The organism is Peribacillus sp. NPDC097264, from assembly GCF_050277925.1.
In the GTDB taxonomy this organism is placed as follows: Bacteria; Bacillota; Bacilli; order Bacillales; family DSM-1321; genus Peribacillus.
Genome location: NZ_JBNNSR010000001.1, coordinates 461,372 through 518,367, shown reverse-complemented (window position 1 = coordinate 518,367; position 56,996 = coordinate 461,372). Strand labels below are relative to the sequence as shown.

Annotated in this window: 61 protein-coding genes, 1 tRNA gene and 1 riboswitch (1 of these 63 cut by a window edge); of the genes, 48 read left to right on the top strand and 14 right to left on the bottom strand. The window is 43.2% G+C overall.

The window, feature by feature from the left end; all coding sequences use genetic code 11:
- Positions 1-290 precede the first annotated feature (290 nt).
- Together ACQKL0_RS02485 and ACQKL0_RS02480 are read left to right on the top strand one after the other, a co-directional pair.
- Complete coding sequence (locus ACQKL0_RS02485) at positions 291-1,484, top strand: ParM/StbA family protein (RefSeq protein ID WP_427686001.1); 1,194 nt, start codon at positions 291-293, stop codon at positions 1,482-1,484.
- An 8-nt stretch (positions 1,485-1,492) separates the two neighbouring features.
- Entirely contained in the window at positions 1,493-2,041 is a 549-nt protein-coding gene (locus tag ACQKL0_RS02480) for a hypothetical protein (protein ID WP_402870092.1), read from the top strand.
- Between the two features lie 116 nt (positions 2,042-2,157).
- Here ACQKL0_RS02480 and ACQKL0_RS02475 read toward each other — a convergent pair whose 3' ends face one another.
- Complete coding sequence (locus ACQKL0_RS02475) at positions 2,158-3,450, bottom strand: NCS2 family permease (RefSeq protein ID WP_407407995.1); 1,293 nt, start codon at positions 3,448-3,450, stop codon at positions 2,158-2,160.
- A 306-nt stretch (positions 3,451-3,756) separates the two neighbouring features.
- On the opposite strand from ACQKL0_RS02475, the gene ACQKL0_RS02470 reads away from it, so the two are divergent.
- Genes ACQKL0_RS02470 through ACQKL0_RS02460 form a run of 3 tightly spaced genes read left to right on the top strand, consistent with a single transcriptional unit; the run spans position 3,757 to position 7,424 of the window.
- Positions 3,757-5,268, top strand: coding sequence for a DEAD/DEAH box helicase (locus ACQKL0_RS02470; protein ID WP_427650198.1), 1,512 nt, complete (start codon positions 3,757-3,759; stop codon positions 5,266-5,268).
- A 14-nt stretch (positions 5,269-5,282) separates the two neighbouring features.
- On the top strand, positions 5,283-6,191 hold the full coding sequence (locus ACQKL0_RS02465; protein ID WP_427685999.1) for a phosphotransferase: 909 nt from the start codon (positions 5,283-5,285) through the stop codon (positions 6,189-6,191).
- A gap of 33 nt (positions 6,192-6,224) precedes the next feature.
- A complete protein-coding gene (locus tag ACQKL0_RS02460; RefSeq protein ID WP_427685997.1) occupies positions 6,225-7,424 on the top strand; it encodes a class I SAM-dependent methyltransferase in 1,200 nt (399 codons plus the stop codon).
- 79 nt (positions 7,425-7,503) lie between these two features.
- On the opposite strand, the gene abc-f is transcribed toward ACQKL0_RS02460, so the two are convergent.
- Positions 7,504-9,054 carry a ribosomal protection-like ABC-F family protein gene (gene abc-f / locus ACQKL0_RS02455; protein WP_402870105.1) on the bottom strand — a complete coding sequence of 517 codons (1,551 nt, stop codon included), beginning with the start codon at positions 9,052-9,054 and terminating at the stop codon, positions 7,504-7,506.
- A gap of 255 nt (positions 9,055-9,309) precedes the next feature.
- On the opposite strand from abc-f, the gene ACQKL0_RS02450 reads away from it, so the two are divergent.
- Together ACQKL0_RS02450 and ACQKL0_RS02445 are read left to right on the top strand one after the other, a co-directional pair.
- Positions 9,310-11,502, top strand: a complete 2,193-nt coding sequence (locus ACQKL0_RS02450) for a DNA topoisomerase III (protein ID WP_427685995.1) — start codon at positions 9,310-9,312, stop codon at positions 11,500-11,502.
- Positions 11,499-11,780, top strand: coding sequence for a nitroreductase family protein (locus ACQKL0_RS02445; protein WP_427686056.1), 282 nt, complete (start codon positions 11,499-11,501; stop codon positions 11,778-11,780). Before ACQKL0_RS02450 ends, ACQKL0_RS02445 begins: the two co-directional genes overlap by 4 nt.
- 59 nt (positions 11,781-11,839) lie before the next feature.
- On the opposite strand, the gene ACQKL0_RS02440 is transcribed toward ACQKL0_RS02445, so the two are convergent.
- Positions 11,840-12,034 (bottom strand): hypothetical protein, encoded by a 195-nt coding sequence (locus ACQKL0_RS02440; RefSeq protein ID WP_427685993.1) that lies wholly within the window; start codon positions 12,032-12,034, stop codon positions 11,840-11,842.
- Between the two features lie 463 nt (positions 12,035-12,497).
- Here ACQKL0_RS02440 and ACQKL0_RS02435 point away from each other — a divergent pair, with 463 nt between their 5' ends.
- Positions 12,498-13,187, top strand: coding sequence for a DUF421 domain-containing protein (locus ACQKL0_RS02435; RefSeq protein ID WP_427686054.1), 690 nt, complete (start codon positions 12,498-12,500; stop codon positions 13,185-13,187).
- A 143-nt stretch (positions 13,188-13,330) separates the two neighbouring features.
- Here the strand turns inward: ACQKL0_RS02435 and ACQKL0_RS02430 are convergent.
- Positions 13,331-13,404, bottom strand: a tRNA-Arg gene (locus tag ACQKL0_RS02430).
- A gap of 404 nt (positions 13,405-13,808) precedes the next feature.
- Between ACQKL0_RS02430 and ACQKL0_RS02425 the strand changes: the two genes are divergently transcribed.
- The 24 genes from ACQKL0_RS02425 to ACQKL0_RS02310 all read left to right on the top strand — a co-directional run bounded on the left by ACQKL0_RS02425 (position 13,809) and on the right by ACQKL0_RS02310 (position 35,805).
- Positions 13,809-14,429 (top strand): hypothetical protein, encoded by a 621-nt coding sequence (locus ACQKL0_RS02425; RefSeq protein ID WP_427685992.1) that lies wholly within the window; start codon positions 13,809-13,811, stop codon positions 14,427-14,429.
- A complete protein-coding gene (locus tag ACQKL0_RS02420) occupies positions 14,426-15,022 on the top strand; it encodes a hypothetical protein (protein WP_427685990.1) in 597 nt (198 codons plus the stop codon). Before ACQKL0_RS02425 ends, ACQKL0_RS02420 begins: the two co-directional genes overlap by 4 nt.
- A 12-nt stretch (positions 15,023-15,034) precedes the next feature.
- Positions 15,035-16,165 (top strand): ABC transporter substrate-binding protein, encoded by a 1,131-nt coding sequence (locus tag ACQKL0_RS02415; protein WP_407407571.1) that lies wholly within the window; start codon positions 15,035-15,037, stop codon positions 16,163-16,165.
- 14 nt (positions 16,166-16,179) lie between these two features.
- Complete coding sequence (locus tag ACQKL0_RS02410) at positions 16,180-17,178, top strand: FecCD family ABC transporter permease (protein WP_402990572.1); 999 nt, start codon at positions 16,180-16,182, stop codon at positions 17,176-17,178.
- A complete protein-coding gene (locus ACQKL0_RS02405; protein ID WP_427685989.1) occupies positions 17,175-18,023 on the top strand; it encodes an ABC transporter ATP-binding protein in 849 nt (282 codons plus the stop codon). Before ACQKL0_RS02410 ends, ACQKL0_RS02405 begins: the two co-directional genes overlap by 4 nt.
- 121 nt (positions 18,024-18,144) lie before the next feature.
- Positions 18,145-18,322, top strand: a riboswitch (cobalamin riboswitch).
- Positions 18,323-18,488: 166 nt separating this feature from the next.
- A complete protein-coding gene (locus tag ACQKL0_RS02400) occupies positions 18,489-19,454 on the top strand; it encodes a helical backbone metal receptor (protein ID WP_427685987.1) in 966 nt (321 codons plus the stop codon).
- Complete coding sequence (locus ACQKL0_RS02395; RefSeq protein ID WP_427685985.1) at positions 19,417-20,472, top strand: FecCD family ABC transporter permease; 1,056 nt, start codon at positions 19,417-19,419, stop codon at positions 20,470-20,472. Before ACQKL0_RS02400 ends, ACQKL0_RS02395 begins: the two co-directional genes overlap by 38 nt.
- A 6-nt stretch (positions 20,473-20,478) precedes the next feature.
- The gene (locus tag ACQKL0_RS02390) at positions 20,479-21,951 is read left to right on the top strand and encodes a heme ABC transporter ATP-binding protein (protein ID WP_427685983.1); all 1,473 of its coding nucleotides are present in this window, start codon (positions 20,479-20,481) and stop codon (positions 21,949-21,951) included.
- On the top strand, positions 21,948-22,913 hold the full coding sequence (gene cbiB / locus ACQKL0_RS02385) for an adenosylcobinamide-phosphate synthase CbiB (protein ID WP_402870140.1): 966 nt from the start codon (positions 21,948-21,950) through the stop codon (positions 22,911-22,913). Before ACQKL0_RS02390 ends, cbiB begins: the two co-directional genes overlap by 4 nt.
- Complete coding sequence (cobD, locus tag ACQKL0_RS02380; protein ID WP_427685981.1) at positions 22,888-23,961, top strand: threonine-phosphate decarboxylase CobD; 1,074 nt, start codon at positions 22,888-22,890, stop codon at positions 23,959-23,961. Before cbiB ends, cobD begins: the two co-directional genes overlap by 26 nt.
- Positions 23,934-24,509, top strand: coding sequence for a bifunctional adenosylcobinamide kinase/adenosylcobinamide-phosphate guanylyltransferase (locus tag ACQKL0_RS02375; RefSeq protein ID WP_427685979.1), 576 nt, complete (start codon positions 23,934-23,936; stop codon positions 24,507-24,509). The genes cobD and ACQKL0_RS02375 overlap by 28 nt, the downstream gene beginning before the upstream one ends.
- Positions 24,506-25,297, top strand: coding sequence for an adenosylcobinamide-GDP ribazoletransferase (gene cobS / locus ACQKL0_RS02370; RefSeq protein WP_427685978.1), 792 nt, complete (start codon positions 24,506-24,508; stop codon positions 25,295-25,297). Before ACQKL0_RS02375 ends, cobS begins: the two co-directional genes overlap by 4 nt.
- Positions 25,255-25,893 carry a histidine phosphatase family protein gene (locus ACQKL0_RS02365; RefSeq protein WP_427685976.1) on the top strand — a complete coding sequence of 213 codons (639 nt, stop codon included), beginning with the start codon at positions 25,255-25,257 and terminating at the stop codon, positions 25,891-25,893. The genes cobS and ACQKL0_RS02365 overlap by 43 nt, the downstream gene beginning before the upstream one ends.
- Positions 25,827-26,255, top strand: coding sequence for a bifunctional adenosylcobinamide kinase/adenosylcobinamide-phosphate guanylyltransferase (locus tag ACQKL0_RS02360; RefSeq protein ID WP_427685974.1), 429 nt, complete (start codon positions 25,827-25,829; stop codon positions 26,253-26,255). The genes ACQKL0_RS02365 and ACQKL0_RS02360 overlap by 67 nt, the downstream gene beginning before the upstream one ends.
- Positions 26,256-26,268: 13 nt before the next feature.
- Positions 26,269-26,853 carry a cob(I)yrinic acid a,c-diamide adenosyltransferase gene (locus tag ACQKL0_RS02355; RefSeq protein WP_402954972.1) on the top strand — a complete coding sequence of 195 codons (585 nt, stop codon included), beginning with the start codon at positions 26,269-26,271 and terminating at the stop codon, positions 26,851-26,853.
- Positions 26,854-26,855: 2 nt separating this feature from the next.
- Positions 26,856-27,350, top strand: coding sequence for an ECF transporter S component (locus ACQKL0_RS02350; protein ID WP_402954969.1), 495 nt, complete (start codon positions 26,856-26,858; stop codon positions 27,348-27,350).
- The gene (locus tag ACQKL0_RS02345; protein WP_427685972.1) at positions 27,347-28,039 is read left to right on the top strand and encodes an AIR synthase related protein; all 693 of its coding nucleotides are present in this window, start codon (positions 27,347-27,349) and stop codon (positions 28,037-28,039) included. Before ACQKL0_RS02350 ends, ACQKL0_RS02345 begins: the two co-directional genes overlap by 4 nt.
- Positions 28,040-28,526: 487 nt before the next feature.
- A complete protein-coding gene (gntK, locus tag ACQKL0_RS02340; RefSeq protein WP_402990554.1) occupies positions 28,527-30,071 on the top strand; it encodes a gluconokinase in 1,545 nt (514 codons plus the stop codon).
- Between the two features lie 95 nt (positions 30,072-30,166).
- Positions 30,167-30,643, top strand: a complete 477-nt coding sequence (gene ybaK / locus ACQKL0_RS02335) for a Cys-tRNA(Pro) deacylase (protein WP_403124191.1) — start codon at positions 30,167-30,169, stop codon at positions 30,641-30,643.
- A gap of 120 nt (positions 30,644-30,763) precedes the next feature.
- Positions 30,764-31,882, top strand: coding sequence for a PRK06851 family protein (locus ACQKL0_RS02330; protein ID WP_427650486.1), 1,119 nt, complete (start codon positions 30,764-30,766; stop codon positions 31,880-31,882).
- A 139-nt stretch (positions 31,883-32,021) separates the two neighbouring features.
- A complete protein-coding gene (locus ACQKL0_RS02325) occupies positions 32,022-32,891 on the top strand; it encodes a Cof-type HAD-IIB family hydrolase (protein ID WP_427685969.1) in 870 nt (289 codons plus the stop codon).
- A 27-nt stretch (positions 32,892-32,918) separates the two neighbouring features.
- Complete coding sequence (locus ACQKL0_RS02320) at positions 32,919-33,995, top strand: PQQ-dependent sugar dehydrogenase (RefSeq protein WP_427685967.1); 1,077 nt, start codon at positions 32,919-32,921, stop codon at positions 33,993-33,995.
- Between the two features lie 160 nt (positions 33,996-34,155).
- Positions 34,156-34,581 (top strand): MarR family winged helix-turn-helix transcriptional regulator, encoded by a 426-nt coding sequence (locus tag ACQKL0_RS02315; RefSeq protein WP_402870177.1) that lies wholly within the window; start codon positions 34,156-34,158, stop codon positions 34,579-34,581.
- 15 nt (positions 34,582-34,596) lie between these two features.
- Positions 34,597-35,805, top strand: coding sequence for an MFS transporter (locus tag ACQKL0_RS02310; protein WP_402870180.1), 1,209 nt, complete (start codon positions 34,597-34,599; stop codon positions 35,803-35,805).
- Between the two features lie 144 nt (positions 35,806-35,949).
- Here ACQKL0_RS02310 and bshB2 read toward each other — a convergent pair whose 3' ends face one another.
- From bshB2 to pdxK, 3 genes are all read right to left on the bottom strand, one after another.
- Positions 35,950-36,615, bottom strand: coding sequence for a bacillithiol biosynthesis deacetylase BshB2 (gene bshB2 / locus ACQKL0_RS02305; RefSeq protein WP_402870183.1), 666 nt, complete (start codon positions 36,613-36,615; stop codon positions 35,950-35,952).
- Between the two features lie 102 nt (positions 36,616-36,717).
- Positions 36,718-37,065, bottom strand: a complete 348-nt coding sequence (locus ACQKL0_RS02300; protein WP_402870186.1) for a YojF family protein — start codon at positions 37,063-37,065, stop codon at positions 36,718-36,720.
- Between the two features lie 126 nt (positions 37,066-37,191).
- Positions 37,192-38,010 (bottom strand): pyridoxine/pyridoxal/pyridoxamine kinase, encoded by an 819-nt coding sequence (gene pdxK / locus ACQKL0_RS02295; RefSeq protein ID WP_402870188.1) that lies wholly within the window; start codon positions 38,008-38,010, stop codon positions 37,192-37,194.
- Positions 38,011-38,446: 436 nt separating this feature from the next.
- Here pdxK and mobA point away from each other — a divergent pair, with 436 nt between their 5' ends.
- The 4 genes from mobA to ACQKL0_RS02275 are packed head-to-tail and all read left to right on the top strand — an operon-like array spanning position 38,447 to position 40,803.
- Positions 38,447-39,076, top strand: coding sequence for a molybdenum cofactor guanylyltransferase (mobA, locus tag ACQKL0_RS02290; protein WP_427685965.1), 630 nt, complete (start codon positions 38,447-38,449; stop codon positions 39,074-39,076).
- Positions 39,073-39,537 (top strand): molybdenum cofactor biosynthesis protein MoaE, encoded by a 465-nt coding sequence (locus ACQKL0_RS02285; RefSeq protein WP_427685963.1) that lies wholly within the window; start codon positions 39,073-39,075, stop codon positions 39,535-39,537. The genes mobA and ACQKL0_RS02285 overlap by 4 nt, the downstream gene beginning before the upstream one ends.
- Complete coding sequence (gene moaD, locus ACQKL0_RS02280; protein WP_402870199.1) at positions 39,530-39,763, top strand: molybdopterin converting factor subunit 1; 234 nt, start codon at positions 39,530-39,532, stop codon at positions 39,761-39,763. Before ACQKL0_RS02285 ends, moaD begins: the two co-directional genes overlap by 8 nt.
- A 20-nt stretch (positions 39,764-39,783) precedes the next feature.
- Positions 39,784-40,803: a MoeB/ThiF family adenylyltransferase gene (locus ACQKL0_RS02275; protein ID WP_427685961.1), complete on the top strand. Its 1,020-nt coding sequence runs from the start codon at positions 39,784-39,786 to the stop codon at positions 40,801-40,803.
- Positions 40,804-40,884: 81 nt separating this feature from the next.
- Here ACQKL0_RS02275 and ACQKL0_RS02270 read toward each other — a convergent pair whose 3' ends face one another.
- Positions 40,885-41,232, bottom strand: coding sequence for a general stress protein (locus ACQKL0_RS02270; RefSeq protein ID WP_402870203.1), 348 nt, complete (start codon positions 41,230-41,232; stop codon positions 40,885-40,887).
- A gap of 135 nt (positions 41,233-41,367) precedes the next feature.
- Complete coding sequence (locus ACQKL0_RS02265) at positions 41,368-42,801, bottom strand: phospholipase D family protein (RefSeq protein WP_427685959.1); 1,434 nt, start codon at positions 42,799-42,801, stop codon at positions 41,368-41,370.
- 129 nt (positions 42,802-42,930) lie between these two features.
- Between ACQKL0_RS02265 and ACQKL0_RS02260 the strand changes: the two genes are divergently transcribed.
- The 3 genes from ACQKL0_RS02260 (at position 42,931) to ACQKL0_RS02250 (ending at position 44,526) form a co-directional block, all read left to right on the top strand.
- Positions 42,931-43,629, top strand: coding sequence for a uracil-DNA glycosylase (locus tag ACQKL0_RS02260; RefSeq protein ID WP_427685957.1), 699 nt, complete (start codon positions 42,931-42,933; stop codon positions 43,627-43,629).
- Between the two features lie 219 nt (positions 43,630-43,848).
- A complete protein-coding gene (locus ACQKL0_RS02255; protein ID WP_427685955.1) occupies positions 43,849-44,130 on the top strand; it encodes a YwdI family protein in 282 nt (93 codons plus the stop codon).
- 27 nt (positions 44,131-44,157) lie between these two features.
- Positions 44,158-44,526: a DUF423 domain-containing protein gene (locus tag ACQKL0_RS02250; protein ID WP_402870213.1), complete on the top strand. Its 369-nt coding sequence runs from the start codon at positions 44,158-44,160 to the stop codon at positions 44,524-44,526.
- A gap of 102 nt (positions 44,527-44,628) precedes the next feature.
- Here the strand turns inward: ACQKL0_RS02250 and gerQ are convergent, their stop codons facing one another.
- On the bottom strand, positions 44,629-45,135 hold the full coding sequence (gerQ, locus tag ACQKL0_RS02245; RefSeq protein ID WP_407408111.1) for a spore coat protein GerQ: 507 nt from the start codon (positions 45,133-45,135) through the stop codon (positions 44,629-44,631).
- Positions 45,136-45,472: 337 nt separating this feature from the next.
- A complete protein-coding gene (gene hemQ, locus ACQKL0_RS02240; RefSeq protein WP_402990530.1) occupies positions 45,473-46,222 on the bottom strand; it encodes a hydrogen peroxide-dependent heme synthase in 750 nt (249 codons plus the stop codon).
- Positions 46,223-46,477: 255 nt separating this feature from the next.
- On the opposite strand from hemQ, the gene pta reads away from it, so the two are divergent.
- Positions 46,478-47,464, top strand: coding sequence for a phosphate acetyltransferase (pta, locus tag ACQKL0_RS02235; protein ID WP_402870221.1), 987 nt, complete (start codon positions 46,478-46,480; stop codon positions 47,462-47,464).
- A gap of 33 nt (positions 47,465-47,497) precedes the next feature.
- Entirely contained in the window at positions 47,498-48,349 is an 852-nt protein-coding gene (locus ACQKL0_RS02230; RefSeq protein WP_402990527.1) for a lipoate--protein ligase family protein, read from the top strand.
- A gap of 211 nt (positions 48,350-48,560) precedes the next feature.
- Here ACQKL0_RS02230 and ACQKL0_RS02225 read toward each other — a convergent pair whose 3' ends face one another.
- On the bottom strand, positions 48,561-49,319 hold the full coding sequence (locus ACQKL0_RS02225) for an RsfA family transcriptional regulator (RefSeq protein ID WP_402990524.1): 759 nt from the start codon (positions 49,317-49,319) through the stop codon (positions 48,561-48,563).
- A 328-nt stretch (positions 49,320-49,647) separates the two neighbouring features.
- On the opposite strand from ACQKL0_RS02225, the gene ACQKL0_RS02220 reads away from it, so the two are divergent.
- The 3 genes from ACQKL0_RS02220 to ACQKL0_RS02210 all read left to right on the top strand — a co-directional run bounded on the left by ACQKL0_RS02220 (position 49,648) and on the right by ACQKL0_RS02210 (position 51,947).
- The gene (locus ACQKL0_RS02220; protein ID WP_402870227.1) at positions 49,648-49,869 is read left to right on the top strand and encodes a DUF1450 domain-containing protein; all 222 of its coding nucleotides are present in this window, start codon (positions 49,648-49,650) and stop codon (positions 49,867-49,869) included.
- Between the two features lie 228 nt (positions 49,870-50,097).
- Positions 50,098-51,405, top strand: coding sequence for an HD domain-containing protein (locus tag ACQKL0_RS02215; protein ID WP_403079728.1), 1,308 nt, complete (start codon positions 50,098-50,100; stop codon positions 51,403-51,405).
- Between the two features lie 32 nt (positions 51,406-51,437).
- Entirely contained in the window at positions 51,438-51,947 is a 510-nt protein-coding gene (locus ACQKL0_RS02210) for a YwgA family protein (protein WP_402870231.1), read from the top strand.
- A gap of 28 nt (positions 51,948-51,975) precedes the next feature.
- On the opposite strand, the gene ACQKL0_RS02205 is transcribed toward ACQKL0_RS02210, so the two are convergent.
- Positions 51,976-52,161, bottom strand: a complete 186-nt coding sequence (locus tag ACQKL0_RS02205) for a 2-hydroxymuconate tautomerase (RefSeq protein WP_402870233.1) — start codon at positions 52,159-52,161, stop codon at positions 51,976-51,978.
- Positions 52,162-52,299: 138 nt separating this feature from the next.
- Here ACQKL0_RS02205 and ACQKL0_RS02200 point away from each other — a divergent pair, with 138 nt between their 5' ends.
- Both ACQKL0_RS02200 and ACQKL0_RS02195 read left to right on the top strand, forming a co-directional pair.
- Positions 52,300-52,968, top strand: a complete 669-nt coding sequence (locus tag ACQKL0_RS02200) for a site-2 protease family protein (RefSeq protein ID WP_427685953.1) — start codon at positions 52,300-52,302, stop codon at positions 52,966-52,968.
- A 35-nt stretch (positions 52,969-53,003) separates the two neighbouring features.
- Positions 53,004-53,513, top strand: coding sequence for a YwhD family protein (locus tag ACQKL0_RS02195; protein WP_427685951.1), 510 nt, complete (start codon positions 53,004-53,006; stop codon positions 53,511-53,513).
- A gap of 148 nt (positions 53,514-53,661) precedes the next feature.
- Here ACQKL0_RS02195 and ACQKL0_RS02190 read toward each other — a convergent pair whose 3' ends face one another.
- A complete protein-coding gene (locus tag ACQKL0_RS02190; RefSeq protein WP_403079724.1) occupies positions 53,662-55,728 on the bottom strand; it encodes a transglycosylase domain-containing protein in 2,067 nt (688 codons plus the stop codon).
- A 202-nt stretch (positions 55,729-55,930) separates the two neighbouring features.
- Here ACQKL0_RS02190 and speE point away from each other — a divergent pair, with 202 nt between their 5' ends.
- Both speE and speB read left to right on the top strand, forming a co-directional pair.
- Positions 55,931-56,758, top strand: a complete 828-nt coding sequence (gene speE, locus ACQKL0_RS02185) for a spermidine synthase (RefSeq protein ID WP_403079722.1) — start codon at positions 55,931-55,933, stop codon at positions 56,756-56,758.
- Between the two features lie 12 nt (positions 56,759-56,770).
- Positions 56,771-56,996, top strand: the start of a protein-coding gene (gene speB, locus ACQKL0_RS02180; RefSeq protein WP_402870244.1) for an agmatinase. Its footprint extends 653 nt past the window's final position; 226 of the gene's 879 nt are visible here — the first part of the coding sequence; the start codon lies at positions 56,771-56,773; its stop codon lies off the right edge, out of view.

Sequence of the window (56,996 nt, the reverse complement as noted above, 5' to 3'; positions counted from 1 at the left end):
TCCTCTTTTTGGTAGATGGATGTTATAAAAAGGAAATGGTTTGCATTGTATACAAAAATGTATACATGTAAACAAAATAAGATAGTTTGTAAACAATATAGTAAACATGTTTACAAACACGTATACATGGCTATATACAAGGTGTGTACACACTTGTTACTAATGTATACAAAATGAATACATATTTTAGGAAAAGGTATATCTATCGAATCATTGACTATTATGGTATTTTTTTCTATTCTTATTAAAGTACACTGTCTGGCATTTTTTAAAAAAGGGGATGTTTTAAGATGAGTTCTAGAATCGCAGCAGTAGATGTAGGTAATGATGCTATCAAAGCTATTTTTGGAAAACTAGAGTCTGAACTATATATACCGAATGTCATTGCAAAAGATATTGAGGACCGGCCGGTCATCGGGATAGAGGAACTGGATGAGAATAGTCCATTGGATGGAATTCATATAAGAGTGCACTCACCAGCACTTCAAGATAATAATGCTATTTACCGTGTTGGGAATTTAGCGACAAAAAGTGATAATCCCACAGAATTGGATTTAGGCAGCAGTAAATCGGAAGAAGACCAAACGTTGATCATGCTTTTTGCGGCACTGGCATTGGATGCGGCTAAACAGGGGAACAATGATCACTTCAAAAAGGTTAATAATGTCGTCGAAGCGAACTATACGTTGGGTACGGGCCTTCCGCTCCGTGAAGTGAAGGAAGGGAAAGATGTCGGATATCGCTCGAAATTAGTGGGTTCGGTTCACCAAGTGGAATTTTTAATCACGCCTAAATATCAGGGATTGAAAGTGAACATTAAATTTGATGAAGTGAAGGTCTATCCTGAAGGGTTTGCAGCTTATATCAATCTAGTAATGGACAATGATTTGAACATCATTAACCGTGAGCTGATCGACAAAAGAATTCTTATTCAAGATATCGGCGGACTTTCGACAGATATCGCGGTCATTAAGAACCGTAAAGTGGATGATGATAAAGCACAAGGGTTTAACCTTGGTGTGGCTGAAGCACTCGAATCAATTCGTGAGGAAATCAGGAAGAAACATGGTGTCGAATTGGACAGCAGACGTGACGTGGTGGAGATTATCACGAAAAAGAACGACCGGAACCATATAATGGTCCGCGGAAGTCGGACAAGTGTGCATGATATTGTCGACCGCATTTTAGGGGAGCTTGCAAAAAAACAATATCGTCATCTTCGCAATGTTTGGAAAAAAAATTCGCAGACGGAGATTTGCTACTTCGTAGGTGGGGGTTCAATTGTACTGAAGGATTACTTGAAAACACTCAATCAAAACTTTGATGGGTACAATATCGACTTTTTTGAAGATGAAAGAGAAAGCGTTTGGATGATGGCCAACGCCTATTACAAGCTGATTTCCGACTTTAAACGCCGGAATTCAAAGGAAGAGCAACAATCTCAACATAAGAAGAAAGAACAACGTACAGGTTCAGTTAAATAGGTGAGAAAATGAAAAAAACAGCTTCTTCTGAAATCAAAAGAGGACAGGCCATCACTTTTCGTATCCCTTCAGATGTATCCGATTATACGTTAAGGCAGCTGCAGAAATTAAAGGAAACGGAAAGAAGAAATTTTTCCAGTAAAATTGCTGAGTATGTTCTTGATGGCGTTGGGCAATCCTCTCATCAGGAACGGGAGATGGTTGCCTTGCCCATGCCGAATAAGCTTAGTAAATCTCAGCGTGACTGGCTAAAGCATTCCCACTCAGAAGCAATGCTTGGAACGATTTTGTACCATCTTTTATCCGATCCTTTACGGGCTACGGCCTTGTTGGCATCACTAAACAGCAATGGAATCAATGAGGATGTCTATGTAAAGGAAGAGGAAGAATTGGTGGAGAGGAGTTTGGAAGAAGAACCGAAGGAATTACCCGAAATGGATTTGGATGATTTTGATTGGAGTTTCGATGAGACTTCAGAACAGTCAGAGCAACCGGAACCAGAAGAGGAAAATCTGGATGATCTTCTTGGCGACTTTCTGGATCAAATGAATCAGTAAAAGAGGAAGGGTATCTGACAACATGTTGGATATCCTTTTTTTGATAGGATTCGAAGGAGGTTAAAGGCGAGGATAGGACATGAAAAGAGGAACCGTGATGTCACGGTTCCTCTCTTTTATGCTAAGAAAATGAGTTGGTAAAGAAAAAGAACGGCAAAGATGTATACTAACGGATGGACTTCTTTGAATTTCCCTCTTGCGATTTTTAGTATTGGATATGAGATGAATCCAAGTGCTATACCATTGGCGATACTTGAAGTAAGAGGCATCGTAACAATGACCAAAAAGGCTGGGAAAGATTCGTCGAAATGGGTCCATTCAATCTCATTGATGCTTTTGATCATCATGCTACCAACTATGATCAAGCTAGGTGCAGTGATGGCCGCAATATCTGATACTGCCCCGATAAGTGGGCTGAAGAAAGCAGTGACCAAGAAAAGAATGGCTACGACAAGAGCGGTTAACCCTGTTTTACCACCTGAACCTACACCGGCCGAGGACTCCACGGAGGCGGCAGTAGGGCTTGTACCGAACATGGCTCCGATTGTTGTCCCAACGGAATCCGCGAAGAAGGCACTTCCTGCTTTCTCCAACTTTCCGTCTTTCAATAACCCTGCTTGGCGCACAATCCCGATTAGGGCTCCGGTGGTGTCGAAAAGCATAACGAGAAGGATGGAAAACACTACACCATATAGGCCGTAGTTTACAACATCCGCAAAAGAAGTGATTGGATTAGCGACAATGATGCCCTCGGGTAACGATGGCACCGAAACAAAATGTTCAATTTTAAGTTGTCCAGTAAAGAGGGCAATGATCGCTGTAATGATCATCCCGATGAAAATGGAACCCTGAATTTTACGGACCATTAAAATGATGGTTATTACCAAACCGATTAAGGTAAGTGCCACGCTTGGGTCTCTGAAGCTCCCTAGGGTCACCAGGTTCGATTCATGACTCGTTACGACCCCAGATAAACGAAGCCCGATAAAGGTGATGAATAGACCAATCCCGGCGCTGATAGCATGTTTCAGATTATTGGGAATCGCTTCAATCAGTTTAGACCGGAAAGAAGTAAGCGATAATATGACGAAGATAATCCCTGTAACAAAGACTGCCGAAAAGGCAACCGTGTACGAGATATCATGCGTGCCTAGGACAGAGTACGCGAAATAGGCATTCAATCCCATCGCAGGAGCAATGACAATCGGATAATTGGCTAGAAAAGCCATGAAAAGAGTACCGACTAAGGTAGCGATGATGGTTGCTGTAAAAGCCTGTTCAAAGGGAACACCAGCATCAGAAAGAATTTTGGGGTTTACAACGATGATATAAGCTAATGTTAAAAAGGTTGTAAGCCCTGCAAGGACTTCTGTCTTAATATTCGTTTTCCGTTCTTTTAATTTAAACATGCGGCCACTCCTTCTTTTTATATACAAAAACTCCTTGTACGGACATTTACAAGGAGGAGACGCCCACCTTTTTCCAGGCAAGTAGCTCAAATAGTATAGTTAGTCAGAAATTTAAAATCCTATAAATTATATTAGAAAAACATCTAAAGCACAATACCATGAAAAATTTTCTCTCAAAAATAGATAATGATATACTAACAAAGAACTTGGAGTAAAGGAAATTGCCTTAGTGTAGAATCAGTAATAAACAATGGATGTAATGATGATTTAAATAAGATATCACAAATATAGAGAGTAGGCCGATACATGACAAATTTCATCGAGCTTGGCATAAGCCCAGAAATTAACACGATATTGAAGCAAACCGGCATAACCAGCCCAACCCCGATACAGGAAAAATCGATACCTGACATAATGGCGGGCCGGGATGTCATCGCAAAAGCACAGACAGGAACGGGGAAGACATTGGCATTTTTGCTTCCAATATTAGAAAAAGTCGACCCAAAAGCTTCCCACGTTCAATCATTAATCGTCACACCGACTAGGGAGTTAGCGTTACAGATAACGGCTGAGCTGAAAAAGTTCGCCAATGAGATCGAGGAATTGCAAGTGCTAGCCGTGTATGGTGGACAAGATGTGGAGCAGCAAATGAAAAAGCTGACACGGAATATTTCTGTCGTGGTAGCTACACCGGGCCGATTATTAGACCATTTACGAAGGGGAACCATTGATTTATCCCAAACCGAAACGCTTGTTTTGGATGAAGCCGACCAAATGCTCCATATTGGATTTTTACCGGAAGTGGAAGAAATCATGGGACAATTGCCAGAGACAAGACAAACGCTGCTCTTTTCCGCGACGATGCCAGAACAAGTCCATCAGTTGGCGAAGCGTTATATGGATAGACCATTGACAGCTGCTGTTAAAGCTGAGCAAGTGACGGTCGAGCAGATCCGTCAACTTGTCATTGAAACGACGGATAGGGCCAAACAGTCCTCACTGATCAGCATCATAAAGGAAGAACAGCCATATCTGGCGATTGTTTTTTGCCGGACAAAGCGCCGTGTTTCTGTTTTGAACGATGCTTTAAAGGCGGCTGGTTTCAACTCGGATGAACTTCATGGAGATCTGTCGCAGGCAAAACGAGAGCGCGTCATGAAAAACTTCCGGGATGCGAAGCTTCAATATTTAGTGGCCACGGATGTTGCTGCGCGTGGGCTGGATGTTGAAGGCGTGACACATGTTTTTAACTACGATGTTCCTGAAGATGCCGAAAGCTATATCCATAGGATAGGACGTACAGGAAGGGCCGGTGAGCATGGATTAGCCGTAACCTTTATTGCTACGAAGGATCTTCAGCTTTTGAGTGATATTGAAAAAGGTATTTCAATGAAAATTGAACGGAGAAAGATCGAAGGGGTTAAGATGTTCCAGCCGGGCGAAGTCGAGAATAAACGGAAGCGTCATGACCGCGACTCGTCTGAAGGGGAAGCACGTCGTCCACGTTCGGGTGGTGGACGCCGTCATAGAGAAAGAATCGATACGCGAGGTCCGAACCGAGGAAGTCACCGCTCCGCTAATCAGGCCGACAATCGTGAGTTGAGTCTAGAGAATACACGTGAGGGCTTTGCAAACCGAGGTCCTAAACGCGAGAACACACGAGGAGATAAAAGGGATGAAAGTCGGGGACGTAGTCGCGACAATGCCCGAGGAGAACGACAAGGAGGGAGTCAAAGCAGAAGGGGGAATACCCATAGTCCGAATGGGAACCGTCGCAATGATTCAGGAGGTTCACCTAGCAGGGGCAGAAACCGATAAAGGGGGAAGGAGAATTGGACAAACCATGGTTGGCAGAATATCCAGTTTCCTTAGAACTTGCAAAGAATTTGATAAAGCATCAGTTTCCCGATGTTGGCTTGGAAAAGGTGAGGCAAATCGGGGAAGGGTTTGACAATACGGTCATTCAGGTGAATGAGGAGTATGTATTCAGATTTCCCCGTAGACCCATTGCTGTTACCTTAATTCAAGTGGAAAACAAGCTTTTGCCTTCATTGGCCGGAAACCTTCCGCTAGCCATTCCTGAACCGGTCTTTTTTGGAGAGCCGAGCGGTAGTTATCCATATCCCTTTACTGGCTACAAAATGGTGAAGGGACACTTACCTGTGAAGGAAACCATGGAAAGTAAGATTTCCTCGGCAATAAAGTTTGCCCACTTCCTGAAAGTGCTTCACGGGTTTCCTGTTCCAACGGCGAAACAATTGGGTGTACAGCCTGATGGAATGCGGAGACTTGATGTTTCTTTCCGGCAGGACAGCCTTGATGAGCAACTCTTAGCATTAGTGGCACTAGGCTATTCTGAACAGGCCCATGCCGTTTCGATGTATTTGAAAGACCTGGATGCATCGTATGAAGGGACATGCGATACCCTTGTCCATGGTGATATTCATGTCCGGAACGTCTTGCTCGATGCCCAGGGTGTACTAATGGGCATCATTGACTGGGGGGACGTTCATATCGGGCATCCAGCTATCGATTTTTCTTTTTTATACAGCTACTTTCCAAAAGAGGCGAGACGGTCCTTTTTTGAAATCTATGGTGAAATTGAAACCGAAGTCAAAAACCTGGCAAGATTTAGGGCGATTTACATGCTCGTCAGGCTGCTTGTGTATGGAATCAATCGAGGTGACAAAGAACTGATCTCCCTCACGCGCACAGGTTTGTCGTTGGCTATGGAAGATTGATTCTACTGATTTTTACTGATCTAGGAGGTTCGCATGAACGGAAACTATTTACATACAATTACATGGATAGGGGAATTGCTTGAGGATGGAAACATTCCCTATCAATTTACGGGACCCTCCGCTTTATTTATACAAGGGGTTGAAATAAAGGATACTATAAATGTCTCGGTCGACGTGCAGTGGGATGTTTTTGATGAAACATTTTCCCTTTTCATAGATCATGCTCCTTCACAGCCCGCAAAGAATCCTGAAACAGCCTTTTTCCAGGTTGAAAAGGATGGAATACTGATTACGGTCCGCTGTTTATTCAATAGGACAATTAAAACGGACCCTTACCGATTACTCATACCAGTAGGGGAAACCGAGCTTTGGTGCCAATCCCTATACAGCTACCTTTACAATGCTGAAATGCAGAGTAATCGTGATGAAATCCATGCGTATCTATTATCGGCACAAAAAGGCTTTACAGCTGAAAATGAACAGGCCTGGAATCAAAATAATTATCTAGCCCTTGTGAACCGTTACGGGAAACCGGATGAATTGGCAGGGAAGATCAAGCACAACCCGCGATGGAGATTGCATCCATTTTATAAATATATGGGAGACATAGTGGGTCGGAAAGTCACACATTTAATGGGATCGAATGGGGTCAAGGCAGTCGCCATGGCGATGTTGGGAGCTGACGTTAAGGTCGTGGATTTCTCTCGGGAAAATGCTACTTTCGCGAACGAACTGGCTGAATCAGCTAACGTCTGCATTGAATATATTGTCTCGGATGTGCTGTCCTTGCCGCCCAAACATGCATTAGGAGACCAGGACTTGGTCTTGATGGAACTGGGTGTCCTTCACTATCTCATAGATCTGCAGCCATTATTCGAAACGGTAAAAAGGATGTTGAAGCCGGGGGGACGATTCGTGCTGCATGAGTTCCATCCAATTTCGACGAAACTCATAACCTCTTCTGGCAAAAAACATAAGGTGACAGGCAATTATTTTGCTCCTGCCATTGAAAATAACGAGGTGGCTTTCTCCAAACATATGCCTGATGAAGATAAGCAAAGCCTTTCGAAAGTGATCCAACGCAAATGGACCATGGGTGAACTCATAACGGCAGTCGGAGAATCCGGTTTGATCATCAAAGTCCTTGAAGAAGAACCAAACCACAAAATCCATGACATTGGGATACCTAAAACGTATACGTTAGTAGCTGAACGTAGTGGGGGCATGCATTAATCATTGAGCATGACCACTCCCGTTCAATAAAATAAAGAGGGTGCCCGCAACGTATGCGGCACCCTCTTTGACCGTTCATTTAGTTGTTGTTCGACCATTCTTCGACGTCCCATACTTTCGTGACCCAATCCTCGTAGAAATCGGGTTCATGGCAGACAATCAGAACCGTTCCTTTATATTCTTTCAATGCACGTTTCAATTCTTCCTTGGCCACCACGTCTAAATGGTTTGTTGGTTCATCGAACAGAAGCCAGTTGCTTTCTGTAAGCATCAACTTACACAAGCGGACCTTGGACTGTTCCCCACCACTTAAGTGGGCCATCGGGCGAGTGATATGTTCATTTTTTAAGCCAACCCGCGCGAGGATAGCCCGTACTTGAGGTTGATCGAGATGAGGGAATGCATTCCACACTTCATCGATCGGTGTCGTGTTGCCTGCTTGTACCTCTTGTTCAAAATAAGAAGGGAAGAGGAAATCACCAAGTGATCTTTTCCCGCTTAGTGGCTCGATTTTACCAAGAATCGTTTTTAACAGTGTGGATTTCCCCACTCCGTTACATCCCACAATGGCAATTTTCTCCCCACGCTCTATGTTCATTGAAAGTTTTGGAAGTAATGGACGGTCATAGCCGATTTCAATATCTTCCCCTTCAAATACATACCGGCTGCTCGCACGTGACTCTTTGAAATCGAAAGTCGGTTTCATCGCCGTTTCCGGACGGTCGATACGTTCTATGCGATTCAATTGCTTCTCCCGACTTTTTGCCCGGCCAGAAGTTGAATAACGGGCTTTATTTTTTGCGATGAAGTCTTCCTGCTTTTTAATGAAGTCCCGCTGTTTTTCGTATGCATTAATATGTTGGTTCTTATTCAGTTCAGCAAGTTCAAGGAATTTTTCGTATGTCGCCGTATAACGGGTCAATTTCGAGAATTCTAGATGGAAGATGACATCAACTACGCCGTTCATGAACTCGGTATCATGTGAAATCAATAGGAATGCGTTAGGATATTCCTTTAAGTAGCTGCTCAACCAACGGATATGCTCCACATCCAAGTAGTTTGTCGGCTCATCCAACAGTAGTACTTGGGGTTGTTCCAATAGCAGTTTCGCCAGCAATACTTTTGTCCGCTGTCCGCCACTCAGAGCAGAAACGTCACGCTCAAGGCCTATCGCATCCAAGCCCAACCCGCGTGCCGCATCTTCGATTTTCATATCTAAATTATAAAAATCCCCAGCTTCGAGTTTATCTTGGATTTCCCCCATTTGTTCCAAAAGTTCTTCAAGTTCCTCTGGTGTCGCTGAACCCATTTTCTCGGTCACTTCATTCAAAGCTTTTTCCTGCTCGAATAAAGGTAAGTAGGCATCTCTTAACACATCGCGTATCGTTTTGCCTTTAGTCAGGACGGTGTGCTGGTCAAGGTAGCCATATTCAACGCCAGGTGTCCAATCAACTCGGCCTTCATCGTGAATCAGTTGCCCGGTAATAATGTTCATCATTGTTGATTTACCTACGCCGTTAGCGCCGACGAGGCCTACATGTTCCCCAGCCATCAATCGGAACGTAACATCTCTGAATAATGTCCGATCACCAAAGCTGTGTGCCAAATTATCTATAGAAAGTAAGCTCATTTATGTTGAACCTCCCAATTATTTTGAAAAAATCTCTACGTTTCATCATACTAAAATCTGTACTAGATTGCTATCTAATCTAGTAATTTACATATTGCGCATGAATTAGGTGGGGTCCACCGATAAATGGTTCACCACTAGACGGTCTGCCTAAGTCACTTCGACATTAGTTGTTAGTCCCTAGTCCTTTATCGCCCTGACTAAAAATATATGAGATAATGAGAGAATCAGTTTAAAAGGGAAAGGATGTATTTGATGAGTAAAACAGTCGTACTGGCCGAGAAACCATCGGTCGGAAGAGATATAGCAAAAGTGCTGAATTGCGAAAAAAAAGGCAACGGTTATTTGGAAGGAAGTCAGTATATCGTCACCTGGGCGCTTGGTCATTTAGTTACCCATGCAGATCCGGAAACGTATGACGAAAAATACAAAACATGGCGGCTCGAAGACCTCCCTATGTTGCCTCCATCCTTGAAATTGGTCGTAATCAAGCAATCCGGAAAGCAGTTTCAAGCGGTAAAAACGCAATTGAACCGCAGTGATGTCAAGGACGTCATCATCGCAACCGATGCAGGACGGGAAGGGGAGCTCGTTGCACGTTGGATTCTGGAAAAAGCGAATGTTAAAAAACCAATCAAGCGGCTCTGGATATCATCGGTAACTGATAAGGCGATTAAGGATGGATTTAACAAGCTGAAGGATGGGAAAGAGTACGAGAATCTATTTGCCTCTGCAGTTGCTCGGGCCGAGGCGGATTGGTTTGTCGGTATGAATGCTACAAGGGCACTGACAACGAAGCATAATGCCCAGTTATCGTGCGGAAGGGTTCAAACGCCTACACTAGCGATGATAGCTGCCAAGGAAAAGGAAATCAAACAATTTCAGCCGAGGAAATTTTATGGCGTTACGGTAACGGCAGAATCTCAACTACGCCTTGTCTGGCAAGACGTCCATTCGAAAGATATACGCACATTCGAAAAGGCAAAGGCAGACAAAGTCCTTGCTGATGTGAAAAACAAAAAGGCTGAAGTGGTGGAAGTGAAAAAAGCCCATAAGAAGAATTTTGCGCCCCAGTTATATGACCTAACTGAGCTACAAAGGGATGCCAATAAGAAATTCGGTTATTCGGCGAAAGAGACACTTTCCATCATGCAACGTTTATATGAAGGACACAAAGTCCTGACCTATCCAAGAACGGACTCGCGTTTCTTAACCTCGGATTTGGTCGAGACGCTGAGAGAAAGATTACAGGCAGTCAGCATCAAGCCATATGCCCAATATGCATCGAGAATCTTGCGTAGCCCGATCAAGGCTAATAAATCATTCGTGGATGACAGCAAGGTGAGTGATCATCATGCCATCATACCTACTGAGCAAACGCCTCTACCGGGTAAATTGAGTGACAAGGAATCGAAAATTTACGACCTTGTCGTCAAACGGTTCCTTGCGGTTCTGATGCCACCATTTGAATATGAGCAAACGACCGTTACCGCAAAAGTGGGCAGTGAAACATTCGTCGCTAAAGGAAAAGTCATCTTGAAATCAGGTTGGAAGGAAGTCTATGATCATCAGTTCGAGGAAGAAGAGGCAAGTGATGGCCTTACAGAGCAATTGCTTCCGACACTCGAGAATGGTGACATCTTAGACATCACGGCAGTGAAACAAACAGAGGGAGAAACAAGACCACCGGAGCCATTCAATGAGGGCACCTTGTTATCTGCAATGGAAAATCCCGCTCGTTTCATGGCTGGGGAAAGCAAGGAACTCATTAAGACGTTGGGGGAAACCGGGGGAATCGGCACCGTTGCGACCCGGGCCGATGTTATTGAAAAATTGTTCAATAGTTTCCTGATTGAAAAACGTGGAAAAGGTCTTCATGTTACCTCAAAAGGTAAACAGCTCCTCGAGTTGTCTCCCGAAGATCTACGTTCGCCAGCGTTGACCGCACAATGGGAACAGAAGCTAACCGCCATTGCTAACGGAACGCTTGATAAGCGTACATTCATTGGGGATATGCGCACCTATGCGAAAAATATCGTTCACGAAATCAAGACGAGTGATCAAAAATTCAAGCATGATAACATTTCCGGCACAAAATGCCCGGATTGCGGCAAGTTGATGCTTGAAGTAAACAGTAAAAAAGGGAAAATGCTCGTTTGCCAAGACCGAGAATGCGGGCATAAAAAAGGTGTTTCACGTGTAACAAATGCAAGATGCCCACAATGCCATAAGAAAATGGAAATGAGGGGGCAAGGAGAAGCACAGACGTTCACATGTAAATGTGGCTTTCATGAAAAGCTTTCTTCATATAACAAACGAAAAGGTCAAAACAAGAATAAGAAAGTGTCTAAAAATGAAGTCTCGAATTATATGAAAAAGCAAAACAAAGAGGAGCCGATCAATACAGCATTAGCGGATGCATTGGCGAAACTGAAATTCGATAAATAATAGGAAAAGTCCAGTATCGGAATGATGCTTCAAGAGAAACCAGGGAGAGTATGGCTAATTTTGATGCTGGACTTGTTTCGATGCAGCTTATGCTAATAGCGAAATCTAAGGGATACGACACACTTACAATGGGTGGGTATAATAAACAACAATTCATTGAAAGATTCGATGTGCCTGAACGTTATGTTCCGATTGTCTTAATTGCAATAGGGAAGGCAGCTTCACCTTCTTTCCAAACTACAAGATTGTCGTTAGATGAAGTAGCGAAGTTCATCTAAATATGAAAAAGGATGGAGCAGATTTGCTCCATCCTTTTTCTATCATTCATCAATATCAATTAGATTTTATTCAGTACGGTACCTTGTAAATCAAATTCAGGTGTTTTATCGGTCGTCTGTTTGACCGTTTCTAATGGTGTGAGCGCACTGAAGGGCAACTGATCACCTGGACTGAAAATTGCTTCATCATTCTCTGGATTCCATTGCTGTGAATACTCATGTTGGTATCCTCCTTTGGTGAGAAGATTTGTCATTTTCCTTCATGGTTTTCATCGAATGCTTTACTAGTTTCTAACACTGATCACCTGGACTGAAAATTGCTTTCGTCATTCTCTGGATTCCATTGGCTGTAAATACTCATGTTGGTATCCTCCTTTGGATGAGAAGATTTGTATTTTCCTCGTGGTTTTCATGAAAGCTTCACTAGCTTCTAGCGCTGATCACCGGGACTAAACACCGCTGCGTCATTCTCTTTGTTCCATTGGCTTCTGATAGTACTCATCTTGCACATCATCTCCTTTGGTGAGAATGTCTTACACTATTTATCTACCCGATTGGGACAAGCTTAAACAATTTTTTCAAAAAAAGTAAAAAATATACGAGTAATTATTATTTAGAGTCTTGTATTATTTCGCCTTCCAGAAAAATAACCTTTTTATGATATATTTATCAATTGTGGAAATAATATTGTAGAAAAGGGGGAATTGATTTGGGGTTATCGAAATAATCATTAGATCATCATTGTCCTTTGTTATTCTTTTGACTCTAACAAGGGTGATGGAAAGAAAAGAAATCTCAGAGATGACATTCTTCAACTTTGCTTCTGCCATTTCCATCGGTTCAATAGCGGGGAATCTTTCTTTCAACCCTCGTTTAAGCATTCTGAATGGTATGGTCGCCTTAATGATATGGAGTTTACTTACGGTCGTATCTGGACGCATTGTCATTAAGTCGAAAAAAGCACGAAGCGTGATTGAGGGAGAACCCCTTATCATCATCAAAAATGGTAAAATTATGGAAAAATTACTTCGTAAGGTTAACTTGGATGCAGATACGTTGCTGGCATTGCTTAGGCAAAAAAGTATATTCTCAATCACTGAAGTGGAATATGCCATTTTTGAAATTACGGGTAAGCTTTCGGTTATGAAGAAAGAACATAAGCAGCCTATCGTAAGAGGCGACATGAATATTGGAAATCTTCAAAAGAACCCTTCGCCCATCATAACAGGCGTTATTTCGGATGGGGTAGTTAACATGGATAACCTGGATGAGTTAAACCTTGATATGAAGTGGCTGAATGGTCAATTAGCTAAAGCTGGCATTACATCAATCTCTGATGTCTTTTATGCTGAAGTTCAACCAGACCGAACACTTTATATGGACATAAAGGAAGGCAGTCTTCATTAAATGGCATGAATAATCGGAAGGGCTGGGTGCCATATCCCTCTTTTAATAAACAACTTACATCAATATTTCTACTTTTATCATTGTTCCATTAAAAAAACAGCCAAAACCTCCATATTACAAGGTTTTGGCTGTTTTCAATTTAGCGTCCCAGATAGGAATCGAACCTACGACCTACAGCTTAGGAGGCTGTCGCTCTATCCTACTGAGCTACTGGGACATATAAAGGTAACGACGACTTTCTTATTATATTTGTTATTAGTAAACATTTCAAGGTTATAGCCTCTTGTTGCGAAAATATTCTTGGGCAATTATCTATATTGAATGCCTTGTAGTGTCTGAATGGCAGTGTGAAGAAGGCGACAAATGCCCTTCGTGCCATGCTTTTTTGTGCGACAGAGAAATGTAATTACGGCGGAGTCTATCAGTTACCCCATAGTTTTTTGATAAAACCAATTGGATAAAAGTTTTTGTTGACGATGATAATCATTATCACTTATACTGATAACCATAAATATTCTATCTTGAAGTAATAAATAAAAGTAATTTTATCCCGTTAAATCAACATTTGACAATATTTACAATCGAAATAATATTATATCAATATAAGAAAGATGGTTGATTATGAAACCTATAGCCTATATAAGTACTGATATTCAATTCACAAGACTTAAAGACATCGATCATGAAAATGGTTTGGTTTCTTTGCAATTGTATGATATTCCATTTGCTGATTTCTCGGCATATGCTGGGATCATCGTGACAAATTTCGTGGAAGAGGCCTTTTTGCTTGAACATAAAGAAATCATCGAAAACTATTTGAATGATGGCGGTGTCATTCTTTCACAAACCGAAAATTTCCTACCTTGGTTACCTGGTTGCGGAAATTGGATGCGTTCTCCGATTTCTTTGAAGGACCGTGAAATCCGCTTGACTGAGCCTGTACATCCTATATTCGCAGGAATTGACCCTTATGATTTGAATTATAAAAAAGGGGTTCGTGGCTTTTTCTCAAGAGGGTATCTTGAGGCTCCAGAACATTCGGAAGTAATCGTTGAAGATCAAGAAGGAAAAGCAATCATTTACATTGACCGAAAAACGACTGGTGGCACGATTGTCGCGGGTGCAGGAACGGATCTGTATCGCTTTGGAATCCAAGAAAATAGTTCGCGTGTGCTACGTCAACAAATTTTGGACTGGATACGCGAAGAGTATGAAGCAAACAAGGGGGAAACAAAGCAATGAAAGTGGCAATCTTAGATAACGGTTATAGTTTCCATCATCGTTTCTTTCAAATGGACGAGTTTGCTTATATGTATGATGATGTGCTTCAACTTCGTCAGCTCCATACATATGATTTAAGTCAATATGACACGCTAATTGTTAATGATCGGATGTCCCTAATGCTTTTAAAACGGTACCAGTCGCTTTTCGTGAAGTTCCTTCAAGAGGGAAAACGTCTAGTCGTTTTCGGTGAAGTGCTGGATAATTGGCTTCCTGGAATAGACTGGGAGGAATCTGAAGTGAATTTCAGTTGGTGGGTGAAGGAGCATGGAGATTTACCTTTAATGGCTGAAAATACAGATCATCCTTTATATCAACATGTATCCCTATCAGATATGAAGTGGCATTACCACGGGACGTTCAAAGTTCCGGAAGGGGCAAAATCACTTGTGAATACTCCCGAGGGTCGCTCGATCATCTATACCGATGATGTGTCTTATCAAGGCGAATTGATCATTACCACCCTTGATCCAATATTCCACATTGGACTTGGATTCATCGACCAATCTAAACCATTCTTACATGGGATGGCTAAGTGGCTTAGAGAAGGATAAGGAGGAAGTTTTATGAAGAAGAAATGGACAATGTTAGCGGCAACCACTGCGATGGCCGCTTTGATTACGGGCTGTGGAAACTCTGGGGATGATTCGAAAGGCAATACTTCAGAAAAACAGACGACTGCAGAGGAAAAAGTGATTCAAGATCAACTTGGCCGTGATGTAACGGTACCAGGTAAAGTGGAACGTATTGCGGTCGGTGGCATTCTTCCGTACTTCTCGACTTGGTATGTAGCGACAAATTCGACGAAGGAAGTTGTCGGCTTGCATCCTAATGCGTATAATGCCGCGGAAAACTCGATTCTTTCTGAAATATCACCCGATATTTTAAAGGCAGATACATCATTCATTAAAAATGGCGAAGTGAACGTGGAAGAATTGATGAAAGTCAATCCGCAACTTTACTTTGAAAAAGCACAGGACCAAAAGTCCATAAACAAATTAGAAGATGCAGGTGTTTCGGTTGTGGCACTTAACCCTATGGATGCAGCAGCTGCGGAGCCATTGGCTACCTTCAACAGTTGGTTGGAACTGACTGGGGAAATTACGGGCACTACCGAAAGAACGGACAAGTTCTTGGAAAAAGGCCAAGCCGTTCAAGCCGAATTAGATAAGAAATTAGATGGCATTAAGGATAAAGACAAGCCTAGAGCATTGATCCTCTATCAGCACAGTGATAAAAGCATCATGGTCGGTGGGAAGAACTTCTTTAGTAACCAATGGTTAAATGCTACAGGGGCTTATGATATAGCAGCAGAAGAAGTTACAGGAACAAAAGAAGTCAATATGGAACAAATCTACAAATGGAACCCGGATATCATCTACATTACGAACTTTTCGACAACTCAGCCTGAAGACCTAACGAACAATACAGTGAACGGACAAGATTGGAGTCAGGTCAGTGCTGTACAAGAAGGAAATGTATATAAAATTCCGCTGGGCATCTATAGATGGTTCCCACCAAGCGGTGATGCACCTCTTATGTTAAAATGGATGGCTCAGAAAAATCATCCCGAGCTATTTGATTATGATATGAAGGATGAAATCACGGATTACTACTCAGAGTTCTATGATTATGATGTAACGGAAGAACAAGTAGAGAACATTCTTCACCCATCTTCCGAAGCCGCAAAACAGTAAAGTAGGGAATGAAAATGAAAAAATGGAAAACGGTCCTCTTCTGGATATTGCCCATTGCGATGGTTCTCCTATCATTGAGCATCGGACGCTTTGGAATGGACTTAGGGACTCAAATTAAAATATTGCTTTCAACCGTGTTTCCAATCGAGCCAACATGGACACAGATGGAAGAAACAGTGGTCCTTCAAATACGTCTGCCACGAATTTTACTGGCCTTGTTAATCGGTGCGGGCCTATCGATTGCAGGCGCCTCTTTCCAAGGGATGTTCGGCAATCCCTTGGTCAGTCCCGATATCCTAGGAGTGTCTGCAGGTGCTGGGTTCGGTGCTTCCCTTGGGATTTTATTATTGGGACATGGTTTTGCATCTCAAGTCTTGGCACTTGGCTGTGGTTTAGCCGCCATCGTTTTCACGTTCATAATCAGCGGCAAAAAAGATTCACCGGTCTTCATGCTTGTTTTGGCTGGGGTTGTCACCTCCGCCCTTTTCCAAGCGTTGATCTCGTTAATTAAGTTTGTCGCCGACCCTGAGGAAAAGCTGCCAGCCATCACATACTGGTTAATGGGAAGCCTTGGAACGGCCACATACAAGGATTTATATGTGGGTGGACCAATCATCCTTGTCGGCATCTTGATTTTGTATTCACTACGCTGGAGAATCAATTTACTGACCTTACCTGAGGATGAAGCAAAATCGCTAGGTATCCCGGTCACTAGATTGAAGTGGACGGTCATTCTTGGTGCGACGTTAATTACGGCTTCTTCTGTAGCGATAGCCGGTATCATTGGCTGGGTTGGATTGATTATCCCTCATGTGGCAAGAATGCTCGTCGGGAACAACAATCAACTTGTCCTGCCGGTATCCCTATCGGTTGGTGGCGCCTATTTACTCCTAATCGATAACCTGGCTCGTTCTGTAACGGCTACGGAAATTCCGCTATCGATATTGACAGCCATTATCGGCGCACCATTTTTTGCGATTCTACTTAGAAAGACAGGAGGTGGGTGGTCATGAAAATCGAGGTGCAGGGAGGGAATTTTTTCTATGCTAAAAAAAGAGAGAAAGCTCCTTTTCTTTACCAGACCGACATTGACTTTTCGTTGAATGACGGAGAGATCATGGCGATCCTTGGCCCGAACGGTGCCGGTAAAACCACGATGCTGAAGTGTATCACCGGCCTTCTTGATTGGAAAAAGGGTCAAACGCTCATCGACGGAAAGCCGCTTACTGCGCTATCACGCAAAACGATCTGGAAACGAATCGGTTATGTTCCTCAGGCACATAAAATGGTTTTCGGATTTACTTTGGAAGAGCTTGTCATTATGGGAAGGGCGCCTTATATCAGTACGCTGTCCCAGCCTTCTGCAAAGGATCGGGAGGCTGCCATCGCTGCTCTTGAAATGGTTGGCATTGCTCACCTTGCCAAAAAGTCCTGTAATTCCGTCAGTGGTGGGGAATTGCAGCTGGCCTTGATTGCCCGGACGCTTGTATCGGATCCGGATGTATTGATTCTTGATGAGCCGGAGTCGCATCTTGATATTCAAAAGCAAATCGTGATTTTACAGACACTTAAGCGGTTATCGAAAGAGAAGAACATTTCTTGTATCATAAACACGCATTATCCGAACCACGCATTCTACTTGGCTGACCATGTTTTAATGACTGCCAAGGAAAAGCGTGTGGTGTATGGCGAAGTCCGCGAAGTGATGACGGAAGCCCGGATGAAAGAGTACTTCGGAATCGAAATGAAGAAAATCATTTATGAGGAAGCGGATGACTTTTTGATTGAAACGATGGTGCCGAAAGATCTAGGTCTTTTACGTGATCAAAGTACATGCCGTTTTAATAGTGACATCTAAAGCTATAGAAGGCAGCCATGTGATGGTTGCCTTTTTGCGTTCCAAATCTTAATTTAAAGTAATCTGAAATATCATATAATACGATTTCCTAAATGGTGTATAATGAAAGGCAGTGAAATTATATACATATGAACAATTTGGTGTCTGTAAGGACTTGAAAGGGAAGTTGGTGAAATGCCAACGCGGTCGCGCCACTGTAAATGGGAGTTAACGGATGTATACCACTGTATGAATAATATGGGAAGGTGCCGTTAGCAATGACCATGAGCCAGGAGACCTGCCAAAATTGTACACCGGTAACCACGCGGATGGGGAGGTGTGTGGCAGAGCTATGTCCCTTTTTTGTTCCGTTGCCATACATGCATCCTCCGTTTTGATGGGGGATGCTTTTTTGTATGTCTTTTGATATTCGCAACACATGTGTGAAGGTCCAGAAATGATCACAAAAATGATGGAGGTTTTAAGATGAGGAAGATATATAGTTTCATGCTTGTGATGGGATTGATGGTCGGTATACTGGTTGGCTGTAGCGATGCCTCCCAGGATGGAACAGGAGAAAACCAGTCGACAAAACAAGCTGTTAACCAGGGCTTCCCGCTTTCGTTACAAGATGCAGTGGGTAACCAAGTCACCATCGAGCAGAAACCAGAAAAAATTGTTTCATTAATCCCAAGTAATACAGAAGCGGTCTTTGCGCTAGGTTCGGGTGAGAAAGTGATTGGAGTGTCTGAAAATGACAATTACCCGGAAGAAACGAAAGATATTCAGAAGATAGGTGGAATGGAAATAGATACAGAGATGATTTTAGCTTTGCAGCCTGATATCGTTCTTGCTCATGAGAGTGCCCATAATTCCAAAGAAGGAATCCAACAGCTTAAGGATGCGGGTATTCCAGTTCTAATCGTGAATGATGCCAAAAACTTTAAAGAAGTGTATACGTCTATTGAGATGATTGGAACGGCAATAGGGGAACTGGATAAGGCGAAGGAAATCGTCAAGACGATGCAGAACAAGCTGGAAAAGATCAAAGAAAAGGCTAAGGCAATCAAGAGTGAGGATAGAAAAAGTGTTTTTGTAGAGGTTTCACCGTCACCTGAAATCTATACAACGGGAAAAAATACTTTCATGGATGAAATGCTGGACATCATTTCAGCGGATAATGTCGCAGGTGAATTGGATGGCTGGGTAAAACTCGATGAAGAGTCGATGATAGCGGCCAACCCGGATGTCATCATTACAACCTATGGTTATTACACAGGAGATCCAGTCAAAGAGGTAACGGGAAGAAATGGATGGGCCGACATTCAGGCAGTTAAGAATGATGAGGTTTTCGATGTCCATTCAGATATTGTCACTCGTTCCGGTCCTAGGCTTATAGAGGGAGTAGAGGAACTTGCCAAATCAGTCTATCCGAACGTATTTAAAAACTAAACGGGCATTGGCCTATGTATTTGCCCTATCATTTTTGGTTATTTCGATATTGATCGGTGTTTCCTTAGGATCGGTTTCCGTTCCGATACCAGTGCTTTTGCAAATCATTGGCAAGGAAGTCCTTCATTTGCCCCTGGCCATGGAACCGGATGGGACACTGACGAATATCGTGATGAACATCCGCCTGCCGAGGGTCGTGCTTGCAGGTTTGGTTGGGGCATCCCTTGCAATAGCAGGGGCAGCATTTCAGGGATTGCTCAGGAATCCCCTAGCTGACCCCTATACCCTGGGAATATCCTCAGGGGCTTCGCTTGGTGCAGTATTAACGTTGTTTTTGAATTTGTCACTGCCGTTTTTTGGCCTATATACACTGCCTACATTAAGCGTTCTTTTTTCATTGTTGACGATTTTTTGCGTATTGACCTTTGCAAGAAAAATGGATCGTTCCATGAAGGTAGAAACGATTATTTTAACCGGTATCATTTTCAGCTCGTTTTTAAGTGCTTTCATCTCATTGATGATTGCATTGACGGGTGAGGAGTTAAGGCAAATCATCAGCTGGCTGATGGGAAGTGTCTCGATGCGTGGTTGGAGTCATGTCACGATCATTTTGCCATTTTTCCTCCTTGGTTCTCTCGTTTTGATGATGAATACCCACGAATTGAATGCCATGACATTTGGGGAAGACCGTGCGAGGCACCTAGGCGTGAATGTTCAGCGGAGGAAGATGCTGATTCTGGTCGCCGGCTCGATACTGACAGGGGCTGCCGTTGCCGTATCAGGTACGATTGGCTTTGTAGGGCTGGTCATCCCCCATTTGGTCCGCAGGATTTGGGGGCCAGACCATACGCATCTGTTGCCATTATCATTGATTGTGGGAAGCGGATTTTTAATATTGGCTGATCTGGTGGCACGAACGATCATCGCACCGACAGAATTGCCGATAGGTGTTATTACTTCGCTTATCGGTGCGCCGGCATTCGCATTTATTTTATTAAAGAGACGGAGAGAAGGGTAGAAGTGTATGCTTGAAGTTAAAGGGTTAACAGGAGGATATGATAATAAAACGGTTTTGGACTCCGTCTCATTTGATGTGAAAAAAGGAGAATTATTCGGTATTCTTGGTCCGAATGGAAGTGGGAAAACGACGCTATTGGGGATGCTTAGCGGTATCCTGCCGTATCAGGCGGGAACCATCGATATTAAGGGGAAAGACCTGAAGGGATATTCGTCCAAACAACTGGCACAGGTCATCGCCGTTTTGCCGCAGCATTCCTCATTGGCTTTTTCCTATACAGTAAAAGAGACCGTTGTCCTTGGGCGATATGCCCATCAAACAGGGTGGTTTCATAGTTGGACGTCTGAAGACGAAGAAATCGTTCAACGCGTGATGATGCAAACGGGAGTGGCAGTCTTTCAGGAAATGCATTTTGAACGTTTGTCAGGCGGGGAAAGACAACGTGTTTTGTTGGCACAAGCTCTTGCACAAGAACCGGAAATCCTTTTTCTCGACGAACCGACGAACCACCTGGATCTGTCTTATCAAAAAGAACTTCTTGATTTGATGAGGAAAATGGCTAAGGAACAACAATTGACGGTCATTTCAATTTTTCACGACTTGAACTTGGCTGGCTTATATTGCGATCGCCTGATGTTGCTTGAAAAAGGGCGAGTCCAAGTGATTGACGTGCCGAATGAAGTGCTTCAGCAGGAGCGGATTCAGGAGGTATATAGGACAAAAATCGAAAAACATCCTCATCCTGCCTTACCTAAGCCGCAAATGTTCATTGTACCCGAGAAGCATACAGGAGAGCTGGACCCTTTGGAGATCAATGAAAGTTATCTGAACCAGGCTCCGGAGTTCCTTCATTTAAGTTCACCCATTCCGCTTAGAACCATGTCATCCGGCGTAACTGGTTCGGGAACGGGGTGGCATCAGCACTTTGTTAATCGACATGTCCACTACGATTACAATTGTGATGACCATATTGCTGAAATGGCTGACTATTTGAAGACATACGGATTTGAACCGCAGGAAACCGTCGGAATGATGACGGCCGTGTTTTTGGATACAGTGTCATATCGACTTCTAAGAGATGAGGGTTTTTCGATATTCATCATGGTAACAGCGGGGGTAGGGAATGCCATCGATGCCTCTTTGGCAGACAGGCATTCATGGACTTCATCGCCGGGTACGATCAATACCTGGGTTTTCGTGAATGGCCATTTGGCGGAAGAAGCGTTCATTCACTGTATCGTGACAGCTACCGAGGCGAAGGTTAAAGCGCTTCATGACCTACATGTCTTAGATCAGGTGACAAACACATGGGCGACTGGAACATCGACGGATAGCATCTTGATTGCAGCCACACAAAGAGGAACCACCCTCCGTTATGCGGGTACCATCACGCCTCTCGGGAAGTTAATTAGCCGTGGCGTTTATGACTGTACAGTGGAAGCGATTGAAAATAGTAGGAAACGGATTGAAAGCTTATGATTTTTCACCATCTTTATGCAATCACATTGGCATTTATCCTAGATTTGGTCATTGGCGACCCTCCTGATTGGCCACACCCGGTTAAATGGATAGGTTCGCTTATCAATAAACTTGATGAAGCTCTCAACAAAGGGACAAGAAAGAAGCGGAATGGACTGTTCATGCTACTGCTCATCTTGCTGCTCGTGTTGGCGGCCACAGGCATCACCGTCTATTTAGCGTATAGAATCCATCCTGCTGCCGGTATCATCTGGGAAGCGCTACTCATTTCCACCACGATCGCTCAAAAGAGTTTAAGACGGGCGGGAATGGATGTTTATCGACCATTGAATACACGGGATATGGCCAAGGCGAGGCGGAAGCTTTCTTATATTGTGGGCCGTGATACGGCAGATCTAGATGAACCGGAAATTGTTCGGGGTACCGTTGAAACGGTAGCGGAAAACACGAGTGACGGTATTACGGCTCCCCTGTTTTGGGCTGCCATCGGAGGCGCGCCACTTGCCATGATGTATAGGGCAATCAATACATGCGACTCCATAGTCGGATACCAAAATGATAAATATGCTGACTTCGGATGGGCTTCTGCCAAGCTTGACGATCTAGTGAACTGGATTCCGAGCCGTTTAACCGGTTTTTTGATGCTGATTGGATCAAAGTCAGTCCATAACGGCTGGAAGGGGCGGTGGGCTATATTATTCAAGGATGCCCATAAGCACCCAAGTCCGAACAGTGGGTGGTGCGAAGCGGGTGTTGCAGCCATCCTGGGCGTTCAACTGGGCGGAAGGAATATGTACAAAGGTGTGGTGTCCAATCGAGCTAGAATGGGCCTTCCAATTGTTCCGCTAGAAGCGATTCATATAAAAAAAACGATTACCATCATGCATCGGACTTCTTTTTTATTCCTGTTGATGCTTTGGTTAGGAGGACTTTTATTTGCAATTACCAACTCATGGCTCTAATCCGCATTATCTTTACAAAGCACTGGGAATCGAAATGCCACAATCGTATGTGGACTTCAGTGCCAATATCAACCCATTGGGTCCACCCTCTAGTATAAAACAGAGATGGTCGGGGTTTTTTGAGGGTATCCTCGACTACCCAGATCCACATGCCGTAGAGCTGACACATATGATAGCAAAAAAAGAAGCACTTCATGAAGATTCTGTACTTGTTGGAAACGGGGGAGCGGAAATCATAACGCTTGTGGCGAAAGAACTGGCGAATAAACGAGTGTTAATCATTCAACCAGCCTTTGCCGAATATGCCGAATCTTGTTTGGCAGCAGGTTGCGAGGTCGACTTTTTTCAACTGGAAGCGCCCAGGTGGGAACTGGACTTGGATCGATTACGTCCGCTTTTGCCTCAGTATGCTGCCATCTTTTTATGTACGCCCAATAATCCGACTGGCATTTCTTATAAGGAGGAGACAGTACGGGAACTAATCGAAGCATGCCAAAAAGCCCAATGCATGATGGTGCTGGATGAGGCCTTTTATGATTTTACGGATCATGCCTTTTCCTATGCACCTCTTATTCGGGAGTTTCCTCATTTGCTCATTTTACGATCAATGACGAAAATTTTCGCGATACCTGGATTGAGGCTGGGTTACCTATTGGCTGACCCGACCATTATTATACGGGCGAAGACCTTCAAACCACATTGGAGCGTCAATCATATCGCCCTGGAGGTAGGCAAACTCTGTTTGGCAGAAGAAGCATATATGAGTAGAACAAGAGCATATATTCAAAGGCAAAAAAGGGATTTATTCCGCTTTTATAAGGAACTGGATATCGAGGTCTCTGAAAGTACGGTGAATTTTTACTTAGTGAGGGACGAGTCTCTTTCCCTGTTTCCCTTTTTATTGAAAAAGGGCATCGTGCCGCGCCATACTTATAATTTTCCTGGTTTGGATGGCAGGTGGCTCCGGTTTGCAGTGAAAAGTGAGCAGGATAATAAGGCATTGATGGAGGCGGTAAAACAGTGGAAAACTCTAGGCTCTATTTTATAACGGGGGGCGTTCGAAGTGGTAAAAGCAGCTTTGCAGAAAAAAAGGCGGTGGAGCTTGCCATTCAATCGGGCGGCAACCTACATTATCTTGCTTGTGGCCGGAGTTCTGATGCCGAAATGGAAGAGCGGATTAATAGGCACCGTCAGGACAGGCATAGAAGTCCGCTTGCATGGAGGACATCGGAATATGCGACGGATGTTACCCGAATAGGGAAGGACCTGGATGCAAAATCAATCGTCTTGCTTGATTGCCTGACGACGTTGCTCGATAATGAATTATTCCTGCCTAATGTGCCCCTTACAGAGGATTTTTTACATAAAGTATTCACCAAAATAATCAAGGGCATCGGTGAAATCAGGAAGGAAGCTCAAAGTCTGATTATCGTAAGCAATGAAGTGGTACAGGAGCCCATTTTTCAAGATGAATTTCTACATACATACGGAAAAGTGCTCGGATTGCTTCATCAAGCGATCGTTGAAAGGGCAGATGAGGCCTATCTTGTCGAATCAGGTGTCCCTCTAAGAATGAAAGCGGGTACCTCTGAATGAATAGCTGGATTGGATTCTTAATTAACTTGCAATTTTTTACGGTGTTTCCCATAAAGAAACAACTTCCAATGGATAAGAAGTATATTCACCGGGCGATCCAAACGTTTCCTTTGGTCGGGTTGTTTCTAGGTCTGATATTAGGGGGAGTGCTATACGGACTTGTGGAATGGACACCATTTTCCCCCCTAGCCATTGCGTTTGTGCTATGGACATTGACGATTGCCCTAACAGGTGGGTTGCACCTTGATGGTTGGATTGATGCAAGTGACGCCTTCTTTTCGTACCAAGATAAAGAACGACGACTGGAGATCATGAAGGACTCCAGGACCGGTGCATTTGGTGTCATTTCTGTCATTGTGCTGTTAGCTGCCCGCTTTATATGGATGTATGAAATCATCGAACGGATCAATGAATGGACTTATTTTTTGATTATCATGGTTCCCTTTCTAAGTAAATGCGTGATGGGCTATTTACTTAGCCGGATGCAGTTGGCTAAAAAAGAGGGACTGGGCGCCTTTTTCCAAAGTGCAGTCAGGAAAAACAGCTTGCACATATATTGGATTTACCTGCTTTTAAGTTTTGCGATAGCTTATTTAATCGATATCAACCTCATGGCTTTATTCGCGATCATGGGGATCGCCGCACTACTCTTTCTCCTTTATATAAAACGGAAAATCATCCGTTGGTTCGGTGGAATAACGGGTGATGTGCTGGGCGCGTCAGTTGAAGGAGTGGAGGTGTGGTTATGGCTGATTCTGTGGCTATTACACTACTTCGCCATGGGTTGACGGAAGCCAATGAGCGAAAAGCCTATTTAGGGTGGACGGATTCTCCCTTAAGCATAAAAGGAAAAAGGGATATCGAGGAATGGAAGCAATACTATCCAAGATATGAAAGGATTCATTCAAGCGACTTACTTAGGTGCATGGAAACATCAAGGCATCTGTTCCCGGAGGTTGATCCAGTGGGATGGCCTGCTTTCCGTGAAATGAATTTCGGCAGGTGGGAAGGCCGAACTTATGAAGAACTGAAGACGAATGCTGATTATCAAAAATGGCTGGAGGATCCCATGGTGGCAGCTGTTCCTAAAGGGGAGAGTTATCCTGATTTTTCCAGGCGGGTTCATAATGGCTGGGCCCGGTTGATCGCGGATGAGGATAGCTCCACGTATGCGGTGATGACTCATGGAGGTGTGATACGTGAGCTTCTTGCCCGTTATGCACCGGTGGAAAAGCCCTTTTGGGATTGGTCGATACCCCATGCGAAGGGGTATGAGCTGATTTGGGAAAACAAGGAAAGGTTGAGGAGGGGTGAACGTTGCACTTTGTTACAGGCGGTGCCTATAATGGGAAAACTAAATGGGTCAAGCAATTTTACGGGTTGAATACTGAGGGTCTATGGCTATCAGGCTATCAAAACGACCAACCGGATTTCAGAGATTTTCAAAAGGATATTGTCGTGCTACAGGGAATCGATGCGTGGATTGGGCAGGATGTGAATATCATGGATGTGGAGTCAATCCAAAAGAAGTGGAAGGAAATCCTGGACGGCTGGCGAATATGGGAGAAAGAAGAAAGTGGTCGCACATGTGTTGTCATCGGTTCGGATCTATCAAAAGGCATCGTTCCAATCGAAAAAAAGAACCGTCAATGGCGTGATGCATGCGGATGGATCTTTCAAGATGTGGCCTCCATTTCTACACGCGTGGATATCATTTGGTATGGAATCAATCAACGAATTAAATAGAGGAGGAATAGAGATGAAAATATATACACGTACAGGTGATAAAGGGCAAACAAGCGTAATCGGGGGCCGTTTGGATAAGGATGATATCCGTGTTGAATCTTACGGGACTGTGGATGAAGTGAATAGCTATATTGGGCTTGCCGTAACTGAATTGGATTCGGCGGTTTTTGAAGATATACTAGTAGATTTGGAAAAGATCCAACATGAGCTATTTGACTGCGGTGGTGATTTGGCGACCGTTTCTGATAAAGCCCCTCAAAAGTTGACGGATGAGGCGATTACATACTTAGAAGAACGAATCGATGCCTTCATCGTCGAAGCCCCTGAATTGGAAAAGTTCATATTGCCAGGTGGTACAAAAGCGGCTGCAACAATCCATATAGCACGTACCGTTACAAGAAGGGCTGAACGATTGGTGGTTTCCTTGATCAAATCGGGTGCAGCGGTGTCTCCTCTTTCCCTGCAATATTTAAATCGGTTATCGGATTATTTCTTTGCGGTCGCACGAGTGATCAACTTCCGCCTTGGTGTGAAGGATGTCGAATATGCCCGTAGTGCTAACGTATTCCGCGGAGGAAAAAGAAAGGAAAAGGAATAAACATGAACGCAAGAAAAATCACCATGAGTTCCATGTTCATCGCCTTATCGTTGGTCGGGGCGATGATCAAGATTCCTTCCCCAATTGGAAGTATAGCTTTCGATAGCTTTCCGGCACTATTGGCGGCTGTTGCATTAGGCCCGATTACGGGAGGAATCGTGGCTGGTTTAGGCCATATCTTATCTGCCTTGATTGGCGGCACGCCACTTGGTCCGTTTCATTTCTTAATCATGTTGGAAATGGCAGTCCTTGCTTGGATGTTTGGTGTCCTATATGACCACGATAAGAAAATAAGCGCTTTTTCCTTTTTCTTTTTAGGTAATGCCTTCATCGTAGGATTACCTTTCGCATTCTTGGTTAGCACTGAGTTTTACATGATGTTGGTACCTTCCTTAACGGCGGCTACAGCATTGAATGTATTCTTGAGCATTCTTTTGATTCCTCGTCTCGTGCCAGTCTTGAAAAAGGTGTTCATACGAGAAGGAATGATTGGATGATGGATTCACTGATCTTGCCGTTCAATGATTCCCAGTCCTTGGTTATCTCAACAGATAATAGTGGTGGAATCGGGCTGAAGGAAAAAGATCTTGTTCATGTCCCATATGAGGTGGTCGGCTATTACTCTTTTCGGGTAGCGGTCATGGAATGTTTGGCCTCCGGTGGGAGCCCAATCGCTGTCGTCCTTCAAAACTTCTGTGGCGATGAGGCCTGGGGAAGTTTGACGAAGGGTGTGAGGAAGGGAATGGATGAAATAGGGTTAGACCTGTCCATTACTGGCAGTACAGAGAGTAACATGCCCCTCCAACAATCCGCATTAGGGTTGATGGTCATTGGAAAACGGGAAAAAGGGTTGGGTTCGAAGGAAACTTCCAATCGGAAAATGGCCATTGTCGGCAGGCCGTTGGTTGGCGACGAGGTTATGGAACAACAGCAGTGGGTTGCACCTTTATCCCTCTTTAAATGGTGCTCCGAACTTGAAGGGGTCCGCCTCCTTCCTGTAGGTTCGAAAGGCATTGCCTATGAATGGGAGCAGCTGGATCCTCAAGGTGGGGGAATACCCGAACGGATAAAGAGTCGTGTAGATATCGAGAAATCATCGGGTCCATCTACCAGTTTTTTGATCAACTATCCTGAAAGCCTAGAAGCGGACATTTTCCAACGTTGCGGTCCGCTTATTCTCGTGTGATGGTACATATGTATATAAAGGGAGAGACCTGATTTGCGCCGAGTAGGGTCCCTCCCTTTTTCGTCTAGTAAGCGCCCTTGATGATCCTATAATTCATCTTATGAGTTGGAGTAATTAGGGAAACACTCATAATATTACGGAGCTGTTTGTTAAAGATCCGTTCATATGGCTAAGCTACTGGAATGGTTGAGTGATTCTAATTCAAAGGCCATTTTACATCCCTGCACCCTATGACTCTATTGGGGGACCTGATTTTACGAAACCCGCTTTTTACCGGATTAGGCTTTGTTTCTTCCTTTACATGGGTCTACGCAAAGGGTTTTAATAAAGAAGAACATAGCAGCGTATTCTATTTGGCCCGACCTGTATCTAGTAATTGATGATACATGTATGAATCGAAAATGGGGACGGCATTTCAGTCGTTTCGCTTATCCTAATCTTACTATTGGATACAATTGTTTAAGAGAAAGGAGCACGATGTAATAGCATGAAACATTCTAATTATATGATGGGAATCGATATTGGGACAACAAGTACAAAAGTGGTTCTTTTTACGAAAGACGGTAAGGTAGTGCAAACATGTTCTAAGGGATATCCATTGAACAGTCCCACACCGTCCGTTGCAGAACAGGACCCTGAAGAAATCTATAAGGCGGTCTTGCTGACAGTCGGTGAGGTCATGATTGCAAGTGGGATTGAAAAAGAAGAGTTGGGGTTTATTTCGTTTAGCTCGGCCATGCATAGTTTGATTGCCATGGATACAGGCGGAAACCCACTAACCAACAGCATTACATGGGCTGATAATCGAAGTGCTGCCTATGCCGAGGAACTGAAGGCATCAAGTCAGGGAGAGGCATTATACCATAGGACGGGGACACCGATTCATCCGATGTCACCCATCACGAAAATCATGTGGCTTAGAAATGAACACCCAGTAATTTTTAACAAAACGGATAAATTTCTAGGAATTAAAGAATATATCATTTATAAATTTTTCAATGAATATGTGATGGACTATTCTATGGCTTCAGCAACAGGCCTGTTCAACTTGAAAACGATGGAGTGGGATGAGGAAGCATTGGTGATTGCCGGAATCGGTTCGGACAAACTACCAAGGCTTGTGCCGACGACCCATATCCTTTCCAACTTGAGTGAGGGATTGGCTGCGAACATGAATATTTCCCCTGATACACCAATGGTCATTGGTGCCAGTGACGGGGTACTAGCTAACTTGGGGCAAAATGCCATCAAACCGGGTATATTTGCGGTAACGATTGGCACAAGTGGAGCGGTCCGTACCGTCAGTGACCATCCGCTTACGGATCCAAAAGGGAGAACGTTTTGTTACGCCCTTACTGAAAGGCATTGGGTCATTGGCGGACCGGTCAATAATGGCGGGATTACCTTCCGATGGGCCAAGGACCAACTTGGTCGGGAGGAAATTGCGAGAGCGAAAGTATTGGGCCAGGACCCTTACGAAATCCTGACCGAAATGGCAACGCATATCGCCCCTGGTTCCGATGGGTTGATTTTCCACCCATATATGGCTGGGGAAAGGGCGCCGTTATGGAGTGCTGATGCGAGAGGCTCCTTCTTTGGATTGGCTCTTCATCATACCCGTGATCATATGGTCCGATCTGTACTTGAAGGCGTGATGTATAACTTATATAGTGTGCTGCTCACTGTAGGGGAATTGACCGGGGCCCCCAAAAAAATCCATGCGAGTGGCGGCTTTGTCCGTTCCAAGCTTTGGCGTCAAATTATGGCTGATATATTTAACCAGCATGTGAAGATTCCTGAAAGCTTTGAAAGTTCGAGTCTAGGGGCTGCCATTCTTGGTCTCTACGCTTTAGGGGAAATCGAAAGTTTGGATGCGGTGGAGGATATGGTCGGTAACACCCATGAGCTCGAGCCCATTGAGGCAAATGTGGAAATATACCAAGAACTCATGTCGATTTACCTGTCCGTTTGCCGAAAATTAGAAGGAGATTACAAGCGAATTGCCGACTTCCAACGTCGACATTTAGAGTGATGCGACAAAAGCACAGCTGTTAAAAGCTTGTGCTTTTCTTTTGGCTTATTTTCAAAAATGGTAAGATAGAGGAAAAAGGTAAGGGGATTTAAGAGATGGGAGCCAGTAAAACAAATGCCATGCGTATTCTCGATAAAATGAAAATAAAGTATGAGAAGATGAGTTACGATGCGAATGATGGGAAAATTGACGGGATTACAGTGGCTAATAAAATCGGTAAAGCACCGGAAACGGTCTTTAAAACGCTTGTTACCCATAATGGTCCTCAACAGCTTTATGTGTTTGTAATCCCTGTGGCTGCTGAGCTGGATTTGAAAAAAGCGGCCAAAGCAGCAGGTGTGAAAAAAATCGAAATGCTTGCCGTTAAAGATCTGCAAAAGTACACCGGGTATATCCGCGGAGGCTGTTCACCTATAGGAATGAAAAAGCAGTATCCGACCTTTATTGATGAAAGCGCATTAGACCTGTCCGAAATCATCGTGAGCGGTGGGAAGATCGGTACACAAATTGTCCTGGAACCATCGGGATTCTTGATGGGGGCAGAGGCTGAAACTGCGGCCCTTTTAAAGTGAATCTAAAAAGCTCCCATATAAGGTTTTTAGTCACTTTGAACTTTTAGGCATTCACCTACCTGTGCTTCATGGCATACGCTGTCTTGAAGATACATCTGTATGGTAAAGGAGAGTGTGGAAGTGTCAGGAAATGCGATGCATTATTTTGCCGGAGGTAATACGGCCAAAGGTTTTTATAGCTTATATGATTCAAACCTTACGGGATTGGAGAAATTATTCATCCTAAAGGGAGGACCTGGGTCAGGGAAATCAACGATCATGAAAAAGATTGGCCAGGAATGGCTGGATAAAGGCTACGACATAGAGTTTTTGCACTGTTCCTCCGATAATGATTCCATTGATGGGGTGATCATCCCTGCATTGAAAGTAGGTCTTGTGGATGGGACAGCACCGCATGTAATTGAACCGAAAGCGCCAGGGGCTATAGAGGAATACGTTAATCTTGGGGCCGCCTGGTATTCCCAGCAGCTGGCGGCTGAAAGGGCAAACATCATTCGATTGACGAATGCCAGAAGCAAGAGCTATGAGGCGGCTTATGGCCACTTTGCCAAAGCGTTGGAGATACATGACGAATGGGAAGAAATCTATAAAGCAAACATCGATTTCGCCAAATTAAATGGATTGACGAATAAATTGATTCAGGGTTTTTATAGAGATATATTCTTGAACAAAAAAGCGGATGTTCGCCACAGGTTCTTAGGTGCAGCCACTCCAAAGGGTGCTGTTGACTATGTTCCGAATATTACAAAAGGTGTGCATAAACGATACTTTTTGAAAGGGCGTCCGGGTTCAGGTAAATCGACGATGCTGAAGAAAATTGCCAAATCTGCAGAGCAACGGGGCTTTGATGTGGAAATGTATCATTGTGGATTTGACCCTGACAGCTTGGATATGGTGATAGTGCGTGAAGTGGGCATCGCCATTTTTGATAGCACCGCCCCTCATGAATACTTCCCAAGCCTTGAAGGGGATGAAATCATCGATATCTATAAGACGGCCATCCTTCCGGGAACCGATGAGATATATGCCGATCAAATCAAGGCTGTCTCTTTGAGGTACCGGGAGAAAATGAATGAAGCGACAGCGTGTCTGGCGAAGGCGAAAGAGCAGCATGACGAACTTGAAACAATCTATGTGAAGGCCATGGATTTTACGGCTGTCGATGACATGATGAAAGATATTCAGGAACAGATTGGTGAGCGGGTAAAGGCAATGGATAACCCAACAATATTACATTGAAAAGAGACTGCACCTTTTTTAAAAATGAGGTGCAGTTTTACATAGAAGGGACAATCATTTGGATCATCTTACATGCACGAGGATGTTAATCATTTCTTATTAGGGTAAAATAAGGGTAAAAAGAAAAGGGAGTGGTTAAATGATTAAAACGATTGCGATTGATATGGACGGAACATTACTGAATAAAATGCAAACGGTGAGTGAAGAAAATAAATCAGCGATTCATAAGGCTCAAGAAGAAGGGATCGAAGTCATCATTGCTACTGGAAGATCGTTTGAGGAAGCCAGATATGCTTTAGATAAAGTGGGCCTTGAATGTCCGATCATCTGCGTGAATGGCGCTGCCCTCTTCACGCAAGAAGGGAAGGTAGCGGCTTCCCATCCAATGCAGATAGCTTCCGTAAAGAATGCAGCGGAGTGGCTTGAAGAACGGGGAATCTATTTCGAAATTTATACGAGCAAAGGAATTTTCTCTAAAAACTACGAGACCGCAATCGATGCCCTTGTGGATGTAATGGTTACGGCAAATCAGGATATTGACCCGTCCCAAATTAGAAAGTATGCAGAGGCTCGTCTACAATTGGGACATGTTACATCCATTGCGGATTATACTGAGCTTTTCGACCAAGCTGAGTTGGAACTATATAAAATCCTTGGTTTCTCCACGGATTTGCAGGTATTGGACCAAGCTGCCTCGCGGTTCAAAATGGATGAAGGGACTGCTGTCACCTCTTCGGGTCGTGAGAATGTGGAAATCACGAGCAAACATGCCCAAAAAGGAATCGTACTCGAAAAGTATGTGAACGAAAAAGAAGGCTCTATGCAGGAGACGATGGCCATTGGAGATAATTATAATGATATATCCATGTTTGAAAGAGTGGGTTTATCCGTCGCAATGGGAAATGCCCCGACCGACATTCAAAACCTTTGTGATGAAGTGACAGGGACAAATGAAGAACATGGAGTAGCGAAGGCCATTTTAAAGGTTCTTAAGAAGACAATCGAATAACTCGGCAAACCGAGGGAGGGAATTTATTTGAAAAGATGGTGTTCATTGATCCTCATGATTACGTTGGCCTTGACGGGATGTTCAGGGGGAGAGGGAAATAACGGAGCACAGCCTGAGGAAGACTCAACAGAAACGGCGATAGATGGCCCTGAGGTACTGGTAACGAACCTGGCTTCTCCATGGTCGATTCAGAAAGATGGAGAGACTTTGTATGTTTCAGAACGGTCAGGCACCATCGTGCAATGGAAGAATGAGCATATGGAGAGGCAGAAGGTTCAGCTGGAAAAGAAGTTGTCCTCAAAGGCAGAAGCTGGATTGCTTGGATTTGTGCTCGACCCTGACTTTTCGAAGAACCATCAAGCTTTTGCCTATTACACCTACGAGGAAAACGGAAAACCATCCAATCGGATCATCACGCTCCAACAGGTGGATGATACATGGAGAGAGAAGGAAATTCTAATCGACAAGATTCCAAGTGGTGACTATCATCATGGAGGACGCTTAAAGATTGGCCCCGATGGAAAACTATTTGCCACAACAGGAGATGCAAGGGAACCAATGATTGCCCAGGATCTTGATTCTTTAGGTGGCAAGCTTTTGCGTTTGAATCTTGACGGAACCATCCCCGACGATAATCCTTTCGAGAATTCCTATATTTTTTCTTACGGACATCGCAATCCGCAAGGCCTCGCTTGGGATGAAACGGGACAACTGTTCGAAAGTGAACATGGTGAATCTGCACATGATGAATTAAACGCGATTCTCCCTGGAAAGAATTATGGCTGGCCGGAAATAGAGGGAAGTGAGGCACAATCAAATATGGAAGCTCCTATGATTCATTCCGGAAATGATACATGGGCACCTTCTGGGATTGCGTATTCAGATGGCAAGCTTTTTGTTGCTGCCTTAAGGGGAGAAGCACTTAAGAGGTATGATATAAAAATTGGGGAAATGACGGATTTAGTTACCGATTCTGGCCGGATACGAGATGTGTTAGTAGACGGGGGATTCCTATATTTTATTAGCAATAATACAGATGGGCGTGGAAAGGCCGATCGTAATGATGATAAACTTTATCGTTTGCCCTTAGCTAAGTCCCATTAAGAGATGTCCTGTAAAGGGCATTTTTTTTATGCTTCCAAGGAGGAGTGGGAATACTGATAATGTGTGAGTAGTATCTGGATAAATCAATAGGGATTGGCTGGACAATTCAGATGAATCGTAGTATAGTTACCTAGGTAACTAATTTTCAGGGGGAATACCTTTGTTTTTACGTGATGGTTTATTTTTTCACCATAACCTGCAATTCTCAAGAACGTTCACCAAGAAGTTAAATGAGCAGCTGGCAAAGGTCGATCTTTTTCATTCTCAATGGATGATTATCTATTATCTGAAGGAATATGGTAGTACCACGTTGGTTGAAATCAGCAATTACTTAGATGTCGAGAAACCGACAGTAACCCGGACGGTGAATCGATTGGAAGAACGAAAATTAATCGAACAAATACCGGGAAAAGATAAACGGGAACGGAGAATTCAGTTAACTGATTTAGGTGAAAAAACATACCTAAAAGCTAGAAAGGCAGTAGATGAATTCGAACTTCAATTAATAGATGGTTTGTCTGAAGAGGACTGGGAAGCAACATTGCGGACCTTAAAATTCTTAAAGGAAAAGTTACAACAATCGTAAGGAAGAAGGATTGAAATGAATCAAAAAACAAAATTGTGGACGAAAGACTTTATTATTGTTTCGTCCGCAAACTTTTTTCTCTTTTTAACGTTTTATGTCTTGATGGTCACTTTGACCCTTTATACGATGGATAATTTCCATTCTTCTCAAGCTCAAGCCGGACTGGCGTCGAGTATTTTTGTCTTGGGAGCAGTACTTGTACGACCAATCGCCGGAAAAAAGATTGATCAATTAGGTCGGAAGAAAATGCTTATTGGTTCGTTGGTATTATTTTTTATAGCCTCCGTTTTCTATCTGCAAGTGGATAGTTTGCCGCTTTTATTTATTGATCGGTTGGTTCATGGTATCTCATTTGGTCTCGCTACAACGGCCACTGGAACAATTGTTGCTGATATCATACCGAATGAAAGACGTGGTGAAGGTACGGGATACTTTGCCATGAGTACAAACCTGGCCATGGCATTTGGTCCATTTATCGGATTGTTCATAACCCAGCATTTTAGCTACTCCTTTATTTTCTATGCCGCGTCACTATTCGCTGCATTCTCTTTAGCGGCTTCTTTATTTTTATTTGTACCTGAGGCAACAAAAGATCAAGCGCCTCGACCACGGGGGTTCAACATCAAAGACTACTTTGAAAAACGTGCTTTGCCGATATCCATACTTGTGATGTTTGCAGGTTTAGCCTATTCGAGCATCTTGTCCTATTTAACTTCTTTTGCAAAGGAAATAAACCTACTGGATGCCGCGAGCTTTTTCTTTGTCGTGTTCGCTATATTCCTTTTAGTTACCCGTCCATTTACAGGGCGTATGTTCGATGTGAAAGGTGAAAATGCTGTAATTTACCCTTCCCTTGTCTTATTTGTAATTGGGATGGTCGTACTAAGTCAATCGCAACATGCCTTGACGCTCTTGATTGCAGGTGCTTTCATCGGTGTAGGATATGGTACGTTTCAGTCAAGCGCACAGGCTATATCCATCAAGGAATCTCCATCAAATCGTATGGGATTGGCAACCTCCACATTCTTTACCTTTTATGACTTTGGAATTGGTTTAGGACCGTTTATGCTAGGGTTCCTCGTTCCTTATACTGGTTTTAAAGGGTTGTTTATCTGCATGGCTGTTCTGTCAGTCTTGTTGATAGTCATTTACTATTTTGTTCATGGTAAAAAGGCATCAGCAAGGGCATCCAGGCAGAATACGGGCGATCAAATGATTTCTTGATTATCCCTTATTTGTTTAAAAATATGGAAAAAGGGGATACTTATTGTATGATTTACTTTTCTAAGTAATCCCCCTTTTTCTACGTCTGTTACAAACAGGCGTTTTTTTATGGAAATAAATAAAAAAACCGCCAAATGGCGGTTTTTAAAATTTGTAGGTCCATAATCGCTCTTTTCGAATCCAGTCGAGGAAATCAGCATCTTGGTTTTCGAATTTTTCCTTCCAATCAACCACCATTGCTTGTGTTTGCGATCGGTGCGCGGTTATGGCCGCTACCTTTTTATCTTCAGCTGCGGTGATGTCATGGATGATATCGGGTTGTCCCAATTCATCGATGCAATTATTGGAAAAGGCGACACAATGGAGCTTTGGACGGTCTTTTTCTTCGATTCTTTCTACAGCGCGAACGACGGCACGTGCTGTCGCTTCATGGTCGGGGTGGACACTGTATCCTGGATAAAACGTTATGACCAATGAAGGATTAAGTTCATTGATGGCCTCTGTGAACAGGGAGGTCAATTTTTCATCATCTTCAAACTCAATCGTTTTATCTCGTAAACCAAGCATGCGCAAGTCTTGGATACCAATGGCATTCGCTGCATCGATTAATTCTCTTTTGCGAATTTTAGGAAGGGACTCTCTAGTTGCGAAAGGAGGATTTCCTAAATTTCTACCCATTTCCCCTAGAGTCAAGCAGAGGTAGGTAATCGGTGTGCCGGCTTCACTATGTAAGGCAAGCATCCCTGAAACAGAAAAGGCTTCATCATCGGGGTGCGGGAAAATCACTAAAATATGCTGTTCTTTTTCCATAATACTCGTCTCCTTTCGTTCTACTTACAATAATTATAAAAGAGTTCCGCCGAAGAGAAGCGTACGTGCGGTATGAATAGAAATGGTGTAAATATCTTTTGGTTATTCAAAGGGAGTAGAACTGATCTGAAGGGAAACGGCAAGTTTTCCCGTGAAATCAAGTCCTGCCAACAATAATCTTCCTTGATCATCGATTTCGAAGTGGTTTACGCCTTCAGCATATACCCAGCCAATCATGAGTTTTAAGCCGACGCGAAAAGGTCCGTCCCCAATAATCTTACCGTGTTCATATTGAATTTGTGCATTACGAATATAAGCGCCTGCTGAAAAAAAAGCTTCATCCACATGGGTGGCATAGGCACCGTTAGTCGTTTCAAGGTGAAGGTATACATCTTTTCCTGCAAATGAATCGATGGCTTTCTGCACCTCTGAACGGTCTATAGGTTTCATTCGACAATTCCTCCTTTACTGGGTAACTATAAGCATTTTCCATCTTTCTATTTTACTAAAGTTAAGCGGAAAAAGCGAAGAGGGCCGCTCGAGTATTTGAGCAACCCTCTTAATTAATAGTATTTTTTATTTTTTAGGCGTCCCATATTTATGGTATGCACCATGATTGACCGGACCTACATAATCATTCATTTTCCAAGAATGACGGACGGCTTCGGTAATGAAGTCTTTTGCGACATAAATGGCTTCACGAGGGCTCTTTCCTTCAGCTAACTGTGCCGTAATGGCAGCTGAAGATGAGCAGCCGGCCCCGTGTGTATTGGTCGTTTCGATTTTTTCGGATTCCAGGATTTCAAACTCTTTTCCATCGTATAAAAGGTCGATGGCTTTGTCATGATCCAGCTTATTACCACCTTTGATCAGAACATATTTGGCACCAAGGGCATGGATTTTCTCGGCAGCCTTTTTCATATCATCAATCGTTTTGATCGGGGCAGTCCCAGCCAATTGTGCAGCCTCGAAAAGGTTTGGAGTAACGACTGTTGCACGTGGAACAAGCAACTCACGAAGTGCGACAGCAGTTTCCGGATGTAAAACTTCATCTTCCCCTTTACATACCATAACCGGGTCGATTACGACCTTATCCAGTTTCAATTCGTCTATTTTACGAGCAACAAGCTCAATGATTTCAACAGAACCAAGCATGCCTGTTTTCATGGCATCTATCCCGATAGAAAGAATCGTTTCTAATTGGGCTTCTAAAATTTCGACCGGTGTAGGGAAAACATTGTGAGACCAACCGTTTTTAGGATCCATGGTGACAATTGTCGTTAAAGCGGACATTCCGTAAATCCCGAATTCTTGAAATGTCTTTAAATCAGCTTGAAGACCTGCACCGCCGCTGGAATCTGAACCAGCAACAGTCATAGCTCTATTCATGGTCATTATGTGACCTCCTCAGGAGTATTGAATGATATGGATATTATCAGTGTACCGTAATATCTTATTTTTAGAATATACCAAAATTTATATTATGTAAAACTAAGAAGATATTTGGAAATACAGGGTTTAAAATGGGGCGGGACATGACATAGAATGAATAAATCTCATCTGGTAATTTTTATGGGATTACAGCCAAATTTTGTATTGAAATGGTGAATTATTCAATGAAAAAGGGATATAATGCGTAAAATCCATTTGAAAATGTAAAACCACGGAGAAATATGCTATATTCAATCTTTTGATAAAGGTGTGAAAGTGTTAATATTTTAAAAGTTGATTTAAACTATTGAGGTACGACCGAATTCGTTTAAAAAGGACTCATTCATTATAACGTTTCCAAATGGTAAAGGGTTCAATCAAATAATAGGAGGTGTTTCAGTTGAATTGTACGATCTTGCTTTTAGCCGGTGGCCAATCAAGCCGAATGGGTGTGAATAAAGCCTTGTTGAAAATAGGCGAGGCGGTGAACATCCAAAGAGTGGCGAACGTCTTTAAAAAGGTTACGGAAAACATCCTGGTTGTTACGAATTCACCTGAAGAATATCATATTCTTGAATTACCTTTCATTCCTGATATATATATAGGTCAAGGTCCGCTTGGAGGACTCCATGCTGGAATGTCCTCTTCCGAAACAGAGCTGCAGGTCCTTAGTGCCTGTGATATGCCTTTTGTAAATGATCAGGCGGTCAATGAAATGCTTTCATGTTATGAATCGGATTTCGATGCCATCATTCCGGAAATCAATGGCAGGCTTCAGCCGCTCTTTGCGGTCTATCACAAAAGGTGCCTACCCTTGTTAACGGAATGTCTGGAGAAGAAGGAATTGAAAATGAAGCTTTTTCTAGAAAAGATCAGGGTGAAAGTCATCAAGGAAACCGACTTTTCGTTATATCATGAAGACCCTGAGCGTTTCCGTCTTCTCTTTTTTAATATGAATACAATGGAAGATTATGAAGAAGCAAAACATATATACCAAACTGAAATTGTCAGAAAGGAAGGTACCCCATGAATTTTGAAATTTCGAAGGAACCGATCGTCATTCAAGAAGTGGTAGATAAAGTAGTTAAGCGGGATGCAGGTGCAGTCACGACCTTCATTGGTACAGTTAGGGAAATGACGAAGGGGAAGAAGACTCTATTCTTAATTTATGAGGCTTATGAACCGATGGCGGTCAAGAAGTTAGAACAAATCGGGATGGAGATTAAGGAGCGCTGGCCTGACGCAGAAACGGCGATCACTCACCGGGTCGGTCAATTGGAAATTACGGATATTGCGGTGGTCATCGCTGTAAGTACACCACATCGTAACGACGCGTATGAAGCTAATCGATATGCCATAGAAAGAATAAAGGAAATCGTTCCGATTTGGAAAAAGGAACATTGGGAAGATGGGGAGACATGGGTTGGCAATCAACTAGAAACCGTATCCTATCCTAATGGAAAGCCAGAAGAGGGGGATCTCGATGATTAAAGTACTTTTGTTTGCTCAACTAAAAGATGAAATGGGAAAAGAGACTATTTCTATAGAAGGAAATGGGTTGAGCGTGGCTCAGCTAAAGGAAAAGATTAGGGCCGAGTTCCATTTGGAAGGTCTGGATACGGTAATGACAGCGGTCAATGAAGAGTTTGCCGGAGACGAAGTGATAGTGGCTGATGGAGATACCATCGCCTTCATACCACCTGTCAGCGGAGGCTAATTAGATAGGGGGGAATCATAGTGATTGAGCGATATTCAAGACAAACCTTGTTTTCTCCGATCGGTGAAGGAGGACAGGCCCACATTCATCAAAAGCATGTCTTGCTTCTGGGAGCTGGAGCGCTTGGTTCCGCTAATGCAGAAGCCTTGACTCGTGCAGGTGTGGGAAAGTTGACCATTGTGGACCGGGATTACGTCGAGTCCAGTAATTTACAACGTCAACAGTTATATACGGAACAGGATGTCGAGGATAAACTGCCAAAGGCCGAAGCGGCAAAGCGGCACTTGCATGCTATTAATCACGAAGTGGATGTAGCGGCGGTCATCATGGATGCCACGGCACGCTCACTTGAACCATTGTTGGGTCATGTGGATTTGATAATAGATGCTACAGATAACTTCGAGACTCGGATGATAATCAATGATTTATCACAAAAGCTTCAAATACCTTGGATATATGGGGCATGCGTAGGCAGTGTTGGCATGACCATGACGATTCTTCCAGATAAAACGCCGTGTATGAACTGCCTGATGAAAACCATTCCGGTACAAGGGATGACCTGTGATACCGGTGGAATCATCTCTCCAGCCGTAACCATGGTAGTGGCTCATCAAACGGCTGAAGCCTTGAAGATTTTAGTCGAAGATTGGGAAGCAGTTCGACCAACGCTTGTTACATTCGATTTATGGCGAAACCAATATCAAACGATTAAATTAACGAAAGCAAAGAGAACGGACTGTCTTTCATGTGGGGAGCAACGGACGTATCCGTTTTTAAATGCGGATAATATGACCAAAACCGCTGTCCTTTGTGGAAGGGATACGGTACAGGTCAGGCCATCAAAGCCATTGAAACTCCAACTAGAGAAGCTGGCCAAAGATTTAAAGGGAAGTGACTATTTAGTCAAGGTTAATCCTTTCCTTCTTTCTTGTGAAAAAGACGGGGAGCGTATGGTCATTTTCCAGGATGGCCGAGCGTTAATTCATGGCACGAAGGATATGGTCCATGCAAAGGCGTTGTATCAAAGAATTCTTGGATAACACAAAAAATGGGGCTCCCGAATGGGGCCTCATTTTATATAGGATGTGATATAGGGTAAATGGGTAATGGGTTAACGGGAATTAATGAGTAACTCCGTCTTTGTTGTCTTGTTTGGATGCAATGATGACGACTTTTCCTTCATCTAACACTTCTTCATAACGTTCCGCTTCTGTTTTGGTAAGTCCAAGATTGCTCATTCGGTTACGTAGTTCGTCCCCACGTGATTTGAAGAGGTTTCCAACTGTATCGAGGAAACCTTGTTCCTTCATGCCGACATCTTCAGTATTTGTATTTTCGGTAAGGTGCTTAGAGCGATCCTTATCGTGAGCAAATAAATATACATCATCCTTCGTATAGCCGGTTGTAACTAACTCATCAATTTTTTCCTTAGCTTGTAAACCGTTTTCTACAACATGTACTTGATACATATAAACTCCTCCTTCAATATTAGTGTAAGACTTTCTTAAATTGGGTAAATGGAATCTTGCATATCTCAGCTTGTTATTAGCTATAGTAGTATATAACCTTATTTAGCCATTGCTAAACATTTACCTTATTAATTATTAATAGGTGGTGAAACGGAACAGCTTTTGCAATCGATAGGTAACATATTTTAAGAACGGTAATTTATCCTGGTATTCGCTATAGTCTGAAGTATATTCGCCCTTTTCATTTTTCCAAAGCCGCTGGAAATAGGCATCCACTTCCTGTGCGACTTCGGTATCTTTAGGGGCATGGATTTCAACATTGGCTTCTAGATTATAATCGTCTAGGTTTCGGGCTGTGTAATTGGCTGATCCTCCAATTATGACGGTTTCCTCTTCTTTTTGAATCGTCATCAGTTTCGTATGGAACTGTTCTTTATCGGTTTTGTACCAACGTATGTTGATATTCCCTTCATCTAGCTTTTCGAATTCGGCTGCAACCGGCAGATTGGGAAGCCCCATTTTTTGACTGCCAAATGCATTTTGATTCGGGTCCAATATCATGTGGATCCGGACACCACTCCTGGCCGCATCGGTCAATGCCTCGACGACGTGTCGGTCAGCGATATAGAACATGGCGAGCTGGATTCGATCGCCTTTATTTGTTTCCCTAATGGCTTTTAGGACATGTTTGTTGATTTTTCCTTCCGTCAATAATTGAACGGAAATGGGGCCATTTTCTTCCTCTGTTCCTTTAACTTCAGGAAATGCCTTCGGACCGTCAGAGAACCTCGATGCGGCTTCTTCCGCTTTGACGAAATCACTGATGATGTTGCCATCCATCTGGAAAGCAATATTGGAATGGAACCCACTTGCATCATGAGGATTTGCGGATGAGATGATGGCTGTCTTTTCAGTAGCTACCACTTTTCTGTGATTGGCTTTGATATTCATTAATCGAAGATAAGACCGTGCCGTGACCTTTGGGGCATTATTAGCCATGGGATTGACAATCCAGCCTTTCCCGCTTTCCCCAAACCATTGGAAAAATGTTCGATATAGTCCGGAATAGAGTGGATTGGGATCCCGGAGTCGGTCCAAGTTGGTTACGACCACTTCGATGTCATTTTGTTTCAGCTTTTCTAACTCGTCTAATTCGTATGCATTATAGGAGGTGTTCACTTCATCGGTAATGAACATAACCTCAAGTTCAGGTTTCTTCTTCTTTTGGGCTATCAGTTTATCTGTTAAAGTCTTGCTTAATTTAGGGAAGTCTACTTTCTCATCATAGAAACTATTAAACAAGAACATATCAATTACGATAAAAGAATCGGCCTCTTCAATTGCATCATAGATGGTCTGGAAGATTCGCTGTTCATGCTGTACCTTTCCTTGTTCATCATGATAAGAGAGATCATAAATGAAATCGATATCCTCGACATGATGTATCTCCCCCTCGTAGGATATTCCTTTGGGCAGGGGTTTATAGCTGTTATAGACAATGACAGCGATGACAACAAGGAGCATACTAACAAGCAAATAAAAACGTTTGCGTTTGTACCATTTTTTCATAGAAAATCCTCCATCTTACTTAAATTGCTTGCTAACTATCTATTTCCCCTTTTTAGGGGTATATAGAAACATGAATCAGAAAATGAGTTTGATATAATAATTGGAAAAGCGAGAAAGGGGCTAGCAATGATGACAAAGCCGATTTTAACGAATGACTGGTGGCCTCTATTGAAAGAGGAATTTAAAAAGCCATATTATCAGGATTTAAAAGAATTCATCACACGAGAATACAATCAGCATGCCATACATCCGAGTCCGGAAGATATTTTTAATGCGCTTCACTGTACACCGTATGAAAAGGTAAAGGTCGTCATTCTTGGCCAGGACCCTTATCATGGACAGGGTCAGGCTCATGGTCTTAGCTTCTCGGTAAAGCCTGACGTCCGCATCCCGCCTTCTTTACGAAATATCTTTAAAGAACTGAAAAGTGATCTGGGTTGTGAGGTTCCTGACAATGGTTACCTAGGCGAATGGGCGGAACAAGGTGTGCTTCTCCTCAATACCGTTCTAACTGTACGTGAAGGGGAGGCACATTCCCACAGGGGCAAAGGGTGGGAGACCTTCACGAATCAAATCATCCAGCTGTTGAATGAGAGGGAGACACCGGTGATTTTCATCCTTTGGGGAAAGCCAGCTCAAACAAAACTGCGTTGGATAGTTGAAAAGCGCCACCCAATCATTACTTCCGTCCACCCGAGTCCGCTGTCTGCTAGCCGTGGTTTCTTTGGCAGTAAGCCATTCTCCAAAACCAATGAACTTCTTATGGAAATGGGATTGGCTCCTATCAACTGGCAAATATCGAACCGCAAAGGGGGCATGATAAATTGAAACGAGTAAATTGCATGGCCTGCAAGCATTTTTATGTGACGTGGGATCCTAAATTCCCCAAAGGTTGCCGCGCCTTTCAATTTAAAACATCCAATCTGCCTTCCCTTGATGTGTATCGCTCCTCGGGTGAGCCTTGTTTGAAGTTCGAATCCAAAGCCAATTGAAAAGTAAGTTTTCTTCCCCCTTAATGTTTGCTATGCTAGGTAGGGAAGTTAAGAAATGTATGCAGACGAGGTGGTAAATGTGGATATCTCATCCAAAAAGATGCTGGATAAAATGGAAGAGCTTGTGACAAAAGCTAAACTGGCGAATTCAGAGACTAAGTTGCAAGGGTATGTAGTTGCCATTCAGGCACTTTGTGAAGTGATGGTGGATGAAAACTCGGAAAATAACAAAATAATGAAGCCCATTACATTCACACAACCTGTTATGTCGAACATACCGAATGCAGAACCGGTTAAAATGGATGAAGCCAATGGGGATTCCTTATTTGATTTTTAAATAAAAAGTAAGAGAGGCGGAGCAATCATGAAATTATTTATCATCTTAGGAGCGTTGAATGCATTCATAGCCGTGGCACTAGGAGCATTTGGCGCACATGGACTAGAAGGGAAAATACCTGATAAGTATTTAGCAACCTGGAATACGGCTGTAGATTATCAAATGTTCCATGCGGCAGGCTTGTTGGTTATCGGTTTGTTGGCGGGGAAAATTACGAGCCCACTCATCAATTGGTCGGGTTGGATGATGTTCATCGGCATTATCATATTTTCTGGTAGCCTTTTCGTTCTGAGTGTCACTCAAATCAAGGTGTTAGGTGCCATCACACCAATCGGTGGCGTTTCGTTTTTAGCAGCTTGGATTCTGATGATCATTGCTGCCTATAAGTATTTATGAAAAATTCAGCTGGCCGCATTCAGGGTCAGCTTTTGTTTTTTGCATGGGTAAAACGAACAGCCTCAAGACTTCTGAGGCTGTTCGTTTTCACATAGTCACTTTCTATCTAGGAGAGTATGTGGTAAGTCCAGCTCCCCCGAATGGATAGTCATACTCAATTTCTTCATCAAAGGTAATGTAATCTAAATATACCATTGGTATCAAATAACGTTTTCCAGTCTGTGGGTCACTGATGATCAGATGATCTCGTCCTGCCGCTTCGATGATTCCCTTGAAGATTTTTGCATTCCATTCTTTATTGTTTTCAAACGTGGTATAAACGGTGGCCAGTTTCCCTTTATTCAACCGTAATATGTTCTCTATATAAGATTGTTCGACTGGGAGCATGCCTGGTACTTGTGGACCGGTAGTGGGCGCGTTCATCGGCGTAGGGATTTGCTGCTGGGTACCGCCTGTAGTGGGCATCTGTGGTTGGTAAGCAGGCTGCTGTTGGTAACCTTGTTGCTGCTGGTATTGACCCTGCTGCTGTCTTTGGGATGGGTCACTTTCATATGGGTTATAAGAGTTTCCTCCATAAGGATAATTGCCATAAGGATTATTTTGTGACATTGCATTCCCTCCTGAAATTCTAGGTTATTTCGGTTCTTGAACAGCTGAACATCCGAGTGTCTTGGCTGGAAGAAACAGTGCGATTTATAGCAGCCGGAGTGGGACGGTTTACATGGATGATCTAGGGCAGACCCGGACACGGCCCAAAAAACCACAATAGTGTTATTACGTGCCAGTAAACTACTACATGTATGGCAGTCTGAAGCTGAATGAGACTGTGAAAAAAATTAGCATCACTAAAGAAAATGTATGGGACGATTCTGGATTTTATGTCATGGTAGTGGAAATAAAAAGGGGATGAAAAAGAAAAGCTCCCGGGATGCCGGAAGCCTTTGTCTTATACATATAAGAAAGTTGGTATGTTATCTTCTGGAAGTATGTTGCCGACGAAGAATGAACCAAATGCAGCATAACGGGCGCTGACTTCATCGAAACGCATTTCATAAATCAACTTTTTGAATTGAAGAACATCATCCGCAAATAGGGTAACGCCCCATTCGTAATCGTCAAAACCGACAGAACCGGAAATGATTTGTTTCACTTTACCGGCATAGCTGCGGCCGATCAAGCCATGCGAACGCATCAAGTTTTTACGTTCTTCCATGGAAAGCATATACCAGTTGTCTTCTCCTTCACGGCGCTTGTCCATCGGATAGAAACATACATGCTTCGCCTGAGGAAGGATTGGATAAAGTCTTGAACGTACATGAGGATTTTGATATGGGTCCTCACCGTCTCCACCTGCTAGATAATTGCTTAATTCCACTACAGAAACGTAAGAATAAGCTGGAATCGTATATTCGGCAAGTTTCGTTTTATTGAATTCATTTTCAATGGCATTCAATTCTTCCATTGTCGGACGGGCAAACATAAGCATGAAGTCGGCTTTTTGTCCTACGATGGAATAAAGGGCATGACTGCCTTCATTGTTACTTTGGGTCGTATTCCATTTATCCAATAAACCTTGGAATTCCGAGATGGCTAATTGACGTTCGTCACTTGACAACGTTTTCCAAGAGGCCCAATCAATCAGGCGGAAATCATGTAGACAATACCATCCATCAAGAGTTTGTGCTGCTTCACTCATTACGATCACTCCTATGTCTTAATATAACTTTAATATAACATAGTTTCAGTATAAGGAAATTTATATCAGGCCGCAAATGTCTGCAGTCATTCTTCTTTGTTCAAGGAATGTTCATATGTACGATTTTACGAAGAAGACCAATGATTCTGGAATTTAAATAGCGGCTAGAGTATTCTTAGAAGAAGAGCATGAAGTTTACGAAGTGGGTAATATAGGAATGAATAGAAGGTACATACATTCAAGGAGGATGAGCTTGTGAGCGATTTATTTGAAATTTTAGAATCGAAGATAACAGGGAATAATCTAAAAATCGTTTTTCCAGAAGGGCTGGATGGACGCGTTTTGGGAGCAGCGGGAAGGCTTGCTAAAGCGAAATTATTAACACCTGTATTAATTGGCGATATCGGCAAAATTCAAGAGAAAGCCAAAGACCTCAAAATTTCTCTGGATGCCATTGAAATTTACGATCCGAAAAACTACATCATGATGGATGAGATGGTTGAAGCTTTTGTTGAGGTTAGGAACGGAAAAGCCTCCGTTGAGCAAGCCCGTGAAATCCTCTTGGATGAGAATTACTTTGGAACGATGCTCGTTCATATGAAACAGGCGCATGGAATGGTGAGTGGGGCAGCCCATTCAACGGCTGATACAGTCCGACCGGCATTACAAATCATTAAAACAAAGCCAGGTGTTCAAAAAACCTCGGGAGTCTTTATCATGGTCCGTGAAGAGGAAAAGTACGTATTCGCGGATTGTGCCATCAATATTAACCCGGATTCCCGTGATTTGGCTGAAATCGCATTGGAAAGTGCCAAGACGGCCCTGACATTCGATATCGAACCAAGAGTCGCGATGCTGAGTTTTTCTACGAAGGGATCGGCCCATTCACCAGAAACGGAAAAGGTCGTTCAAGCCGTCGCCTTGGCAAAAGAAATGGATCCACACCTTCTCCTGGATGGAGAATTTCAATTCGATGCGGCGTTCGTTCCTTCGGTTGCTAGGCAAAAGGCACCGGATTCTCTCATTCAAGGAGATGCCAATGTCTTTATATTTCCGAGTCTTGAAGCCGGTAATATTAGTTATAAGATGGTTCAGCGTCTGGGTGGTTTCGAAGCGGTGGGTCCAATCCTACAAGGACTTAACCGTCCAGTGAATGATCTTTCCCGTGGCTGCAGCGAAGAGGATGTATATAAATTGGCACTCATCACAGCCGCACAAGGATTCGTTGCGCAATACCAGTAATGACGTGAATGATATTGATAGAGGGAGATTTCTATGAGTGAAACAGATTCATTATTAAGGCAGCAAGAATGGCGGATAATTGACCAGTCATCGGTTGGTCCCCAGTTTCCAGCCCTAGAATCCTTTGCGATGGATGATACATTATGTGCCTCCGTAGGTTCCGGCCGCTCGACGGCCGTAGCCAGGGCTTGGGTGCATCATCAAACCATCGTACTTGGTATTCAGGATACGAAACTTCCTTTTCTTAAAGAGGGAATTAATTATTTGGATAAGCACGATTTCAAGGCGATTGTACGGAACTCAGGAGGGTTGGCCGTCGTGTTAGATGAAGGAGTCCTGAATGTATCACTCGTTTTCCCTGAAAGCGAACGGAAAATCGAAATAAACCGTGGATATGATGCCATGTGGGAACTGATTAGACGTATGTTCAGCGATTTCCCGGTTAGCATCGAAGCAAAAGAAATCGTGGGCTCCTATTGTCCAGGGAGCTATGACTTAAGTATCGATGGCAGGAAATTTGCCGGTATATCGCAACGCCGGATCCGCAATGGTGTGGCTGTACAAATATACATATGCGTCAATGGAAGTGGTGCACAAAGGGCCGAACTTGTGAAAGGTTTCTATCAGACCGCCAAAAAGCAGGTCGAAACGAAATTCACTTATCCGGATATCACTCCTTCCGTAATGGCCTCGCTTACTGAGTTATTGGGGGTTAAGTTAACTGTCCAAGATGTTATGCTCAGATTCCTGAACGTATTGAAGGAGCATAGTGGGAAGATATTTTCCGATTCCCTTTCGGCACAAGAGTGGCCTTTATATGAAGGGTACTTAACAAGAGTGGTAGAACGTAATAACAAAGTCTTCGATGCATTGGAAGATAAATAAATGGTAAAAAGCTGTTCCTGAAGGAAGGGACAGCTTTTTCGGTGTTGCTTCCGAGTATAGTATTCACTGAAACTGAAAAAGAAACTTTTAGTAAGAAGATACCAGGCTAATACATGAAAAAAGAGCCCTTTCCAGACTCATTTTTCGGAAAATGTATAGGGAATGGCTATTTGTCATGTGGTTGACCTGATAAAAGGCCCCCGCATTATCTTTATTCAGCCATTTTCTCCAGATTTCCATTTCGGTCCATCTTGAATTTTGTGGCCGGGCGCTCTTCCTCCTCTAATAGGACTAGCTTCCTGGCACGATTCATGATATTCATCAATGTTTCGTAATCTTCCTGCATCAAGCCGCTATTTTGTTCAAGGTGGGATACTTTATTTTGAAGTTCTTCATTCCGTCCTTTTAACTCTTTTATTTCTAACTTCAAGCGTTCATTTTCAGTTTGTAATGTTTCGGCTTGTAGCAATCGCCCATTCATGGACTCCAAATAAGCGATAACCATATCCAGGCCCATTGCCGGCGTGCTGGTAGGCATGTTTGTGTTCCTTTGTTGTGTCGGAACGAACGCTTCATCAGAAAATTCCTCTGCGGTTTCATAATTAGTAGATTCTATTACTGCCGTATCAGTCTCTGATTCCACGTCCTCTTCTTGCAGGAGAGGAGCCATGATATCAGAAATCATTGGGGATGGCGGTGTATAGAGCAGACGTTTTTTTCCTCCCTGATCTTTTCCGAGAATCCGTTGTCTCTGTTTTCTTTGTTTTTTTGCTAGAGACAGCGCCTTATCATAATTATGGCGGACAACTGCATTCCAGCGAAATCCACAAGCTGCGGATGTGCGGTTCAATTTGTCACCGACCTCTTCGAATGCGTTCAGTTGCGTGCTGCCTTCACGTACATGCCGTAATACCGTTTCTGCTAACAGTAAATCATCCTCTTCTGTCCAGGCATCTTGACGAACCTTCATTTCTACATACTCCCTTTCTGGTAACTTTTTAAAATGATCATTATATGAATATCTTGTAACAATGATTGATTAGGTGTTCTACTAGTATTTTGGACAAGATATGGATTTTTTATACAAAAAGGTTAAAAGGATACTAGTTTTTTGTGAGGGAAGGAAGAATAAGTTGAATTGACTTGGTACTTCCCCTATTTGGGGCATCCACTTATGACAAAGCATCTTTTCTCCTTCCATTCCGTCTCTTGATATTCATAGATAGAAACGGTAAAATACCTTTTAGTCACGTAAATAGAACGAAAATCATTTGTTATAGAAAGGATGCTTACCGAGGATGTCCAATGAATTCAGAGTGTGTGATGACTGCCTGGCAGTAAACGTCAAAACATTAATTCCACGGCTGGAAAAGCTTGATCCTGACGCGAAAATTGAAATTGGCTGCCAATCCTATTGTGGTCCGGGCAGGAAAAAATCCTTCGCTTTTGTCAATAACCGCCCAGTTGCGGCCCCGACAGAAGACGAGTTACTAGAGAAAATAGATAAGAAGCTAAAGTAGCTTTATGTATAAATAATTCAGCAGTTTTGAAACGTGAAACATGCGACTCGTCACCCAGATTCAATAAACTGTGGTGATTTTTTAATTCCGTTATTTTCTCTATCAAAATCCATAAAAACTCCTGATTTCATATAAAATCAACAGGCTTTCTATCATGGGTCGAGTTAGGATATTCTATAAAGACAAGCTATAATAAAAGCAATGAGATTATGAAAATGAGGGTAGTCCATGGAATATTCTGGCGAAAAATTACAAGAAGAAAAAGTATTTAAAGACCCAGTACACCGGTATATACACGTTCGGGACCGGGTTATTTGGGATTTGATCGGCACGAAAGAATTCCAGCGTCTTCGCAGAATCAAGCAACTAGGAACGACCTATCTTACCTTTCATGGTGCAGAACATAGTAGGTTTAGCCATTCGCTTGGGGTATATGAGATTGTCCGAAGAATCGTCGATGATGTCTTTGAAGGGAGACCGGAATGGAAACCGGAGGAAAGGCTGCTTTCGCTGTGTGCGGCCTTGCTACATGATTTAGGACATGGCCCATTCTCTCACTCTTTTGAAAAGGTTTTTGATTTGGACCATGAACAGTTCACTCAACAGATCATTATCGGTCATACGGAAGTGAATGAAATCCTTCTCAAAGTTGGACCCGATTTTCCTAAAAAAGTAGCGGAGGTCATTGCCAAAACGTATAAAGGCAAATTAGTAGTCAGCTTGATTTCTAGTCAAATTGATGCCGATAGGATGGATTATCTGCAACGGGACGCTTATTTCACTGGAGTAAGCTACGGCCATTTTGATATGGAGCGGCTATTACGGGTGATGCGGCCGCGTGAGGAGCATGCTGTCATTAAGCAAAGTGGGATGCACGCGGTGGAAGACTATATTATGAGTCGATACCAAATGTATTGGCAGGTCTACTTCCACCCGGTTACACGGAGTGCCGAGGTCATCCTAACGAAAATTTTGCATAGGGCAAAGTATTTATTCGAAACCAACTACCAATTTGCCCAAGAACCCCGTCACTTTTATTCAATGTTCAAGGGCAATGTCACGTTAGAAGATTACTTGAAAATGGATGAATCCGTGATGCTCTACTATTTCGAGGCTTGGGAAGAAGAAGAGGATCCAATCTTAAGGGATTTATGTATCCGTTTCGTGAATCGAAAACTCTTTAAATATGTTGAGTTTCATCCTTCGAATAGTCAAATGAATAAACTAATGGAATTAAGGGCGCTATTCATTGAGGCGGGAATCAATCCTGATTATTATTTAGTCGTCGATTCCTCCTCGGACCTTCCCTATGATTTTTATCGTCCAGGCGAAGAAGAAGAGCGGTTGCCAATCCATTTGCTGCAAACGAATGGCGAACTTCGGGAATTGTCGCGTGAATCCGAAATAGTGGATGCCATTTCAGGAAAAAGACGAACGGATCATAAGTTGTACTTCCCGGCAGATTTACTGCGCGATGAATCAACGAATAAAGATATAAAAAAACAAATCCGTCAGCTATTGGAGCTGTCGATTTAAAGCGGTACATTTTGGGTGAGGAGTGACGAGCCTTGTTTAAGGATCATGCAAACATTATCAATGCCATTTCAACTGCAGGTGAAATTTCAGGTCGAAAAAAGCTGCAAAAAATTGTTTATATAGCGAAGAAGTTATCCTTTCCTTTTCATGAAAAATTTCAATTTCACTTTTACGGACCGTACTCGGAGGAATTGACTTTACGAATAGAGGAACTTTGCGCAATGGGGTACCTGAATGAAGTGAAGGAGAAAAAGGCGGGCTATTATCAATACTGCTATTCCATTACGGAGGCGGGAAAAGACTTCTTGTCGATACAGGAAGTTGATATGCCTTCTCTTGATACATGCTTATTGGATATGAATGAACAAAATGCCCGGTTTTTGGAACTTGTTTCAACGGTCCTTTACTTTGATACGTTGGAAAAGGAAGAGGTCATTGAAAAAATCTTCACGCTGAAAAGCAAGCAAAAATATACGCTTGAAGAAATAGATGATGCATATGAATATATAGAGAAGCTACAAGGAAAAGCTAAGCCGAATTGATGGCTTAGCTTTTACGATTATGAACCTCTTATTGGTCGCTTTTACGAACGCCGGCAACGGCTAAGTGGTTTTTAGCCATTTCTTCGATGAAAATCGTTACAGCTTCGGCTGGTGCACCGGTTGTTTCTGAAACAGCTGCTGTTACTTTTTCAACCAATGCTTTTTTTTGCTCCTCGGTACGGCCTTCAAGCATCTTGACTGTTACATATGGCATTTTCATATTCCCCCATTCTTTTTAATAGATGTAGTGTTTCACATTAGGGAAATATTTGCAAGATACTGAAATCAGAGTTTTTTCACATCTTGAAATTTTCATGTATACTAACGGTAATAAACATTGGGGGAGAAGCTATTGGATCAATTAGGACAGTTTTTGGCTTATAGTTTGGATAGGCTTCCTTACGTGATTGTCGTTCTTTTGATCGCGTTTACGGTTCATGAATTTTCCCATGCCTATGTGGCCTATAAATTTGGGGATCCGACAGCTAAGAATCAAGGAAGGGTCACCTTGAATCCCATACAGCATTTGGATCCAATCGGTACGCTCCTGATTTTGATTGTAGGATTTGGTTGGGCAAGGCCTGTCCCTGTCAATCGGTTTCATTTTAAGAATCCAAGACTGGCTGGCATACTGGTTTCCTTTGCAGGTACGCTCAGCAATCTTCTTGTGGCGACGATAGGCTATTTAATCTGGTACGGGTTACTCGCTTCAGGGCTGGGACCTTACGACATGCCATTCTTCGTGGAACCTTTCTTTACGATGTTGATTCACTTAAATATCGTACTGTTCGTATTCAATTTGATACCACTGCCACCTCTTGATGGGTATCGGATCGTAGAAGATTTGGTTTCGGTGGAAATGCGTGCGAAAATGACTCAGTATGAGCAATACGGATCCTTGATTTTCCTGATTTTAGTCATCACACCGTTGGGTAAATATACAATCAGTCCGATTATGAATGAACTTGTACCATTTGTTCGTGACAATCTCGGACACACTGTAAGTCTTTTGTTTTTTTAATATAGTAAATGACGAAACTGAAGGGGGTTATTAACATGGAAGAACAACCAAAGAAAAAGATAGGCTTCAATATTATTAAAAATGATCCGATGAAAGGCCATGGCGGATATGGCGCTGGTGTTTTAACGCTCGACAATATTTCACCGGTCATCATTGATGTGGATGCTGGTGAAGCGGAAGTCGACATCGGCGCGATGCATGCAAGAAGTGCTGTGGAAAAAGGAATCAAGTTTCTAAAGACAAAAGAGGAAGTGCCAAATGGGAAACCCTACTGGCTTGTTTGGGTAACGATTGAAGCCCTGCAAAATGGTCCGTACTATGCCGGGGTGACCGCTTGTGAGATGACGGTGGACCGCTCAATCAGACGTGGGTACAAATCCTTGCCGGAACATGTTAACCGGATGGATAAATCCTTGAAACGCCATATCATCGTCGAGGATATGGACGATAAATCAAAAAGCATCCTTGCCGAGTTCCTGAAAAACCACGATGCAGGAATGTGGGAGCGTTCATCCGATGAGCTTAAACGGTCTTTGATGGTTTAAATGTGTATTATTGTATGAAATGTGAAGTTTAGTAAAAAAATCACTTGTACGAAGCGAATAAAATCAGTAAACTTAGAGACAGCAGTTTAGACACTGTGGAACTAGGACAGAAAAACCCCGAAGCCGCTACCGGCTTCGGGGTTTTTCGTTATCCCCAAGGTTTTAAGATTTTTTTATACCAGGGGTTTTTATGTTTCCCGTCCTTCGGAGCACTTTTGGTGTTCTTTTGCTTGAAGTGCTCTTCACAGTATTCCACGGGTTCGGTTCCTTTTACATAGTAAGTTAATCTGGAGACGGGGCAGGCATCTGTTGCAAGTTTGCCGCTTGCTGGATTGACATGTACACCGATTACATTACCCGTTTCCTTAAAGGGTTTGGAAGGTTGCCCTTTCAAACCCTTCTCCATATAGGATGCCCATATTTTTTTCGCATAACTTTTTTCGGCGGGGATTTCTATCTTTTTCCCTTGATCGTAGCCAGTCCATACACCTGCAACCAGTTGAGGTGTATAACCGACCATCCAGCTGTCGGTGGAAGTGGAACCCGACTTCCCTGCGACGCGGTGCGTCAATTGGGAACTGATCGTGCTCCCTGTCACCTTCGTGTAGCCGTTTAGCGTTTCGTCAAAAACCCCGGTAAGCATTTCAGTCATGACAAATGCCTTATCCTTATCCAGAATCTGTTCACCTTTCTGGGATCGTTCGAAGATGACTTCACCTTTTCGGTCTTCCACCTTGGTGATGAATGTAGGCTCTACTTTTTTGCCGCCATTAGCCAGGATTCCGTACGCATTGACCATTTCAATGGGCCTCACATTGGATGTGCCAAGTGCAAGGGAAGGGACCGCATCCATTTTGGAAGTGATGCCAAAACGACGAGCCGCATCAACCAATGCCTGTTCGCCGAGAAATAGATGGGTCTTCACGGCATAAATGTTATCGGATAAAGCAATGGCCTGTGCCATCGTTATCTCATCATTCGCATACTGATAGTTATAGTTATGCGGCTTATATGAAGTATGGCCATCATCAAAGGTAAAGGTTGTGGCCTCACTTTTTAAAGTGGTTGACGGTGTAAACCCGTTTTCTAGTGCTGAATAGTATAGAAGCGGCTTTATTGTCGATCCTGGCTGGCGTAGGGCCTGTGTGACACGGTTGAATGGTGAAGCTGTGTAGTCAGTGCCCCCGACGAGTGCGCGGACTTCCCCGGTCCTGGGATCCATGGCCACCAGTGATGCTTGGATGCTAGCCTGTTCGGGTATGACAGTGGAGAGGGACTCCTCTGCGATGCGCTGTTGATTTTCATCCAATGTGGTATAAACCTTTAAGCCCCCGAGCTCGATTGTCCGGTCATCTAAATGAAGTTGCGTTTTTAGGGCCTGTTTGACGGCATCCTGGAAGTAAGGAGCCATTTTCTTGGTTACAGTACCATGTTCGCCATTTAAAGAAAGGGATGCCTGGAGGGCTTCATCCGTATCAGCTTTTGAAATATAGTCTTTGGTTTGCATGGCATGCAGGACGACCTTTTGCCTTGATTTGGCCTTATCCAGGTTGTCCAAAGGCGAATAGTTGGATGGCCCCTTTGGGATTCCGGCTAGCATGCTTGCCTCCGGAAGCGTCAAATCCTTGGCATCCTTACCGAAGTAATATTGGCTTGCAGCTTGTGCCCCATAGGCGCCATGGCCATAGTAAATCGTATTTAAATAGCCTTCTAGAATGTCTTTTTTTGAGTAATTCATTTCCAGGCGTATTGTATAGAACGCTTCATTGAGCTTACGCGACCACGTCTTATCATGGTCAAGAAAGAGATTCCGGGCATATTGCTGGGTGATCGTACTTGCCCCTTGAACCTTGGACATGGCACGGACATCAGCAAGAATGGCGCCACCGATCCGTTTTATATCAAAGCCCTTATGGGTGTAAAATTGGCGATCTTCTACTGCGACTGTTGCCTTGACTAGTTCGGGTGAAATCGATTCCAGCCCGACCCAGTAGCGCTTTTGACCATTATCGGATTCTCCGATCACATTTCCGTCATGGCTATAATACAGCGTCGATTGAGGTACAGCCAAAGGCGGCGGGCCTAGTATTTTTGCATACATCAGTAAAGAGAGAAGCAAGACAAAGAGAATGATGAGACCTATTGTGGCAAAAATGATGAAAGCCCGCACATATTTAGTTGTCCTTTTAAAACGTTCGCTTGGAATGAGCTCCATTGCTTTCACCTCTCTTATTTTAAAAAAAAGAATCTATTACTATTATGGAAAAAAAAGATATTTTTAAACATAAGAAGTGGAATTGTAATATTTATCTTGCATTTCTGGTAGATTCGTCTATACTTTTTCTAGCTAATGGGTATACCGAATATCGGCCAATTAGTTGAAAGACTATAAGATTTTGGAAAGGAAGCGTTAATAAATGAGCATTTGGTTTACTGAGAAACAAACAGAGAATTTTGGTATTACGATGAAAGTGAATCGTACTTTACATACGGAACAAACGGAGTTTCAAAAGTTGGATATGATTGAAACTGAAGAATGGGGAAATATGCTTTTGTTGGATGACATGGTGATGACATCCCAACGCGATGAGTTCGTTTACCACGAGATGGTAGCCCATGTTCCTTTATTTACACATCCTAATCCAGAAAATGTTTTGGTCGTAGGAGGAGGAGACGGCGGAGTTATCCGTGAAGTTCTTAAGCATCCAAGCGTAAAAAAAGCTACACTGGTTGATATTGATGGAAAGGTCATCGAATACTCCAAGAAGTATTTACCTGAAATTGCAGGCATGCTAGAAGATCCACGTGTCGATGTGCAAGTAGGGGATGGCTTTATGCACATCGCGAAGAGTGAAAATGAATTCGATGTGATTCTTGTGGACTCCACCGAACCAGTGGGTCCTGCCGTAAATCTATTTACCAAAGGCTTTTATGCCGGCATCTCCAAGGCTTTGAAAGAAGACGGAATCTTCGTTGCCCAATCGGACAACCCTTGGTTTAAATCAGACTTAATCCGTGATGTACAGCGCGACGTGAAAGAAATATTCCCGATCACAAGCCTTTATTTAGCCAATATCCCGACGTATCCAAGTGGGCTGTGGGCATTCACGATCGGTTCTAAAAAATATAATCCGCTTGACGTTTCAGACGAGCGTTTCCACGATATAGAAACAAAATACTATACAAAAGAACTTCATAAAGCAGCTTTCGTCCTGCCTAAATTCGTTCAAGATTTAGTGAAATAAGGGGGCATGAACATGCGATTCGATGAAGCGTACTCAGGCAATGTATTCATTAAAAGCCATCCGGACTTCGAGGAATCCGAAGCGGTGCTTTATGGTATGCCGATGGACTGGACAGTCAGCTTCCGTCCGGGTTCCCGTTTTGGACCAACAAGGATTCGTGAAGTTTCAATCGGCTTGGAAGAATACAGCCCATACTTAGACCGTGAATTGGAAGAAGTGAAATTCTATGATGCTGGGG

Excerpts from the sequence above, each read along its gene's own strand:
- ACQKL0_RS02485 (WP_427686001.1), top strand. The coding sequence starts at position 291 with ATGAGTTCTAGAATCGCAGCAGTAGATGTAGGTAATGATGCTATCAAA.
- ACQKL0_RS02480 (WP_402870092.1), top strand. The coding sequence starts at position 1,493 with ATGAAAAAAACAGCTTCTTCTGAAATCAAAAGAGGACAGGCCATCACT.
- ACQKL0_RS02475 (WP_407407995.1), bottom strand. The coding sequence starts at position 3,450 with ATGTTTAAATTAAAAGAACGGAAAACGAATATTAAGACAGAAGTCCTT.
- ACQKL0_RS02470 (WP_427650198.1), top strand. The coding sequence starts at position 3,757 with ATGACAAATTTCATCGAGCTTGGCATAAGCCCAGAAATTAACACGATA.
- ACQKL0_RS02460 (WP_427685997.1), top strand. The coding sequence starts at position 6,225 with ATGAACGGAAACTATTTACATACAATTACATGGATAGGGGAATTGCTT.
- abc-f (WP_402870105.1), bottom strand. The coding sequence starts at position 9,054 with ATGAGCTTACTTTCTATAGATAATTTGGCACACAGCTTTGGTGATCGG.
- ACQKL0_RS02450 (WP_427685995.1), top strand. The coding sequence starts at position 9,310 with ATGAGTAAAACAGTCGTACTGGCCGAGAAACCATCGGTCGGAAGAGAT.
- ACQKL0_RS02440 (WP_427685993.1), bottom strand. The coding sequence starts at position 12,034 with ATGACAAATCTTCTCACCAAAGGAGGATACCAACATGAGTATTCACAG.
- ACQKL0_RS02425 (WP_427685992.1), top strand. The coding sequence starts at position 13,809 with ATGAAACCTATAGCCTATATAAGTACTGATATTCAATTCACAAGACTT.
- ACQKL0_RS02420 (WP_427685990.1), top strand. The coding sequence starts at position 14,426 with ATGAAAGTGGCAATCTTAGATAACGGTTATAGTTTCCATCATCGTTTC.
- ACQKL0_RS02415 (WP_407407571.1), top strand. The coding sequence starts at position 15,035 with ATGAAGAAGAAATGGACAATGTTAGCGGCAACCACTGCGATGGCCGCT.
- ACQKL0_RS02410 (WP_402990572.1), top strand. The coding sequence starts at position 16,180 with ATGAAAAAATGGAAAACGGTCCTCTTCTGGATATTGCCCATTGCGATG.
- ACQKL0_RS02405 (WP_427685989.1), top strand. The coding sequence starts at position 17,175 with ATGAAAATCGAGGTGCAGGGAGGGAATTTTTTCTATGCTAAAAAAAGA.
- ACQKL0_RS02400 (WP_427685987.1), top strand. The coding sequence starts at position 18,489 with ATGAGGAAGATATATAGTTTCATGCTTGTGATGGGATTGATGGTCGGT.
- ACQKL0_RS02390 (WP_427685983.1), top strand. The coding sequence starts at position 20,479 with ATGCTTGAAGTTAAAGGGTTAACAGGAGGATATGATAATAAAACGGTT.
- cbiB (WP_402870140.1), top strand. The coding sequence starts at position 21,948 with ATGATTTTTCACCATCTTTATGCAATCACATTGGCATTTATCCTAGAT.
- cobS (WP_427685978.1), top strand. The coding sequence starts at position 24,506 with ATGAATAGCTGGATTGGATTCTTAATTAACTTGCAATTTTTTACGGTG.
- ACQKL0_RS02365 (WP_427685976.1), top strand. The coding sequence starts at position 25,255 with ATGGCTGATTCTGTGGCTATTACACTACTTCGCCATGGGTTGACGGAA.
- ACQKL0_RS02355 (WP_402954972.1), top strand. The coding sequence starts at position 26,269 with ATGAAAATATATACACGTACAGGTGATAAAGGGCAAACAAGCGTAATC.
- ACQKL0_RS02350 (WP_402954969.1), top strand. The coding sequence starts at position 26,856 with ATGAACGCAAGAAAAATCACCATGAGTTCCATGTTCATCGCCTTATCG.
- ACQKL0_RS02345 (WP_427685972.1), top strand. The coding sequence starts at position 27,347 with ATGATGGATTCACTGATCTTGCCGTTCAATGATTCCCAGTCCTTGGTT.
- gntK (WP_402990554.1), top strand. The coding sequence starts at position 28,527 with ATGAAACATTCTAATTATATGATGGGAATCGATATTGGGACAACAAGT.
- ybaK (WP_403124191.1), top strand. The coding sequence starts at position 30,167 with ATGGGAGCCAGTAAAACAAATGCCATGCGTATTCTCGATAAAATGAAA.
- ACQKL0_RS02325 (WP_427685969.1), top strand. The coding sequence starts at position 32,022 with ATGATTAAAACGATTGCGATTGATATGGACGGAACATTACTGAATAAA.
- ACQKL0_RS02310 (WP_402870180.1), top strand. The coding sequence starts at position 34,597 with ATGAATCAAAAAACAAAATTGTGGACGAAAGACTTTATTATTGTTTCG.
- bshB2 (WP_402870183.1), bottom strand. The coding sequence starts at position 36,615 with ATGGAAAAAGAACAGCATATTTTAGTGATTTTCCCGCACCCCGATGAT.
- ACQKL0_RS02300 (WP_402870186.1), bottom strand. The coding sequence starts at position 37,065 with ATGAAACCTATAGACCGTTCAGAGGTGCAGAAAGCCATCGATTCATTT.
- pdxK (WP_402870188.1), bottom strand. The coding sequence starts at position 38,010 with ATGACCATGAATAGAGCTATGACTGTTGCTGGTTCAGATTCCAGCGGC.
- ACQKL0_RS02285 (WP_427685963.1), top strand. The coding sequence starts at position 39,073 with ATGAATTTTGAAATTTCGAAGGAACCGATCGTCATTCAAGAAGTGGTA.
- moaD (WP_402870199.1), top strand. The coding sequence starts at position 39,530 with ATGATTAAAGTACTTTTGTTTGCTCAACTAAAAGATGAAATGGGAAAA.
- ACQKL0_RS02270 (WP_402870203.1), bottom strand. The coding sequence starts at position 41,232 with ATGTATCAAGTACATGTTGTAGAAAACGGTTTACAAGCTAAGGAAAAA.
- ACQKL0_RS02265 (WP_427685959.1), bottom strand. The coding sequence starts at position 42,801 with ATGAAAAAATGGTACAAACGCAAACGTTTTTATTTGCTTGTTAGTATG.
- ACQKL0_RS02260 (WP_427685957.1), top strand. The coding sequence starts at position 42,931 with ATGACAAAGCCGATTTTAACGAATGACTGGTGGCCTCTATTGAAAGAG.
- ACQKL0_RS02255 (WP_427685955.1), top strand. The coding sequence starts at position 43,849 with ATGTATGCAGACGAGGTGGTAAATGTGGATATCTCATCCAAAAAGATG.
- ACQKL0_RS02250 (WP_402870213.1), top strand. The coding sequence starts at position 44,158 with ATGAAATTATTTATCATCTTAGGAGCGTTGAATGCATTCATAGCCGTG.
- gerQ (WP_407408111.1), bottom strand. The coding sequence starts at position 45,135 with ATGTCACAAAATAATCCTTATGGCAATTATCCTTATGGAGGAAACTCT.
- hemQ (WP_402990530.1), bottom strand. The coding sequence starts at position 46,222 with ATGAGTGAAGCAGCACAAACTCTTGATGGATGGTATTGTCTACATGAT.
- ACQKL0_RS02230 (WP_402990527.1), top strand. The coding sequence starts at position 47,498 with ATGAGTGAAACAGATTCATTATTAAGGCAGCAAGAATGGCGGATAATT.
- ACQKL0_RS02225 (WP_402990524.1), bottom strand. The coding sequence starts at position 49,319 with ATGAAGGTTCGTCAAGATGCCTGGACAGAAGAGGATGATTTACTGTTA.
- ACQKL0_RS02220 (WP_402870227.1), top strand. The coding sequence starts at position 49,648 with ATGTCCAATGAATTCAGAGTGTGTGATGACTGCCTGGCAGTAAACGTC.
- ACQKL0_RS02215 (WP_403079728.1), top strand. The coding sequence starts at position 50,098 with ATGGAATATTCTGGCGAAAAATTACAAGAAGAAAAAGTATTTAAAGAC.
- ACQKL0_RS02205 (WP_402870233.1), bottom strand. The coding sequence starts at position 52,161 with ATGCCATATGTAACAGTCAAGATGCTTGAAGGCCGTACCGAGGAGCAA.
- ACQKL0_RS02195 (WP_427685951.1), top strand. The coding sequence starts at position 53,004 with ATGGAAGAACAACCAAAGAAAAAGATAGGCTTCAATATTATTAAAAAT.
- ACQKL0_RS02190 (WP_403079724.1), bottom strand. The coding sequence starts at position 55,728 with ATGGAGCTCATTCCAAGCGAACGTTTTAAAAGGACAACTAAATATGTG.
- speE (WP_403079722.1), top strand. The coding sequence starts at position 55,931 with ATGAGCATTTGGTTTACTGAGAAACAAACAGAGAATTTTGGTATTACG.